61 protein-coding genes, 2 tRNA genes and 1 pseudogene (1 of these 64 only partly in view) are annotated in these 54,346 nt (G+C 75.1%); 40 read left to right on the top strand and 24 right to left on the bottom strand.

Translation table 11 applies throughout. The features are described 5' to 3' along the window. Both JKP76_RS08800 and JKP76_RS08805 read left to right on the top strand, forming a co-directional pair. Window positions 1-517: the end of an ATP-dependent DNA helicase gene (locus JKP76_RS08800; protein WP_200490521.1), read on the top strand. 2,900 nt of this gene lie to the left of the window's left edge; 517 of the gene's 3,417 nt are visible here — the last part of the coding sequence; the start codon falls outside the window, past its left edge; the stop codon is at window positions 515-517. Between the two features lie 41 nt (window positions 518-558). Continuing rightward, a complete protein-coding gene (locus JKP76_RS08805) occupies window positions 559-1,053 on the top strand; it encodes a GNAT family N-acetyltransferase (RefSeq protein ID WP_200490522.1) in 495 nt (164 codons plus the stop codon). Window positions 1,054-1,056: 3 nt separating this feature from the next. On the opposite strand, the gene JKP76_RS08810 is transcribed toward JKP76_RS08805, so the two are convergent. After that, complete coding sequence (locus JKP76_RS08810; protein ID WP_200490523.1) at window positions 1,057-1,902, bottom strand: alpha/beta fold hydrolase; 846 nt, start codon at window positions 1,900-1,902, stop codon at window positions 1,057-1,059. A 58-nt stretch (window positions 1,903-1,960) separates the two neighbouring features. Between JKP76_RS08810 and JKP76_RS08815 the strand changes: the two genes are divergently transcribed. Then, a complete protein-coding gene (locus tag JKP76_RS08815) occupies window positions 1,961-3,373 on the top strand; it encodes a M20/M25/M40 family metallo-hydrolase (protein WP_309232893.1) in 1,413 nt (470 codons plus the stop codon). Here the strand turns inward: JKP76_RS08815 and JKP76_RS08820 are convergent. After that, window positions 3,370-3,564, bottom strand: coding sequence for a hypothetical protein (locus JKP76_RS08820; RefSeq protein WP_200490525.1), 195 nt, complete (start codon window positions 3,562-3,564; stop codon window positions 3,370-3,372). The two genes, JKP76_RS08815 and JKP76_RS08820, sit on opposite strands and share 4 nt — an antisense overlap. Next, complete coding sequence (locus tag JKP76_RS08825; RefSeq protein ID WP_200490526.1) at window positions 3,561-4,349, bottom strand: putative protein N(5)-glutamine methyltransferase; 789 nt, start codon at window positions 4,347-4,349, stop codon at window positions 3,561-3,563. Before JKP76_RS08825 ends, JKP76_RS08820 begins: the two co-directional genes overlap by 4 nt. A gap of 55 nt (window positions 4,350-4,404) precedes the next feature. Here JKP76_RS08825 and JKP76_RS08830 point away from each other — a divergent pair, with 55 nt between their 5' ends. From JKP76_RS08830 to nudC, 4 genes are all read left to right on the top strand, one after another. After that, entirely contained in the window at window positions 4,405-5,298 is an 894-nt protein-coding gene (locus JKP76_RS08830) for a DUF2510 domain-containing protein (protein WP_309229887.1), read from the top strand. A gap of 145 nt (window positions 5,299-5,443) precedes the next feature. After that, window positions 5,444-6,754, top strand: a complete 1,311-nt coding sequence (locus JKP76_RS08835; RefSeq protein ID WP_200490527.1) for a pitrilysin family protein — start codon at window positions 5,444-5,446, stop codon at window positions 6,752-6,754. Next, a complete protein-coding gene (locus JKP76_RS08840) occupies window positions 6,751-8,112 on the top strand; it encodes a pitrilysin family protein (RefSeq protein ID WP_200490528.1) in 1,362 nt (453 codons plus the stop codon). The genes JKP76_RS08835 and JKP76_RS08840 overlap by 4 nt, the downstream gene beginning before the upstream one ends. After that, window positions 8,109-9,080, top strand: coding sequence for an NAD(+) diphosphatase (nudC, locus tag JKP76_RS08845; protein ID WP_309229886.1), 972 nt, complete (start codon window positions 8,109-8,111; stop codon window positions 9,078-9,080). Before JKP76_RS08840 ends, nudC begins: the two co-directional genes overlap by 4 nt. Here nudC and JKP76_RS08850 read toward each other — a convergent pair whose 3' ends face one another. The 3 genes from JKP76_RS08850 to JKP76_RS08860 all read right to left on the bottom strand — a co-directional run bounded on the left by JKP76_RS08850 (window position 9,081) and on the right by JKP76_RS08860 (window position 10,574). After that, entirely contained in the window at window positions 9,081-9,632 is a 552-nt protein-coding gene (locus JKP76_RS08850; RefSeq protein WP_309229885.1) for a uridine kinase, read from the bottom strand. 95 nt (window positions 9,633-9,727) lie between these two features. Beyond that, a complete protein-coding gene (locus JKP76_RS08855; protein WP_309229884.1) occupies window positions 9,728-10,207 on the bottom strand; it encodes an ANTAR domain-containing protein in 480 nt (159 codons plus the stop codon). 100 nt (window positions 10,208-10,307) lie between these two features. Next, window positions 10,308-10,574, bottom strand: coding sequence for a mycoredoxin (locus tag JKP76_RS08860; protein WP_200490529.1), 267 nt, complete (start codon window positions 10,572-10,574; stop codon window positions 10,308-10,310). Window positions 10,575-10,888: 314 nt separating this feature from the next. On the opposite strand from JKP76_RS08860, the gene JKP76_RS08865 reads away from it, so the two are divergent. The 4 genes from JKP76_RS08865 (at window position 10,889) to JKP76_RS08880 (ending at window position 13,982) form a co-directional block, all read left to right on the top strand. Further along, the gene (locus JKP76_RS08865; RefSeq protein ID WP_309232894.1) at window positions 10,889-12,736 is read left to right on the top strand and encodes an ATP-dependent DNA helicase UvrD2; all 1,848 of its coding nucleotides are present in this window, start codon (window positions 10,889-10,891) and stop codon (window positions 12,734-12,736) included. Between the two features lie 219 nt (window positions 12,737-12,955). After that, window positions 12,956-13,258 (top strand): hypothetical protein, encoded by a 303-nt coding sequence (locus JKP76_RS08870; protein ID WP_200490530.1) that lies wholly within the window; start codon window positions 12,956-12,958, stop codon window positions 13,256-13,258. Between the two features lie 230 nt (window positions 13,259-13,488). Continuing rightward, window positions 13,489-13,743: a WhiB family transcriptional regulator gene (locus JKP76_RS08875; RefSeq protein WP_200491352.1), complete on the top strand. Its 255-nt coding sequence runs from the start codon at window positions 13,489-13,491 to the stop codon at window positions 13,741-13,743. Continuing rightward, window positions 13,740-13,982 carry a hypothetical protein gene (locus tag JKP76_RS08880; protein ID WP_200491440.1) on the top strand — a complete coding sequence of 81 codons (243 nt, stop codon included), beginning with the start codon at window positions 13,740-13,742 and terminating at the stop codon, window positions 13,980-13,982. The genes JKP76_RS08875 and JKP76_RS08880 overlap by 4 nt, the downstream gene beginning before the upstream one ends. A gap of 33 nt (window positions 13,983-14,015) precedes the next feature. Here the strand turns inward: JKP76_RS08880 and JKP76_RS08885 are convergent, their stop codons facing one another. The 3 genes from JKP76_RS08885 to JKP76_RS23390 all read right to left on the bottom strand — a co-directional run bounded on the left by JKP76_RS08885 (window position 14,016) and on the right by JKP76_RS23390 (window position 16,733). Further along, window positions 14,016-15,338 carry an AarF/ABC1/UbiB kinase family protein gene (locus tag JKP76_RS08885; protein WP_309229882.1) on the bottom strand — a complete coding sequence of 441 codons (1,323 nt, stop codon included), beginning with the start codon at window positions 15,336-15,338 and terminating at the stop codon, window positions 14,016-14,018. A gap of 73 nt (window positions 15,339-15,411) precedes the next feature. Then, window positions 15,412-16,461, bottom strand: coding sequence for a ThiF family adenylyltransferase (locus JKP76_RS08890; RefSeq protein WP_200490531.1), 1,050 nt, complete (start codon window positions 16,459-16,461; stop codon window positions 15,412-15,414). A 119-nt stretch (window positions 16,462-16,580) separates the two neighbouring features. After that, window positions 16,581-16,733, bottom strand: a complete 153-nt coding sequence (locus tag JKP76_RS23390) for a DUF5679 domain-containing protein (protein ID WP_012950213.1) — start codon at window positions 16,731-16,733, stop codon at window positions 16,581-16,583. 668 nt (window positions 16,734-17,401) lie between these two features. On the opposite strand from JKP76_RS23390, the gene JKP76_RS08900 reads away from it, so the two are divergent. Then, window positions 17,402-17,812, top strand: a complete 411-nt coding sequence (locus tag JKP76_RS08900; RefSeq protein ID WP_242471716.1) for a M48 family metallopeptidase — start codon at window positions 17,402-17,404, stop codon at window positions 17,810-17,812. On the opposite strand, the gene JKP76_RS08905 is transcribed toward JKP76_RS08900, so the two are convergent. Further along, window positions 17,710-19,170, bottom strand: coding sequence for a zinc-dependent metalloprotease (locus JKP76_RS08905; RefSeq protein ID WP_200490532.1), 1,461 nt, complete (start codon window positions 19,168-19,170; stop codon window positions 17,710-17,712). The genes JKP76_RS08900 and JKP76_RS08905 overlap by 103 nt on opposite strands. Window positions 19,171-19,273: 103 nt before the next feature. Here JKP76_RS08905 and JKP76_RS08910 point away from each other — a divergent pair, with 103 nt between their 5' ends. The 5 genes from JKP76_RS08910 (at window position 19,274) to JKP76_RS08930 (ending at window position 25,394) form a co-directional block, all read left to right on the top strand. Next, a complete protein-coding gene (locus JKP76_RS08910; RefSeq protein WP_200490533.1) occupies window positions 19,274-20,296 on the top strand; it encodes a S16 family serine protease in 1,023 nt (340 codons plus the stop codon). A gap of 177 nt (window positions 20,297-20,473) precedes the next feature. Beyond that, window positions 20,474-23,443: a UPF0182 family protein gene (locus tag JKP76_RS08915; RefSeq protein ID WP_207168294.1), complete on the top strand. Its 2,970-nt coding sequence runs from the start codon at window positions 20,474-20,476 to the stop codon at window positions 23,441-23,443. A gap of 67 nt (window positions 23,444-23,510) precedes the next feature. After that, window positions 23,511-23,584: transfer RNA gene (locus JKP76_RS08920), tRNA-Met, on the top strand. A gap of 121 nt (window positions 23,585-23,705) precedes the next feature. Further along, window positions 23,706-24,479: a phytanoyl-CoA dioxygenase family protein gene (locus JKP76_RS08925; protein ID WP_200490535.1), complete on the top strand. Its 774-nt coding sequence runs from the start codon at window positions 23,706-23,708 to the stop codon at window positions 24,477-24,479. Window positions 24,480-24,512: 33 nt separating this feature from the next. Next, complete coding sequence (locus tag JKP76_RS08930) at window positions 24,513-25,394, top strand: alpha/beta fold hydrolase (RefSeq protein ID WP_200490536.1); 882 nt, start codon at window positions 24,513-24,515, stop codon at window positions 25,392-25,394. Between the two features lie 33 nt (window positions 25,395-25,427). On the opposite strand, the gene JKP76_RS08935 is transcribed toward JKP76_RS08930, so the two are convergent. Beyond that, window positions 25,428-25,886, bottom strand: a complete 459-nt coding sequence (locus JKP76_RS08935; RefSeq protein ID WP_200490537.1) for a hypothetical protein — start codon at window positions 25,884-25,886, stop codon at window positions 25,428-25,430. A 154-nt stretch (window positions 25,887-26,040) separates the two neighbouring features. On the opposite strand from JKP76_RS08935, the gene JKP76_RS08940 reads away from it, so the two are divergent. After that, window positions 26,041-26,117 (top strand) — tRNA-Met (locus JKP76_RS08940). A 41-nt stretch (window positions 26,118-26,158) separates the two neighbouring features. On the opposite strand, the gene JKP76_RS20690 is transcribed toward JKP76_RS08940, so the two are convergent. After that, the gene (locus JKP76_RS20690) at window positions 26,159-26,824 is read right to left on the bottom strand and encodes a hypothetical protein (protein ID WP_242471234.1); all 666 of its coding nucleotides are present in this window, start codon (window positions 26,822-26,824) and stop codon (window positions 26,159-26,161) included. A 53-nt stretch (window positions 26,825-26,877) separates the two neighbouring features. Between JKP76_RS20690 and JKP76_RS08945 the strand changes: the two genes are divergently transcribed. The 3 genes from JKP76_RS08945 to JKP76_RS08950 all read left to right on the top strand — a co-directional run bounded on the left by JKP76_RS08945 (window position 26,878) and on the right by JKP76_RS08950 (window position 29,760). Beyond that, window positions 26,878-28,368, top strand: coding sequence for a DEAD/DEAH box helicase (locus tag JKP76_RS08945; protein WP_242471235.1), 1,491 nt, complete (start codon window positions 26,878-26,880; stop codon window positions 28,366-28,368). 69 nt (window positions 28,369-28,437) lie between these two features. Further along, on the top strand, window positions 28,438-28,524 hold the full coding sequence (locus tag JKP76_RS23985) for a putative leader peptide (protein ID WP_375335649.1): 87 nt from the start codon (window positions 28,438-28,440) through the stop codon (window positions 28,522-28,524). Between the two features lie 114 nt (window positions 28,525-28,638). Further along, window positions 28,639-29,760: an LLM class flavin-dependent oxidoreductase gene (locus JKP76_RS08950; RefSeq protein WP_200490538.1), complete on the top strand. Its 1,122-nt coding sequence runs from the start codon at window positions 28,639-28,641 to the stop codon at window positions 29,758-29,760. 74 nt (window positions 29,761-29,834) lie between these two features. Here the strand turns inward: JKP76_RS08950 and JKP76_RS20695 are convergent, their stop codons facing one another. After that, window positions 29,835-30,410 carry a hypothetical protein gene (locus tag JKP76_RS20695; RefSeq protein ID WP_242471236.1) on the bottom strand — a complete coding sequence of 192 codons (576 nt, stop codon included), beginning with the start codon at window positions 30,408-30,410 and terminating at the stop codon, window positions 29,835-29,837. Between JKP76_RS20695 and JKP76_RS20700 the strand changes: the two genes are divergently transcribed. Genes JKP76_RS20700 through map form a run of 5 tightly spaced genes read left to right on the top strand, consistent with a single transcriptional unit; the run spans window position 30,409 to window position 32,820 of the window. After that, on the top strand, window positions 30,409-31,176 hold the full coding sequence (locus tag JKP76_RS20700; protein ID WP_242471237.1) for a cytochrome P450: 768 nt from the start codon (window positions 30,409-30,411) through the stop codon (window positions 31,174-31,176). The genes JKP76_RS20695 and JKP76_RS20700 overlap by 2 nt on opposite strands. Next, on the top strand, window positions 31,173-31,367 hold the full coding sequence (locus JKP76_RS08960; protein WP_200490539.1) for a ferredoxin: 195 nt from the start codon (window positions 31,173-31,175) through the stop codon (window positions 31,365-31,367). The genes JKP76_RS20700 and JKP76_RS08960 overlap by 4 nt, the downstream gene beginning before the upstream one ends. Window positions 31,368-31,399: 32 nt before the next feature. Next, complete coding sequence (locus JKP76_RS08965; RefSeq protein ID WP_200490540.1) at window positions 31,400-31,690, top strand: GNAT family N-acetyltransferase; 291 nt, start codon at window positions 31,400-31,402, stop codon at window positions 31,688-31,690. 48 nt (window positions 31,691-31,738) lie between these two features. After that, a complete protein-coding gene (locus JKP76_RS08970; protein ID WP_200490541.1) occupies window positions 31,739-32,053 on the top strand; it encodes an antibiotic biosynthesis monooxygenase in 315 nt (104 codons plus the stop codon). Beyond that, window positions 32,050-32,820: a type I methionyl aminopeptidase gene (gene map, locus JKP76_RS08975; protein WP_200490542.1), complete on the top strand. Its 771-nt coding sequence runs from the start codon at window positions 32,050-32,052 to the stop codon at window positions 32,818-32,820. Before JKP76_RS08970 ends, map begins: the two co-directional genes overlap by 4 nt. Window positions 32,821-32,988: 168 nt before the next feature. Here the strand turns inward: map and JKP76_RS08980 are convergent, their stop codons facing one another. After that, the gene (locus tag JKP76_RS08980) at window positions 32,989-34,125 is read right to left on the bottom strand and encodes a cystathionine gamma-synthase (RefSeq protein WP_200490543.1); all 1,137 of its coding nucleotides are present in this window, start codon (window positions 34,123-34,125) and stop codon (window positions 32,989-32,991) included. Next, a complete protein-coding gene (locus tag JKP76_RS08985; protein WP_200490544.1) occupies window positions 34,122-35,531 on the bottom strand; it encodes a cystathionine beta-synthase in 1,410 nt (469 codons plus the stop codon). Before JKP76_RS08985 ends, JKP76_RS08980 begins: the two co-directional genes overlap by 4 nt. A 93-nt stretch (window positions 35,532-35,624) precedes the next feature. Between JKP76_RS08985 and JKP76_RS08990 the strand changes: the two genes are divergently transcribed. The 4 genes from JKP76_RS08990 (at window position 35,625) to JKP76_RS09005 (ending at window position 39,154) form a co-directional block, all read left to right on the top strand. Beyond that, window positions 35,625-36,659 (top strand): aldo/keto reductase, encoded by a 1,035-nt coding sequence (locus tag JKP76_RS08990; RefSeq protein ID WP_200490545.1) that lies wholly within the window; start codon window positions 35,625-35,627, stop codon window positions 36,657-36,659. Further along, complete coding sequence (locus JKP76_RS08995) at window positions 36,656-37,453, top strand: alpha/beta fold hydrolase (RefSeq protein WP_200490546.1); 798 nt, start codon at window positions 36,656-36,658, stop codon at window positions 37,451-37,453. The genes JKP76_RS08990 and JKP76_RS08995 overlap by 4 nt, the downstream gene beginning before the upstream one ends. Window positions 37,454-37,477: 24 nt before the next feature. Beyond that, window positions 37,478-38,875, top strand: a complete 1,398-nt coding sequence (locus JKP76_RS09000; protein ID WP_200490547.1) for an FGGY family carbohydrate kinase — start codon at window positions 37,478-37,480, stop codon at window positions 38,873-38,875. Between the two features lie 90 nt (window positions 38,876-38,965). Beyond that, window positions 38,966-39,154, top strand: coding sequence for a hypothetical protein (locus tag JKP76_RS09005; protein WP_200490548.1), 189 nt, complete (start codon window positions 38,966-38,968; stop codon window positions 39,152-39,154). An 18-nt stretch (window positions 39,155-39,172) separates the two neighbouring features. Here the strand turns inward: JKP76_RS09005 and hisN are convergent, their stop codons facing one another. Continuing rightward, on the bottom strand, window positions 39,173-39,973 hold the full coding sequence (hisN, locus tag JKP76_RS09010; RefSeq protein ID WP_200490549.1) for a histidinol-phosphatase: 801 nt from the start codon (window positions 39,971-39,973) through the stop codon (window positions 39,173-39,175). A 90-nt stretch (window positions 39,974-40,063) separates the two neighbouring features. Between hisN and JKP76_RS09015 the strand changes: the two genes are divergently transcribed. After that, complete coding sequence (locus tag JKP76_RS09015) at window positions 40,064-40,600, top strand: DUF2087 domain-containing protein (protein WP_200490550.1); 537 nt, start codon at window positions 40,064-40,066, stop codon at window positions 40,598-40,600. Here the strand turns inward: JKP76_RS09015 and JKP76_RS09020 are convergent. From JKP76_RS09020 to JKP76_RS09040, 5 genes are all read right to left on the bottom strand, one after another. After that, window positions 40,567-41,097: a hypothetical protein gene (locus tag JKP76_RS09020; RefSeq protein ID WP_200490551.1), complete on the bottom strand. Its 531-nt coding sequence runs from the start codon at window positions 41,095-41,097 to the stop codon at window positions 40,567-40,569. The genes JKP76_RS09015 and JKP76_RS09020 overlap by 34 nt on opposite strands. Continuing rightward, window positions 41,094-41,438 carry a PadR family transcriptional regulator gene (locus tag JKP76_RS09025; protein WP_200490552.1) on the bottom strand — a complete coding sequence of 115 codons (345 nt, stop codon included), beginning with the start codon at window positions 41,436-41,438 and terminating at the stop codon, window positions 41,094-41,096. The genes JKP76_RS09020 and JKP76_RS09025 overlap by 4 nt, the downstream gene beginning before the upstream one ends. 73 nt (window positions 41,439-41,511) lie before the next feature. Beyond that, window positions 41,512-42,501, bottom strand: a complete 990-nt coding sequence (rsgA, locus tag JKP76_RS09030; protein WP_200490553.1) for a ribosome small subunit-dependent GTPase A — start codon at window positions 42,499-42,501, stop codon at window positions 41,512-41,514. A 26-nt stretch (window positions 42,502-42,527) separates the two neighbouring features. Further along, window positions 42,528-43,808 (bottom strand): 3-phosphoshikimate 1-carboxyvinyltransferase, encoded by a 1,281-nt coding sequence (aroA, locus tag JKP76_RS09035; RefSeq protein WP_200490554.1) that lies wholly within the window; start codon window positions 43,806-43,808, stop codon window positions 42,528-42,530. Between the two features lie 42 nt (window positions 43,809-43,850). Further along, window positions 43,851-45,302 carry an NAD-dependent succinate-semialdehyde dehydrogenase gene (locus tag JKP76_RS09040; protein WP_200490555.1) on the bottom strand — a complete coding sequence of 484 codons (1,452 nt, stop codon included), beginning with the start codon at window positions 45,300-45,302 and terminating at the stop codon, window positions 43,851-43,853. A gap of 137 nt (window positions 45,303-45,439) precedes the next feature. Here JKP76_RS09040 and JKP76_RS09045 point away from each other — a divergent pair, with 137 nt between their 5' ends. Beyond that, entirely contained in the window at window positions 45,440-46,186 is a 747-nt protein-coding gene (locus JKP76_RS09045; protein WP_200490556.1) for an SOS response-associated peptidase, read from the top strand. A 1-nt stretch (window position 46,187) separates the two neighbouring features. Then, the gene (locus JKP76_RS09050) at window positions 46,188-47,756 is read left to right on the top strand and encodes a fused MFS/spermidine synthase (protein ID WP_309232895.1); all 1,569 of its coding nucleotides are present in this window, start codon (window positions 46,188-46,190) and stop codon (window positions 47,754-47,756) included. A 9-nt stretch (window positions 47,757-47,765) separates the two neighbouring features. Here JKP76_RS09050 and ybaK read toward each other — a convergent pair whose 3' ends face one another. Then, window positions 47,766-48,239 carry a Cys-tRNA(Pro) deacylase gene (gene ybaK / locus JKP76_RS09055; RefSeq protein WP_200490557.1) on the bottom strand — a complete coding sequence of 158 codons (474 nt, stop codon included), beginning with the start codon at window positions 48,237-48,239 and terminating at the stop codon, window positions 47,766-47,768. A 205-nt stretch (window positions 48,240-48,444) separates the two neighbouring features. Between ybaK and JKP76_RS09060 the strand changes: the two genes are divergently transcribed. Further along, the gene (locus JKP76_RS09060) at window positions 48,445-49,131 is read left to right on the top strand and encodes a sigma-70 family RNA polymerase sigma factor (RefSeq protein ID WP_309229877.1); all 687 of its coding nucleotides are present in this window, start codon (window positions 48,445-48,447) and stop codon (window positions 49,129-49,131) included. Further along, on the top strand, window positions 49,131-49,460 hold the full coding sequence (gene rsrA, locus JKP76_RS09065) for a mycothiol system anti-sigma-R factor (RefSeq protein WP_200490558.1): 330 nt from the start codon (window positions 49,131-49,133) through the stop codon (window positions 49,458-49,460). The genes JKP76_RS09060 and rsrA overlap by 1 nt, the downstream gene beginning before the upstream one ends. Before the next feature lie 192 nt (window positions 49,461-49,652). Here rsrA and JKP76_RS23990 read toward each other — a convergent pair whose 3' ends face one another. Then, window positions 49,653-49,727: a 50S ribosomal protein bL37 gene (locus JKP76_RS23990; RefSeq protein WP_014742531.1), complete on the bottom strand. Its 75-nt coding sequence runs from the start codon at window positions 49,725-49,727 to the stop codon at window positions 49,653-49,655. A gap of 167 nt (window positions 49,728-49,894) precedes the next feature. On the opposite strand from JKP76_RS23990, the gene JKP76_RS09070 reads away from it, so the two are divergent. The 3 genes from JKP76_RS09070 (at window position 49,895) to JKP76_RS09080 (ending at window position 52,227) form a co-directional block, all read left to right on the top strand. Continuing rightward, window positions 49,895-50,944: a biotin carboxylase N-terminal domain-containing protein gene (locus JKP76_RS09070; protein ID WP_200490559.1), complete on the top strand. Its 1,050-nt coding sequence runs from the start codon at window positions 49,895-49,897 to the stop codon at window positions 50,942-50,944. 71 nt (window positions 50,945-51,015) lie between these two features. Continuing rightward, window positions 51,016-51,237 (top strand): biotin/lipoyl-binding carrier protein, encoded by a 222-nt coding sequence (locus tag JKP76_RS09075; RefSeq protein WP_200490560.1) that lies wholly within the window; start codon window positions 51,016-51,018, stop codon window positions 51,235-51,237. Window positions 51,238-51,276: 39 nt separating this feature from the next. Further along, window positions 51,277-52,227, top strand: coding sequence for a hypothetical protein (locus JKP76_RS09080; RefSeq protein ID WP_200490561.1), 951 nt, complete (start codon window positions 51,277-51,279; stop codon window positions 52,225-52,227). 7 nt (window positions 52,228-52,234) lie between these two features. On the opposite strand, the gene JKP76_RS09085 is transcribed toward JKP76_RS09080, so the two are convergent. Next, on the bottom strand, window positions 52,235-52,741 hold the full coding sequence (locus JKP76_RS09085; RefSeq protein WP_309229876.1) for a GNAT family N-acetyltransferase: 507 nt from the start codon (window positions 52,739-52,741) through the stop codon (window positions 52,235-52,237). 64 nt (window positions 52,742-52,805) lie between these two features. On the opposite strand from JKP76_RS09085, the pseudogene JKP76_RS09090 reads away from it, so the two are divergent. Then, window positions 52,806-53,792 (top strand): annotated as a pseudogene (locus tag JKP76_RS09090) (histidine kinase N-terminal domain-containing protein); the annotation flags it as partial. A gap of 103 nt (window positions 53,793-53,895) precedes the next feature. Then, window positions 53,896-54,291 carry an ATP-binding protein gene (locus tag JKP76_RS20710; RefSeq protein WP_242471726.1) on the top strand — a complete coding sequence of 132 codons (396 nt, stop codon included), beginning with the start codon at window positions 53,896-53,898 and terminating at the stop codon, window positions 54,289-54,291. The last annotated feature ends 55 nt before the right edge of the window (window positions 54,292-54,346 follow it).

The following is a 54,346-nucleotide window of genomic DNA, read 5'->3' on the forward strand; positions in this document are numbered from 1 at the left end:
GCCGATGCCCGCCGCGCCCGCGCCGCAGGCCCGGCGCGGCACCGCGTTCCACACCTGGCTGGAGGAGCGGTTCGGCGCCGCCCGGCTGGTCGACCTCGACGAGCTGCCCGGCTCCGGGGACGAGTTCGCGGCCCCCGACGCCGCGCTCGCCCAGCTCCAGGAGGCGTTCCTGGCCAGCGAGTGGGCCGACCGCCAGCCGCTCGAGGTCGAGGTGCCCTTCGAGACGCCGCTGGGCCCGCTGACGTTGCGCGGGCGGATCGACGCGGTGTTCCGGCGCGAGGACGGCGGCTACGAGGTGCTCGACTGGAAGACCGGCCCGCCGCCCACCGGCGCCGAGCTGGCCGCGGCCGGCGTCCAGCTCGCCGCCTACCGGCTGGGCTGGTCGCGGCTCACCGGCGTGCCGGTCGAGCAGGTGAGCGCCGGGTTCCACCACGTCGCCGCCGGGCTCACCGTCCGCCCCGTCGACCTGCTGGGGGAGCAGGCGCTGCTGGACCTCGTCACCGGCGCCGGCACCTGACGCCGCCGCAATCCGGTTGACCGGCTCGGGACAGTGGGCGCGTGACCCCGACGATCCGCCCGCTCGCCGGCTGCGACGTCGACGCCGTCGTGGACCTCTCGCTGCGCGCGTGGGCGCCGGTGTTCGAGTCCATGCGCGCCGTCATGGGCGAGGCCGTCTTCGCGCACCTCTACCCCGACTGGTCCGCGATGCAGGCCGCCGCCGTCGCAGGCGTCGTCCGGGACGCCGGCACGCGCAGCTGGGTCGCCGAGGAGGGGGACGCGGTGACCGGCTTCGTCGCCGTCGTCCACCACGACGAGACGCACGGGGAGCCGAACAGCAGCGAGGTCGAGATGATTGCCGTCGACCCCGCCGCCCAGCGCCGCGGCACGGCCGACGCCCTGCTCGCCCGGGCCGTCGAGGAGATGCGCGCGCACGGCTCGGTGCTCGCCGTCATCGCCACCGGCGGCGACCCGGGGCACGCCCCCGCCCGGGCGGCCTACGAGAAGGCCGGCTTCCGGCCGTTCCCGCAGCTCCGCTACTACCGGATGCTCTGAGTCTCAGCTCGAGGCGACGCGGTCCAGGATCGCGGCCGCCAGCTGCTCGGGCGCCTGCTCGGGGATCCAGTGCGTGATCCCCGGGAGCGTCACCATCCGGTAGTCGCCGCTGACGAAGCCGGCGCAGGCATCCGCGGCGGTCGAGCCGATGGCGACGTCGGCGTCGCTCCACACGTAGGTGGTCGGCACCTCGACCGGGTCCAGGCGGGTGCTCGAGCTCATCGCCCGGTACCAGTTCAGTGCCGCCGTCAGCGCGCCCGGCGCGGACAGCACGCTCACGTACTCGTCGACCGTCTCGGGCGGGATGCCGCTGTTCTCGACGTCGTACATGCCGCGCAACCGGCGCGCGCCGTCGGCCAGCAGCACCTCCTCGGCCTTGCCCTCCTGCCAGAACAGCCGGATGTAGGCCGAGCGCTCCTTCTGCTCGGGGTCGACGCGGAAGGCCGCGGTGTAGGCGGCCGGGTGGGGCACCGACACCGCGGTCAGCGACCGGACCCGGTCGGCGTGCCAGGCCGCCAGCGTCCAGGCCACGTTCGCGCCCCAGTCGTGCCCGACGACGTCGGCGACCGGGATGGCGAGCGCGGTCATCAGGTCTGCGGTGACCTGCGCCAGGTTCTGCATCGTGTAGGCGTCCACGTCGCCCGGGCGGGCGCCGGGGGAGTAGCCCAGCTGGTCGGGGGCGTAGGTGCGCAGCCCCGCCCGGGTCAGCAGCGGGGTCACCGCCGCCCAGCAGGCCGAGGTCTCCGGGAAGCCGTGCAGCAGCAGCACCGGCCGCCCGTCCTCGGGACCGTCGACGCGGACGTCGAAGGTCAGGTCGCCGACATCGGTGCGCAGCAGTTCTCCGGCCATGCCCCCGGACGCTAGCCGGGAGCCGGTGATGCCGCCCACGCCGCTACCGTCGCCCAGCGTGACCAGCAGCCCGGAACGCGCCTTCGTCTCCGCCCACCTCGACGACCTGCACGCCGACCTCGACGCCTGGCTGCGCATCCCGTCGATCTCGGCCGACCCGGCGCACGCCCCGGACGTCGCCGCCAGCGCGGAGTGGCTGGCCGAGGCGCTGCGCCGCACCGGGTTCCCGACGGTGGAGATCTGGCCGACCGCCGGCGCGCCCGCGGTCTTCGCCGAGTGGCCCAGCGCCGACGCCGGCGCCCCGGTCGCGCTGGTCTACGGGCACCACGACGTGCAGCCGGTCGACCCGCCGGAGCTGTGGGTGCACCCGCCGTTCGAGCCCACCGTGGTCGAGGGCGAGCACGGGCCCGAACTGCACGCCCGGGGCGCCATCGACGACAAGGGCAACGTCGCCTTCCACCTGCTCGGCATCCGGGCGCACCTGGCCGCGACCGGCCGGGACACCCCCGCGGTGACGGTGAAGCTGCTGATCGAGGGCGAGGAGGAGTCCGGCTCGCCGCACTTCGCCGCCCTCCTGCAGGAGCGCCGCGAGCGGCTGGCCTGCGACGTCGTCGTCGTCTCCGACACCGGGATGGCCGCCCCCGACGTCCCCAGCGCCGTCACCGCCATGCGCGGCCTGGCCGACGCCGAGATCACCCTGCGCGGTCCGGCGGTCGACCTGCACTCCGGCTCGTTCGGCGGCGCCGTGCCCAACCCGCTGCACGCGATGGCCGAGCTGCTGGCGGAGCTGCACGACGAGCACGGCCGGGTCACCCTCCCCGGGTTCTACGACAAGGTGCGCCCGCTGTCCGAGCGCGAGCGGGCGCTCATGGCCCGCGTCCCGTTCGACGAAGCCGCCTGGCTGGCCGGCCCGGCCGCCTCGCGGGCCACCTACGGCGAGGCCGGATACAGCACCCTGGAGCGGACCGGCGCCCGACCGACCGCCGAGGTCAACGGCATGTGGGGCGGCTACACCGGGCCCGGCCACAAGACGATCATCCCGGCCGAGGCGCACGCCAAGGTGACCTTCCGGCTGGTCTCCGACCAGCGCCCGGAGGACATCGGCCCGCTGCTGCGCGCGTGGCTCGAGCAGCACGTGCCCGACGGCATCGTCGCCGAGGTGCACACCCCGCCGGGCGGAGTCGCGCCCTGCGCAAGCGACCTCGACTCCCCGGCCATGGACGCGCTGCTGCGCGCCATCGGCCAGGCCTTCGACACCGACCCCGCCGACGTGCTCTTCACCCGCGAGGGCGGCAGCGGCCCGGAGGCCGACCTGGTCGAGGTGCTCGGCGCGCCGCTGCTGTTCCTCGGCGCCGGCCTGCCCACCGACCGGATCCACTCGCCCAACGAGCGGGTGCTGCTCTCGATGCTGCACCGCTGCGCCGAGGCCACCGCACACCTGTGGCGGGAGCTGGCCGCCCAGGCGCGCTAGGCCAGCGGGTCCACCCGGCGCAGGAACGAGCGGCTGGCCAGGTGGTGCGACAGCGGCTCCCGGTGCTCGCCGCACGCCAGCCAGACCTTCTCCCGGTCCGGGGTGTGCAGCTTCGGGTTGTTCCAGACCAGGGCGAAGGCGGCCGGGGCCGAGCAGCCCTTCGCCGAGCAGATCGGCGCGTCGTCGCTCACCCGGCCAGTCTCGCCCCCGCGGCCCCGACGACGACGGTCGCCCCCCGCTGGTCGTCGGTGACCACCCGCGGGCGCAGCCCGGCGGCGGACAGCGCGGCGACCGCGGCCGGCACCTGCGCCTCCCCGGCCTCGAACAGCAGCGCGCCACCGGGCGCCAGCCACGCCCCGGCGCCGGCGACGACGCGGCGGGCCACGGCCAGCCCGTCGTCGCCGCCGTCGAGGGCGGTGCGCGGTTCGTGGTCGCGCGCCTCCGGCGGCATCAGCGCCAGCGCGGGGGTCGGCACGTAGGGCACGTTGGCCGCGAGCACGTCCACCCGGCCGCGCAGCTCCTCGGGCAGGGCGGAGAACAGGTCGCCCTCGTGCACCGGGACGCCCGGCAGGTTGACCCGGGCGCAGCGCACCGCCACCGGGTCGACGTCGGCGGCGTGCAGCACGGTGCCCGGGTGCCGGGCGAGCAGGGCGGCACCCACCGCGCCGGAGCCGCAGCACAGGTCGACGACGACGGCGCCCGGCCGCACCAGCGCCGCTGCCTCGCGGACCAGCAGCTCGGTGCGCCGCCGCGGCACGAACACCCCCGGCCCGACGGCGATCCGCAGGCCGTCGAAGGCGACCCAGCCGATCAGGTGCTCCAGCGGCTCGCCGGCCACCCGGCGGGTCACCAGCTCCTCGAGCCGCGCGGGGGAGCCGGCCTCCGCGACGAGCAGCGCCGCCTCGTCCTCGGCGAACACGCAGCCGGCCGCCCGGAGCCGGTCGACCACGGCGGACGGCGCCGGTGCGACGTCCACGGCGACCTCCTCGAGTTGCTGACGGCACGCTACGCGCGCGGCCTAGGGTTGCCCCGTGACCTCCGACGGCCCGCAGCTCCCGCCGCCGGGGTGGTACGCCGACCCCGACGGCTCGCCGGGGATGGTCCGCTGGTGGAGCGGGTCCGCGTGGTCCGACGTCGCGACCCCGGCCGGCCCGGGCGTCGCCGTCCAGAGCTCACCGGTCCTCACCCCGCAGCGCCCGGCCGCCCCCGAGCCGCCCGCGTGGACCCCGCAGCCCGCGACCGGCTCGGCCCGGCCGCGCCGGGCCGCGTGGGTGGTCGCCGGCGTCCTCGGCGTCGTGGTGGCGGTGATCCTCGCGCTCGTCGTCGGCACGGGGGGCGACGAGGACCCCGTCGCCGCCCGCGACCCGCAGCCCCCGACCGCCCAGCAGCCCCCGGGGCCGACCTTCGCGCCCGGGACGGTGCGGATCATCGACCAGGAGGCCGGCATCGCCTACCCGTACCTGGGTGACGGCTGGCTCGAGTACGGCATGGCCGACATGGCCGAGACCAGCAGTGTCGCCGGCCAGTACTTCACCACCCAGGAGGTCACGCCGGCCGGCACGTTCATCGCCCAGGTGACGTCCGGGCCCCTGGTCGAGGAGTTCGGCTACGCGGGCCCCGGCAGCCTGGCGCCGACGGTCGCCGCCGTGGCCGACAGCGTGCGCGTCAACTACTACCCGCAGCCCAACGAGCGCCGGATCCTGCGCGACGAGGCGCGCACCGTCGACGGGCGCGAGGCGCACCTCCTGGAGTTCCAGCTCGCCTGGGACGTCGAGGGCTACGACGCCTCGGGGGAGCGGGCGGCGCTGCTGCTGATCGACGTCGGACGCCCCGCACCGGCGCTGCTCTACATCTCCATCCCCAACACCCACGCCGAGCTCTACGGCGTCATCGACCGGCTGATCGACGCCGTCGACGTGCTGTGAGGCCCCTCGCGACGATCAGGTGACCTGATCGTCGAGCGTCCTCCCTCACCGTGCACCGGAAGGGTGGACGCCCTACCGCGAGGGAGGACGGCGGAGAGGCCCACCGCACGGCGGTCCACGGCTGCGCCGCATTACTGTCGGCGGCGTGACAGCAGCCGGAACCGAACTGACCCTCAGGCACCCGGTCGAACGGTTCACCCTGGACAACGGGCTGCGCGTCGTGCTGGCCCCGGACACCAGCGTGCCCGTGGTCGCGGTGAGCGTCTTCTACGACGTCGGCATGCGCAACGAGCCGGAGGGGCGCACCGGCTTCGCGCACCTCTTCGAGCACATGATGTTCCAGGGCTCGGCGCACGTCCCGAAGATGGAGCACGCCCGCCTCGTGCAGGCCGCCGGCGGCACGTTCAACGGCTCCACCCACCAGGACTACACGAACTACTTCGAGGCGCTCCCGGCCGAGGCGCTCGAGCGCGCGCTGTTCCTCGAGGCCGACCGCATGGCGGCGCCGGCCATCACCGAGGAGAACCTCCGCAACCAGATCGACGTGGTGAAGGAGGAGATCCGGGTCAACGTGCTGAACCGGCCCTACGGCGCCTTCCCCTGGCTGCAGCTGCCGCAGGTCGCGTTCGAGAGCTTCGCCAACACCCACGACGGCTACGGCTCGTTCGTCGACCTGGAGTCCTCCACCGTCGACGACGCCACCGACTTCTTCTCCACCTACTACGCCCCCGGCAACGCCGTGCTGTGCATCGGCGGCGACCTCGACGTGGCCGAGACCGAGCGGCTCGTGCAGCGCTGGTTCGGCCCCGTCGCCGCCCGCGAGGTGCCGCCGACGCCGCGCACCGGCGAGCCCGCGCCCACCGGGGTGCGCTCGGCCGTCGTCGAGGACCGGCTGGCGACGGCGCCGGCCGTGGCACTGGGCTGGCGGGTGCCCGACCCGGTCGCCCGCTTCGACGAGTACCTGGGCAGCGTGCTGCTGGCCGAGCTGCTCAGCGAGGGCGACGCCTCGCGGCTGGAGCGCCGGCTGGTGCACGACGACCGCACCGCCATCGCGCAGAGCAGCTACGTCGGCCTGTTCGGCGACCCCTTCGACGTCCGGGACGCCACCCTGCTCACCACCCAGGTGCACCACCCGGCCGCGGTGCCGGTCGAGCGGGTCACCGCCGCGGTGCACGAGGAGATCGCCCGGATCGCCTCCGACGGCGTCCCGGCCGACGAGCTGCGCCGGGTGCAGGCCCGCACCGAGGCGCAGCTGCTGCGCCAGGCCGACTCCGTGCTCGGTCGCACGCTGGCCTTCGCCGCCGCCGAACTGGTGCACGGCCGCGCGGAGCTCGCCGGCGAGCTCGCCGCCCGGCTCGCCGCGGTCACCCCCGACCAGGTGCAGGGCGCGGCCCGAGCGCTCGATCCCGGCACCGTCGCGGTGCTGGAGCTGCGCCCGGCAGGAGGACGGCAGTGACCGCCACGCTGGACCTCTCGCTGATCCCGCCGCTGGGCGCGCCCCGGCCGCAGCCGGTCCCGGCCGCGACCGAGACCACGCTGGCCAACGGCCTGCGCGTCGTCGTCGTCCCGCGCCCGGGCGTGCCGCTGATCGAGCTGCGCCTGCGGGTGCCGTTCGCCGCTCCGGACCTCGACACCGCCGAGCAGCACTCCGCCGAGGCCTCGGTCCTCTCCGGCGCGGTCCTGCTCGGGACGGCGTCGCACGACCAGACCGGCATCGCCCAGCTGCTGCAGGGGCACGGCGCGGAGATGTCGGTGTCGGCCGACAGCGACCGCCTGCTGTTCGGCACCACGCTCCTGCCCGACGGGCTGCGGCCCGTCCTCGGGGTGCTCGCCGAGCTGCTCACCGCCGCGACCTACCCCGCCGAGGGGGTGGAGGGCGAGCGCGACCGGCTGGTCGAGCGGATCACCATCGCCCGGTCCCAGCCCTCGGTCCTCGCCCGCGCCGCGCTCAGCGCGCGGCGCTACCCCGGGCACCCGTACGCCATCTCGCTGCCCGACCCGGCGGCGGTGGGGGCGGTCACCGGCACCGGCCTGCTCGAGCTGCACGCGGCCCGCGTGCTCCCGGCCGGCAGCACCCTCGTCCTCGTGGGCGACCTCGACCCCGCGGGCGCGGCCGACGCGGTCGCCGAGGCGCTGGCCGGGTGGACCGCCGGCGGGACCGCCCTCGAGTCGGCCCCGGCCGCGGCCCGGCACGACCCGGTGCTCGAGCTGGTCGACCGGCCGGGCGCGGTGCAGTCCAACATCCGGCTCGGCGGCCCCGCACCCGGCCGTACCGACCCCGACCTCGCCGCCGTCCGGCTGGCGGCCATGGTCTACGGCGGTTACTTCTCCTCCCGGCTGGTGGAGAACATCCGCGAGCGGCGCGGCTACAGCTACAGCCCGCGCAGCGCGGTGGAGCACCTGGCCGCCGCCTCCTCGGTGCTCGTCGAGGCCGACGTCGCCACCGAGGTGACCGGCCCGGCGCTCATGGAGACCGTCTACGAGCTCGGCCGCATGGCGCTGACCCCGGTCACCGAGGCCGAGCTGGACGCCGCCCGCCGGTACGTCCTGGGCAGCATGGCGCTGTCGACGGCGACGCACGCCGGCCTGGCCAGCACCCTCGCGGCACTGGTCGGGGCCGGGCTGCCGGTGGGCTGGCTCGCCGAGCACCAGCAGGCGCTCGAGGCGGTGACCGTCGACCAGGTGCAGGACGTCTCCCGCCGCTACCTCGCGCCGGGTGCGCTCACCGCCGTCGTCGTCGGCGACGCGGAGGTGGCCGAGGCCCAGCTGGCCGTGCTCGGCCCGCTCACCGTCCGACGGGAGGCGCAGGCGTGAGCGCCCCCGCCGGCGGCCTGCCCGCGAACGACCCCGACCGCATGCGCGGCGCCTCGGCGGCCTGGCCCGTCGGCGCACCGCCGTCGTCCGGCTCGGTGCCGGTGCTCTCCCGGGTCGCGCACGACCGGGCGCACCTCGCCCGCGCGCTGCCCGACCCGACCGGCGGCCGCCCCGTCCGGGTGCTCACCGTCGACCGGCACCGCGCCGTCCCGGTGCGCGAGACGCCCGGTGGCCCGGAGCTGCTGTGGGACGAGCGGCCGGAGCTGCCGACCGGTGCGATCTTCCTCGGCGAGGCCGACGGCGTCCCGTACGCCGCGGTCCGCGGCGAGCGGGCGCTGACCGTGAGCGGTCGGCCGGTCGACTCCTGGGCCGGGCTGCGCGACCTGGGCACGGTGCTCGGCGACCTCGACGCCGGGCTGCTGGTCCAGGCCATCGGCATGGTCGAGTGGCACGAGCGCAACCGGTTCAGCCCGCTGACCGGCGCGCCGACCACCGTCGAGCGGGCCGGGTGGGTGCAGCACGACCCCACCACCGGCACCGACATCTTCCCGCGCACCGACCCCGCCGTGATCATGCTCGTCCACGACGGCGCCGGGAACGTCGTCCTGGGCCGGCAGGCGATCTGGCCGCCGGGGCGCTACTCCGTGCTGGCCGGCTTCGTCGAGCCGGGGGAGTCGCTCGAGGCCGCGGTGGCCCGCGAGGTCGCCGAGGAGGTCGGCCTGCAGGTCACCGACGTCCGGTACGTGGGCAGCCAGCCGTGGCCGTTCCCGCAGTCGCTCATGCTGGGCTTCGTCGCCCGCGCCGAGTCCGCCGGGGAGCTCGTGCTGGACCCCACCGAGATCGAGGAGGCGCACTGGTTCTCCCGCGAGCAGCTGCTCGCCGGGGACGGGCTGTCCGCCCTGCCGCCCGCCGTGTCGATCGCGCGGAACATCATCGACCGCTGGCTGACCGGCGAGTTCGACGACTAGTCAGGCCCAGCGGCCGCCGAGCACCAGGGCCGGCCGGTCGGCGTGGTCGGCCAGCACCACGGCGTCGGCCAGGGCGACCGGGTCCACCTCGTCGTCGTAGCGGTCGAAGGCCGGCAGCACCCACGCCTGGTCGGCCGGGACCCGGCGCCGGCGGGCGGCCGGGGCGACCCGCAGGTGGACGACGACGTCGAAGGCCAGCCCCACGCCCTGCAGAAGGGTGCCGGGCACCAGCAGCACCCCGCCGGGAGGTGCCGGCGCGGGGCGGGCGCGGACGGCGCGGTCGCGCACCAGGTCCCACAGCTGCGGCAGGTAGCGGCCCGAGCCGCCGGGCCCCACCGGGGCGAGCACCTCGCGGGTCAGCGCGCCTGCGTCCAGCCAGTCGGTGTACCGGGCGTCGGGATCGGTGCGGCCGTGCTCCAGCCGCAGCGAGGCCGGGCGGTAGAACCCCTCCGCGGGGACGACGACGGCGGCCCGGCCCAGCGCCGGCAGCCGCTCGGCGACCGCCGCGGCCAGGTGCCCGGGGGAGGCGAGCTCGGGCCCGTCGACGGCCACGCGCAGCGCGGTGGCGCCCGGTTCCGGGAGCTCCGCGGCGAGCAGCTCGGCGAGCCGGTCGGCCAGCGCGGCGGGGGTGAGCGGTTCGGGGCGGCTCAGGACCGGCCGTCCGCCGCGGCCAGCGGCGCCGCGGCCGCCCGCGGGGGAGCGGCGACGTCGGGCGCCAGCGAGTCGAGCACCTCGCGCGCCAGCTCGGCGACGGGCCGGCCCTGCGAGCGGGCGTCGCGGCGCAGCCCCTCGAACGCCGCGCGGGCGCTGGCGCCCTGGCGCTCGGCGAGCACGCCGATGGCCCGCTCGGTGGCGACCCGCGCGGCGAGCGCGTGCTCCAGCTGGGCGACCGTGCGCTCGAGGGCGGCGATGCGCAGCGCGGCCTCGTCGACGACGGGCTCCACCGCGCCGATGGGGACCACGGCACCCCGGGCGGAGCGGCGGGCCGAGCGGTCCGGCTCGGGCACGGCGCCGAACTCCTCGGCGATCAGGTCGGCCAGCGACATGCCCTCGACGACGTCCCCCACCGGGTCGCTGCCCGCGGCCGAGCGCACCACCCAGCCGGTGGGCGTCCGGGTCAGCGCCACGGGCGCCGACGGGTCGGGGGAGCAGCCGGCCGGGTCACCCGGCCCTGCGATCGGGCGCGCGGGCCCGTCGGAGGGCCGGGGACCGGGGATCACGTCGTCGTCACGCCCCCGCGACCGCGGCCAGCTGCGCCTTGACCTGGTCGATGCTGGGGTTGGTGAGGGCGGTGCCGTCGGAGAAGAGCAGGGTGGGCACGGTGCGGTTGCCACCGTTGGCGTTCTCGACCAGGTCGGCCGCCTGGGCGTCCTGCTCGATGTCGACCTCGGCGAAGGAGATGCCCTCGAGCTGCATCAGCTTCTTCAGCCGGACGCAGTACCCGCACCACGTGGTGGTGTACATCGTCACGGCGGTGCTGTCGGTCGTGGTCATCGGGTCGAGTCTCCCTGCTAGGAACGGGCCGGTCCACCCCCGGGAAAGGTGCACCTCGTGTGCTGGTCAACGCGGCCTTCCTGGGGATGCTTCCCCATGAGGTCGGCGCGGGCTGGGAGGATCGCCCTGTGACACGAGCCCGGAGCACCCGATGAGCGCGGCGACCCGATCGGGCTCCCGCGCGGAGGACGTGCTCGCCGGGCTCGACGAGGAGCAGCGGACCGCCGCGCAGGCGGTGACCGGGCCCGTGTGCATCCTCGCCGGCGCGGGCACTGGGCAAGACCCGCACGATCACCCACCGCATCGCCTACGGCGTGCACACCGGCGTCTACGTCCCCGAGCAGGTGCTCGCGGTGACGTTCACCGCGCGCGCGGCCGGCGAGCTCCGCACCAGGCTGCAGGCGCTCGACGTCGGCGGGGTGCAGGCCCGCACGTTCCACGCCGCGGCCATGCGGCAGCTGCGCTACTTCGCCCCGCGCGTGCTCGGCGGCCCGATGCCGGCGCTGATCGAGAACAAGCTGCGGGTGGTCGCCTCCGCGGCGGCGCGCAACCGGCTCACCACCGACCGGACCAGCCTGCGCGACCTCGCCAGCGAGATCGAGTGGGCCAAGACGACCTTGGCGACGCCGGAGGACTACCCGGCCCGGGCCAAGGCCGCCGGCCGGGAGACGCCGTTCGAGCCGGCCGCGGTCGCCGCGGTCTACGCCAGCTACGAGTCGGCGAAGGAGCGCGACGGCGCGCTGGACTTCGAGGACCTGCTGCTGGTCACCGCGTACGCGCTCGAGGGCCACCCGGACGTCGCCCGCGCCGTGCGCGACCAGTACCGGCACTTCGTCGTCGACGAGTACCAGGACGTCAACCCGCTCCAGCAGCGGCTGCTCGACGCCTGGCTCGGCGGCCGGGCCGAGGTCTGCGTCGTGGGCGACCCCAACCAGACCATCTACTCCTTCACCGGTGCCGACCCCGACTACCTGCTGGGCTTCGCCGACCGCTATCCCGACGCGGAGGTGGTCAAGCTCGAGCGCGACTACCGGTCGACGCCGCAGGTCGTCGGGCTGGCCAACCGGCTCATCGGCATGGCGCCCCGGCGCAAGGGGCTGCCCGGCCTGCGGCTGCTCGGCCAGCGCGCCGACGCCGCCGAGCCGCGGTTCGAGGAGCACCCCGACGAGCCCGCCGAGGCCAAGGCGGTCGCCGAGCGCTGCCGGGCGCTGATCGACGAGGGCCTGCCGGCCAGCGAGATCGCGATCCTCTTCCGGATCAACGCGCAGTCGCAGGTGTACGAGTCGGCGCTGGCCGACGTCGGCGTTCCGTACGTGCTGCGCGGTGGCGAACGGTTCTTCGAGCGGCCTGAGGTGCGCGAGGCGGTGCTGCTGCTCCGCGGCGCCGCCGCCGGCGGCAACGAGCCCGGGATGCTCGTGCCCGCGGTGCGCGACGTCCTGGCGTCCACCGGCTGGGCCGAGCACCGCCCGCCCGCCGGGGGTGCGGCGCGCGACCGCTGGCAGTCCCTGTCGGCCCTGGTCGACCTCGCCGTCGACCTGGTCGAGGAGAACCCCTCGCTGGACCTCGCCGGCTTCGTGGGGCACCTGGCGCAGCGGGCCGACGCCCAGCACGCGCCCACGGTGCAGGGCGTGACGCTGGCGTCGATGCACGCCGCCAAGGGCCTGGAGTGGGACGCCGTCTTCGTCGTCGGGATCGTCGACGGCGTGCTGCCCATCGCGCAGTCGCTGTCCCGGCCCGACGCGGTGGAGGAGGAGCGCCGGCTGCTCTACGTCGCCATCACCCGGGCGCGCGAGCAGCTGACCCTCTCCTGGTCGCTGGCGCGCAACCCCGGCGCCAAGCGGGCCCGGCCGCGCAGCCGGTTCCTCACCGGGCTGGCACCGGACTCCGGTCCGACGGCGCCGCCGGCCCGCAGCCGGACCAAGCGGCCCAAGGTGGTGCTCGAGGGCGAGGCGGGGGAGCTGTTCGAGCGGCTCCGGGCGTGGCGCAGCTCGGCGGCGCAGGCGCAGTCGGTGCCGGCCTACGTCGTCTTCACCGACGCCACGCTGCAGGCGATCGCCGAGACGCGGCCGGCGAACCTGCGCGAGCTCTCCGCGCTGCCCGGCATCGGCTCGCGCAAGCTCGAGCTCTACGGCGAGGACGTGCTCGCCGCCGTCACCGGCTGACGCCCACGCCCTGCCGGCGCTCTGCACGGGGCGACCGGCCGGTCGCCCAGCGCGAGGGCGGGCCGCCGCCGCTGCACCGCGGGACCCCGTCGGGCGACGCGTCGGTTAATTCGATTGACCGCCCCCGCGGGCCCCTCCTAGTGTCCTGACCCACACGAGCTGCACCCAGCCCGAGCGCTGCCACCCGGCCCCGCTCGCGACCCGGAAGGAGGGGTGGACGTGATCAGCACGACGTGGACCGACGCCCCCGCCGGGTTCTCCGGCCGGGGCGCAACCGCCCTGCCCGCCCTCGCCCGTCCGGCCGTCGCCGGCGGCCCCGCGGTCCTGATGGCGCCCACCGCTGCCCCGATCCAGGGGTGCGGTCTGCCCGCCGTCCGGCTGCGCCGCAGCGATGAGCGCGACGTCGCCACCCGGTCCTACCTCGCACAGGCAGTGATCGGCGGCACCGCCCCGAACGGCACCACCACGCACGACTTCGGCATCACCCTCGGGATCCACTCCCCGGGGAGACCCCTGAGCTAGCCGCTCACGGTCCTCCTCGAGGCCGCGGAACCCGAACCCCGGGATCCGCGGCCTCTCTCGTTCAGCGCCGCGGCACCCGGCCCCGACTCCCGGTCGGCGGGCCCCCGCCGGTCGACAGACGACGAACACGAGGAGGAGCGGCAGTGCTGCAGACGATCGACCGCCCGACGTCCCTGCACCGGACCCCGCCCGGATCCGGCGGAGCGACGCCGAGACGGCCGCAGCCGCCTCTGTCACCCGCCCCGGTGCGGCATCCCGTGCCGTGCCGCGACGAGGACCCGGAGCTCTGGTTCGCCGAGAGCCCGAGCGATCTGGAACTGGCCAAGACGCTCTGCGCCCCGTGCCCGGTCCGCGACGCCTGCCTGGCCGGCGCCCTGGACCGCGGCGAGCCGTGGGGTGTCTGGGGCGGCGAGATCTTCGACCGCGGTGTCGTCATCGCCCGCAAGCGGCCCCGCGGCCGCCCGCGGAAGGTGACCGCCGCGTGAGCACCCCAGAGCAGTCCGCCCCCGCCGCAGCGGTGGGGGTGCCATCAGCAACGACGACCACCGAGGAACCCGACATGCTCATGTACGACCACGCCCTGGCCCAGAGCCGGATGGCCGAGATGCGGGAGGAGGCGCTCACCGCCGCCCGCGCGCACCGGCTGTACGTCGCCCGCCGGGCCGCCCGCCGCGCCGAGCGGGCGGTGCGCCGCGCCGCCCGCCTCAGCGCGTCCGTCTATTGAGATGGGGCCGGGTCCGTGCAGGACCCGGCCCCGTCAGGCCCGGAAGCCGGGCAGCCACTCCTCCAGCACGCCGCGGAAGCCGCCCTCGGCGTCCAGCTGGCACAGCACACCGATGGAGCCGATCGTCACCCGGTGGATGAGCAGGTAGGCCGGCGGCAGGTTCAGCTGGCGGCCCAGCCGGCTGGCCTCCAGGCGCGGGTCGGCGATCCGGGCGGCCTGCTCCTGCATCCACGCCCGGGTGAAGTGGAACCGCGGCTCGGCGATCGGGTCGAGCATCGGCCGCAGGAAGTCGTGCACCCCCTGCGCGTCGATCTGGGCGTTGGGCAGCACGAAGCCCTCCGACCGCAGGTCGGCCAGCACCTCCTCGGCGCGCCCCTCCAGCGCCCAGCGCAGCAGCCGCCCGATCGGCTCGGGGTGGCCGTCGGGCAGCCGCGCCGTCGCCCCGAAGTCGATGACGCCGAGCCGGCCGTCGGGCAGCAACCGGAAGTTGCCCGGGTGCGGGTCGGCGTGCAGCAGCCCGGCCCGCTGGGGCGCGCTGAAGTGCAGCAGCGCCATGAGCACACCCGCGTGGTCCCGCTGCTCGCGCGTGCCGCCGGCGATGATCCGGGACAGCGGGGTGCCCTCGAGCCACTCCGAGACGATGACCTTCGGAGCGCTGGCGACCACCCGCGGCACCACGATCTGCGGGTCGTCGGCGAAGGCCGCCGCGAAGCCGCGCTGCGCGTCGGCCTCCAGGCTGTAGTCCAGCTCCTCGACCACCCGCGCCTTGAGCTCGGCGATGAGCGGCTTGACGTCCATGCCGGGGAAGAGCACCGCGAACATGCGGGCGAAGCGGCTGAGCTGGTTCAGGTCCGACATCAGCGCCGTCGCCGCACCCGGGTACTGGATCTTCACGGCGACGTCGCGGCCGTCCCGCCACGTCGCCCGGTGCACCTGCCCGATGCTCGCGGCGGCGGCCGGCTGGTCGTCGAACTCGCGGAACCGCGTCCGCCACGTGCCGCCGAGCTGCTGGGCGAGCACCGCGTGCACGGTGCGCACCGGCATCGGTGGCGCCTCCTCCTGCAGCTTGACCAGCGCGTCCCGGTAGGGGGCGGCCATCTCCTCGGGCACGGCGGCCTCGAAGACCGACAGCGTCTGCCCGAGCTTCATCGCCCCGCCCTTGAGCTGCCCGAGCACCGCGAACAGCTGCTCGGCGGTGCGCTGCTGCAGCTCGGCGGAGACCGCGTCGGCCGACTGGCCGGACAGCCGCTTGCCCAGTCCCAGGGTGGCCCGGCCGGCCGCGCCCAGGGGGAGCGACGCCAGGCGCGCGGTCCGGGAGACCGAGCCCCGCGGCATCACCGGTCGATCCTCGGCCACGCATCCTCCTCGTCGGCGCCGTGCCCGCCCCCGCGGCGGCACGGAGGCGTCACGGGCGAACCCGCGAGCGCGTTCACGGGCCATTGTCCCCTGCCGGTCGGTCCGTCCGCTGGGTGCAGCCGCACTCCGGGTGCGGAACCCAGCGCCGCACCCGTGGGACCAGCTCGGGCGGCACCAGCTCCAGCGTCGCATCCACGGCGGCCGGCGCCGCGCTGCCGTCCAGGTAGGCGAGCACCTGCGCGGCGGCGGTCGCGGCGGTGAGCAGGCAGGTCACGGTGGAGCCGCTGGGCGGCGGGTCGGCGGCGGTCAGCTGCGCGGCGAGCTGCGGCCAGCGCGGATCGGCGTCGCGGCGGTGCAGGTCCGCGCAGCGCAGGCAGCTGGTCACGCCGGGCACGACCAGGGGGCCGACGACGCCGGTCGCGCCGCGGACGGTGGCGACCAGGTGCGGCACCCCGGCCCGCGACCAGCGGGCGGTCGTGGGGTCGGAGGCGGCCCACGGCCGGGCGAGCACCACGAGGTCGGGGGAGGCGCCGGCACCCGGTGGGCGCAGGTCGGTGAGCGGGCTGGCCCGCCGGACGGCGTCCGCGGCGGCCAGCGACCGGGGGCGGCCCTCGTCGGCGGCGGTGGCCCCGCCGACGACGGCGTCCCCGGCTGCGGTGAGCCCGCCGTCGCGGACGCTGACCCGGCCGACACCGCTGGCGGCCAGCACCGCGGCCAGCGGGGTGCCGACCCGCGTGGCCCCCTCGACGACCACGACGGCGGCGCGCCGGTTCCGCCACCCGCCTCCGGGCGGCAGCTCGACGACGCGACGGGCGGCCGCGGCCGGCCCTGCGTCGCTGGCGAGGAGGTCGGCGGCGTCGACGTCGACCAGCAGGCCGGCGGCGCGCAGCTCGTCGAGGACGGCGCCCACCGCGCCGGCGTCCAGCCCCGCGCGTGCCGCGTCGGCCACGACCGCGCGCTGCACCCGGCGGCCGTCCAGGCCGCGCAGGAGGCCGGCCAGCCCCTCGGGTTGCGGGCTGACCAGCAGCCCCTCGGCGGTGTCGACGCCCCCGACCTGGAGGTCGGCGGCGTCGCTGCGCAGCAACGGGGTCGCGGCGGGGAGCAGGGGGTGGGCGTCGCTCACCGGGGGAGCGTGCCAGCGCGCGGCCGGGCCGCGCGGGCGTCGTCCACAGGTGCTGCGGAACGACGACGGCGACGCCCCCGAGGGGGACGCCGCCGTCGTCGACCGCTGGGGGCCGGTGCTCAGGCCTTGCCGAGGATCCGGTTCATCTTGGTGCCGCACACGGGGCAGGTGCCCTGGGCCATGCGACGGCCGGACTCGCTGACCTTGACCTCGCCGTCGAAGTCGCGCTTCTCCTTGCACTTCACGCAGTAGCCGTTGTAGCTCTCAGCCACGGGATCTCCTCGGTCTCGGGGGGCGACCCGGCGGGGACGCCGGGCGCCGTCGTGCCGGAACGCTACCCGTGTCGGCGTGTCCCGATACCGCGGGCGGGGAGCCAGTGGGGAGCGCTGCCCACAGCCTGTGGACAACCCTGTGGAGCACGTGGGGAACCGTCGGCGTGTCCCTGTGCGTGGACGGGGGGCGGAGCCGGGGACAACCCCGGCCGGTGACCACCCGCACCTCGTCCGACCTGCGCGGACGCCCCCGCGCGGGTTGTGGAACGCCCCGGTCGGAGGGCGCGCTCACCGATCCGTGACCCGCCGTGTCCACCGTCCGTGCGACGTGCACCCGAGAGGGTGGCCGCGGGCGGGCACGGGAGCGGTCCGGTGGCTTACGGTTCCCCCGTGCACGGACCGCTCCCCGACGCCTCCGCACGCTCCGCATCCGCCGGCACCCCGCCGGCCGCTGCCGCGCGAGCGGCCCGCGCCGTCCCCATGGCCCGGAGCAGGTCGGCCGACGACGCAGCACCCGTGCCCGGGGGCGACCCCGAGTCCGTCGTCGAGGTCCGGCGCAGCGCGCGCCGGCGGCGCACGGTGACCGCCTACCGGGAGAGCGGGCGCACCGTCGTCCCCTCATCCCCGCGGCCTTCAGCCCGGCGGAGGAGCGCCGCTGGGTGGCCCAGATGGTGGCCAAGCTCCAGACCCGCGAGGAGCGCCGTCGCCGCTCCCTCGGTGGCGACGACGAGCTCATGGCGCGGGCCCGCGCGCTCTCGGTCGCCCACCTCGACGGGCTGGCCGAGCCCGCGTCGGTGCGCTGGGTCGACAACCAGCAGCGCCGCTGGGGGTCGTGCACCCCGGCCGACCGCAGCATCCGGCTGTCCAGCCGGCTGCAGACGATGCCGGAGTACGTCGTCGACTACGTGCTGGTCCACGAGCTGGTGCACCTGCTCGAGCCCGGCCACGACGAGCGCTTCTGGGCGCTGGTCGCCCGCTACCCGCGCGCCGAGCGGGCGCGCGGGTTCCTCGAGGGCGTCGAGCTGGCGAACACCGCCGGCGCGGCCGGTGAGGACGCCGCGCCCGACCTCGTCGACTGAGCAGCCGCGTCAGTCCCGCTCGGGCGGCTGCTCGTCGGTGTGAGCGCCTGCAGCTCGTCGTCGAGGCCGTGGCCCTGGCGTGCGACGAAGTCCATCGGCTCGTCCAGGTCGTCCGACGTCGGCAGCAGGTCGGGGTGGTGCCACAGCCGGTCGCGGTCCTCGGCGCCGTGCTGCTGGGTCATCGCGCCCCAGACGGTGGCGGCGTCGCGCAGCCGGCGGGGGCGCAGCTGCAGCCCGACGAGGGTGGCGAAGGTCTGCTCGGCCGGCCCGCCGGTGGCGCGGCGGCGGCGCATCGTCTCGGCCAGCGCGGAGTGGCCCGGCAGCCGGTCCTTCGCGGCGGCCGCGACGACGGTGTCGATCCAGCCCTCCACCAGCGCGAGCAGGGTCTCCAGGCGGCGCAGCGCCATCGCCTGCTCGGGGGTCTCCTCGGGCTCGAGCACGCCGCTGCCCAGCAGCCGCTGGATGCTCTCCGGGTCGCTGGGGTCCAGGCCCTCGAGCCCGCCGCCGGACATGGCCTCGGTGAGGCCGCGCTCGATGGCCTCGCGATCGATGCTGATGCCGCGGGCGTAGGCGTGGACGGCGTCCTGCAGCTGCTGGCGCAGCCACGGCACGTGCGCGAACAGCCGCTGGGCGGCGGCCTCGCGCAGCGCGAGGAACAGCCGCACCTCGTCCGCGGGGCGGTCGAGCCCGGCGGCGAACGCGGCGACGTTCTGCGGCACCAGCACGCCGGTGCCGCCCGGGGCGAGCGGGAGCCCCACATCGGTGCTGGTCAGCACCTCGTCGGCGAGCTTGCCGAGCGCCGAGCCGACCTGGGCGCCGAACATCAGCCCGCCCATCCGGCCCATGATCCCGGCGATCGGCCCGAAGGACATCGCCGCCTCCTGCGGCAGCGCGCTGGTCATCGCGCCGACCACCCGCTCGGCGAGCGGGTCGATCAGCGCGCCCCACTCCGGCAGGGTCTTCTCCACCCACTCGACCCGCGACCACGCGGCGGTGCGCTCGATGCCCGAGGGCAGCTCGGTGACCTGGTCCAGCCACAGGTCGGCCAACCGCAGCGCCTCGGCGACCGCGGTGCGCTCGCCGTCGGAGGAGGGCTGGTGGCCGGCGGCCAGCTGGCTGATGGCGCTCTGCGTGGCGAGGTCCCAGTTGACCGGGCCGCCCGACCAGCTCATGAGCTTCTGCAGCTCCGCGAACAACGGCATCTTGCCCAGCACGTCCTCGGGGTTGCCGCCGCCGGCGATGCCCCCGAACAGCGCGCCCAGGCCGAACGGGTCACCGCCGGGGGTGCTCCCGCCGCCCTCGTCACGGCGCTCGGGATCGCGGTCGGGGGGACCGAAGCCGAAGGGGAGGTCGCTCATGCGTCCACGGTAGACGCGGGATCTTCGCGAAGGGGCCGGGTGCGTTCCGCCCACAGCGCACGGCGGGACCCCGCGCCACGGCGGGGCCCTAAGCTGGCCCGTCGTGACCCGTCGCATCGCCGTCCTGAGCGCCGGTGGCCTGCTGCTGGTGCTCTTCGGCGTCCTCGGCACGACGCTGCCGGTGCCCTACGTCGCCCAGGTGCCCGGCCCCACCTACGACACGCTCGGCGACATCGACGGCGAGCCGATCATCTCCGTCGAGGGCCGCGAGCGGAACGAGGTCGAGGGCAACCTCAACCTGACGACGGTCGGCGTGGGCCGCGGCGGGCTGAGCCTCGTGCAGGCGGTCCGCGGCTGGTTCGACGACGAGATCGCCGTCGTCCCGGAGGAGTCGGTCTACCCGCCCGACCGCACCGAGGAGGAGACGCGGCAGCTCAACCGCCGCGCGTTCCTCACCTCGGAGCAGGCCGCCGAGAGCGTGGCGCTGGGGCACCTGGGCTACCCGGTCAAGGTCGCCGTCCGGGCCGTCCCGGAGGGCTCGCCGTCGGAGGGCCTGCTCGAGGAGGGCGACGCGATCGAGTCGGTCGACGGCCGGCCGACCCCCGACTTCGCCGCGCTCGACGAGGTGCTCTCCTCGGTCCCGCCCCGGACCCCGGTGGCCGTCGGCTACACGCGGCTCGGCGAGCCCGGCACGACCACGGTCACCACCCGCGCGGCCGAGGAGGGCGACGGCTCCGCGCTGGGGGTCACCGTGCTCGAGCAGCCGGTCGCCCCGTTCGACGTCGACATCCAGGTCGAGGGCGTCGGCGGCCCGTCGGCCGGGCTCATGCTGACCCTCGGCATCCTCGACCTGGTCGGCGACGAGGACCTCACCGGGGGCGCGCTCGTGGCGGGCACCGGGACGATCGACGCCGAGGGCGCGGTCGGCCCGATCGGCGGCATCCCGCTGAAGATGGTCGCCGCCCGCGAGATCGGCGCGGACCTCTTCCTGGTCCCGGCCGGCAACTGCGACGAGGCGCTCGCCGCCGCCGACCCCGGCTTCCCCCTGGCGAAGGTCGCCAGCCTGGACGACGCCCTCGCCGCGCTGGCCGATCTCCGGGCCGGGCGCACGCCCGCCGGCTGCTGATCCGGGGCGCCCGGGAACCACGGCGCCCGTGGCGCGTTGTGCTGGGATGAGCGGGAGAGCGCGCCGAGGGTCGGGCGCGCGCCCCGCCGGCGACGGGCTCCTGCCGCGTCGCCGGAGCGCCCGCACCTGACGCTCTGCTACCGAAGAACGTGCAACTGAAGGAGACCGCTCGTGGCCATGCGGCCCCCCGTGCCGGTGCCGACGCTGTCGCGGCGCGCGAAGCTGGCCCTCGGCGCCATCGCCGTGCTGCTCGTGCTGTTCACGGCAGTCGGCACGCTGACCAACGTCTACGTCGACTACCTGTGGTTCGACGAGACCAAGTACACCGAGGTCTTCTGGACCGAGCTGCAGAGCCGGGCGCTGCTCTTCGCCGTGGCGGGGGTGGCGACCGGCGGGCTGACCGCGCTGTCGATCTACCTCGCCTACCGGTTCCGGCCCACGTTCCGGCCGATGTCGCTCGAGCAGCAGAACCTCGAGCGCTACCGGCAGTCGCTGGAGCCGCGCGCCGGGCTGGTGCTCGCCGGCGTCGCCGTCGTCCTCGGCCTGTTCGCGGGCTTCACCGCCCAGGGCAGCTGGGAGACCTGGCTGACCTTCCGCAACAGCACCGACTTCGGCCAGACCGACCCGCAGTTCGGGCTGGACCTGTCCTTCTTCGTCTTCGAGTACCCCTTCTACCGGCTGCTGCTGGGCTTCGGGTTCGCCATCGCGATCCTGGCGCTGATCGGCTCGCTGGTGACCAACTACGTCTTCGGCGGCCTGCGCCTGCAGACGCCGGGGCAGAAGCTCACCTCCGCGGCCCGCGTGCAGATCTCGGTGCTGCTCGGGGTCTTCGTGGCGCTCAAGGCGGTCGCGTACTGGCTGGACCGCTACGGCCTGGTCTACTCCAGCCGCGGCGACGTGTTCACCGGCGCCAGCTACACCGACGTCAACGCGCTGCTCGTGCCCAAGACGATCCTGGTGTTCGTCGCCGCGGTCTGCGCGGTCGCGTTCTTCGCCAACATCGTCGTCCGCAACTTCCTGCTGCCGGCCGCGGCGCTGGTGCTGCTGCTGGCCTCGAGCCTGGTCATCGGCGTGGCCTACCCGGCGATCGTGCAGCAGTTCGTGGTCAAGCCCAGCGCCAACGAGAAGGAGGCGCCCTACATCGAGCGCGCCATCGAGATGACGCGGCAGGCCTACGGCCTGGACGAGATCGAGTACGTGAACTACGCGCAGGAGACCACCGGCGACGAGGCCGACCCCGAGGTCGCCCTGGCCGAGCTGCGGGGGGACACCGAGACGATCCCGAACGCCCGCCTGCTGGACCCCAACGTGCTGGCCGACACCTTCACCGCCCGCCAGCAGATCCGCAACTGGTACGGCTTCCCGGAGAAGCTCGACGTCGACCGCTACACCGTCGACGGCGAGCTGCGCGACTACGTCGTGGCGGTCCGCGAGCTCGACAGCTCCGCGCTGTCGGAGAACCAGAGCACCTGGATCAACCGGCACACCGTCTACACCCACGGGCACGGCTTCGTGGCGGCGCCCGCGAACCAGGTGGTCGCCGGCTCCGACGGCGGTGAGCCGAACTTCACGACCCTCGACCTGCCCGTCCAGGGCGACATCGAGGTCGACCAGAGCCGGATCTACTACGGCGAGCTGATCGAGGACTACTCGGTCGTCGGCGCGCCCGACGGCACCGCGCCGCGCGAGTCCGACCTCCCCGAGGGCGGTTCGGACGACCGGCAGATCAACAACACCTACGACGGCGAGGGCGGGGTGTCGGTCGGCAGCTTCTTCCGGCAGCTGACGTTCGCCACCTACTTCCGGGAGCGCAACTTCCTGCTCTCCAGCGCGGTCAACGAGGAGTCCAAGGTCCTCTACGTCCGCGACCCCCGGGACCGGGTGGAGAAGGCCGCACCCTTCCTCGAGGTGGACGGCGACCCGTACCCGGCGGTCCTCGACGGCAAGGTCACCTGGATCCTCGACGGCTACACGACGTCGGACTCCTACCCCTACTCCGAGCAGATGGAGCTGGGCGAGGCCGCGGCCGACGCGCTCACCGGCACCGGCACGACCGCGCTGCCGAACGACACCTTCAACTACATCCGCAACTCGGTGAAGGCCACCGTCGACGCCTACGACGGCACTGTCACGCTCTACGAGTGGGACACCGAGGACCCGGTCCTCAAGACCTACATGAAGGCCTTCCCGGGTGTCGTGCAGCCCTACGAGGACATCCCCGACGAGCTGCGCGAGCACGTCCGGTACCCCGAGGACCTGTTCAAGGTGCAGCGGGACATCCTGACCCGCTACCACGTCGACGAGCCCATCTCGTTCTACGAGGGCAGTGACCGCTGGCAGGTCCCGGACGACCCGACGCAGAACGTCGAGGAGAACCAGCCGCCGTACTACATCCTGGCCCAGCGGCCCGGGGACGCGGAGGCCACGTTCCAGCTGACCAGCGCGCTCAACGCGTTCCAGCGGCCGAACCTGTCGGCCTTCGTCTCGGCGTCCAGCGATCCGGACCCGGAGCGCTACGGCAAGATCCAGGTGCTGCAGCTGCCGGGCAGCACCCCCTTCCGCGGCCCGCAGCAGGTGCAGCAGTCGTTCAACACCTTCGACCAGGTCGCCCGGGACCTCACCCTGTTCAACAGCCAGAACAGCCAGGCGGTCTTCGGCAACCTGCTCACCCTGCCCATCGGCGAGGACGGCTTGCTCTACGTCCAGCCGCTGTACGTGGAGGGCACGTCGAGCAACTCCTTCCCGCTGCTGCGGAAGGTGCTGGTCAACTTCGGCGGTCAGGTCGGGTACGCCGACACCCTCGCCGAGGCGCTGGACCAGGTGTTCGGCGCCGGGGCCGGCGAGGTGGCCACCGACAGCGGTGACGCACCGACGACACCGGACGACGGCGAGGAGACGCCACCCGCGTCGCCGTCCCCGTCGCCCACCCCGGCACCCACGCCGGACGACGGCGGGAACGGCGCACCCACGCCGGACCTCGACCGGGCGGTCAGCGACCTGGACGACGCGCTGAGCGCGCTGGCCGACGCCCAGCGAAGCGGCAGCTTCGCGCAGCAGGGTCAGGCGCTCGAGCAGCTGCAGGCCGCCGTCGAGGCCTACCGCGCCGCCCAGGAGGCCGCGGGCGGCTCGGCCACACCCGGCGGCTGACCGGGGGAGGGGCCGGCGCATCCCCGCGCCGGCCCCTCCGCCCCGCCTGGTACGGTGGTCGTACCGACGCGGGGTGGAGCAGCTCGGTAGCTCGCTGGGCTCATAACCCAGAGGTCGCAGGTTCGAATCCTGCCCCCGCTACAACGCCAGGAGGCCCGGTCACCACGGTGACCGGGTCTTCTGCTGTTCCCGGTGCCTGCCGGCCCCGGTGTCCGACGACCGGGGCTGGACCTCACCACCGGCCCGTGGTCTGCTGCCGCGCATGGTGCTGACACCGAACGCCACCGTCGCCGAGGCGACCGCCGCGATCGACCGCGACGGCTACGTCCTGATCGAGCGCCTTATGGACGCCGAGTGGGTGGCCGCGGCGAAGGCGGACCTGCAGCGCGTGCTCGCGGAGACCGCGACCGGGCGCAACTCCTTCGAGGGCTTCTCCACGCAACGCGTCTACGCCCTGTTCGCCAAGACCCGGTACTTCGACGGGCCGGCCACCCACCCGCTGGTGCTCGGGGTGCTGGACCACGTGCTCGGCCACTACCAGTTCAGCGCGCCGGTGGGCATCCAGATCGGGCCGGGGGAGGTCGCGCAGGTGCTGCACCGCGACGACGACGTCTACCCGCTGCCGCGCACCGGCACGGACGTCGTCGTCAACACGATGTGGCCGCTCGACGACTTCACCGTGGAGAACGGCGCCACCCGGTTCGTGCCGGGCAGCCACCGCTGGGAGGCGGGGCGCACCGCCACCGAGGAGGAGACGACCGCCGCGGTCATGCCGGCGGGATCGGTGCTCATCTACGTCGGCAACCTGATCCACGGCGGGGGCGCGAACACCACCGACCGGCCGCGGCTCGGCGTCATCCTCGAGTACGCCGCCTCCTGGCTGCGCCCGCAGGAGAACCACACCCTCGCCGTGCCGCGGGAGATCGCCCGCGAGCTGCCCGAGCGGCTCCAGGAGCTGCTGGGCTACAACGTCCACCCGCCGTTCCTCGGGTACGTCGACGGCCGGCACCCGCGGCGGGTGCTCTCCTCGTCCTGACCGCGGGGGGTCCCGTTGATCTAGGTTGGCGACGTGGCTCACACGACGGTCGAGAAGCAGATCGAGGCCGGCGGCCTCCCGTTCACCTATCTGACGGCGGGGCCGGAGGACGGGCCGCTGGCTCTGTGCCTGCACGGCTTCCCCGACACCGCGCACACCTACCGGCACCTGCTGCCGGAGCTGGCCGCCGCCGGGTTCCGGGCGGTGGCCCCGTTCTCGCGCGGCTACGCGCCGACCGCCGTCCCCGCCGACGGCCGGTACCAGACCGGCGCGCTCGCCCGGGACGCCGTCGCGCTGCACGACGCCCTCGGGGGCGACGACCGCGCGGTGCTCATCGGCCACGACTGGGGCGCGCAGGCCACCTACGGGGCCGCGGTCAGCGCGCCGGAGCGCTGGCGGAAGGTCGTCGCCATGGCCGTCCCGGTGGGCCCGGCGCTGGCCGGCTCGTTCTTCACCTACGACCAGATCAAGCGGTCGTTCTACATGTACTTCTTCCAGAACCCGCTGGCCGATGTGCTCGTGGCCGCCGACGACCAGGCGTTCATCGCCCGGCTCTGGGCGGACTGGTCGCCCGGCTACGACGCCACCGAGGACCTCGCCGCCGTGCGCCGCGCTCTCGGGACGCCGGAGAACCTGGCCGCCGCGCTGGGCTACTACCGCGCCCTGTTCGACCCGGCGGAGCAGTCGCCGGAGCTCGCGGCCGAGCAGCAGGCCGTGGGCGGGGTGCCGCCGCAGCCGACGCTGTACCTGCACGGCGCCCAGGACGGCTGCATGGGCGCCGACACCGTCGACGCCGTGCGTGCCGCGCTCTCGCCCGGGTCGGAGGCCGTCGTCGTCGAGGGCGCCGGGCACTTCCTGCACCTCGAGCGCCCGGACGAGGTGAACCGGCACATCCTGGGCTTCCTGGCGGACTGACCGGGCCGGACGGCGCGGGGGCCGGCGGGGCGGTCAGACGGGGCTGAGCCGGTCGCTGCGCCGCCGGTCGGGGTTCGTGCGCCACGCGGGCCGGGCGGGGGCCGCGGGGTGGGCCACCGCCGGGGAGCCGGCGTGCGCCCGTGCCGCGGGTGGGGTGCGCGCGTGGTCCGGCTTGGGGGCGCGCGACCCGGTGAGCAGCGCGTGCGGGCGGGTGGCGTCGGCGCCGTCGTCGGCTGCCGGTGGGTCGACCGGGGGAGCGGGGAAGGTCTCGCGCCGCGGCGGGCGCGCCGGATCGGGCAGCCGCAGCTCGGCCAGGTCCTTCCAGGTGGAGTGCCGCAGCCCGTCGACGACGCACCGGACCCGGCCCAGCACCCGCCCCTCGTCGGTGTGCACCCAGCCCAGCAGCTCCCCGGAGAACCAGAGGCCGCGGTGGTGGATCTCCACGGGCTGGGGGTCGCCCGCGAAGAGGCTCACCGCCGAGTACCCGCTCACGAGGCGGACTGTAGGTCGGCGGAACCGCCCGGCCCGGAAGGCGCGCGAACGCTCTGCCGCGCCGCGTGACGGGCCAGTCCCACCACTCACTCCGGTGCCTGCCGCCACCCCCGCGGCCGGAGGTCCGCGGTCGGTGTACAGTGGCATCTACCGACGCGGGGTGGAGCAGCTCGGTAGCTCGCTGGGCTCATAACCCAGAGGTCGCAGGTTCGAATCCTGTCCCCGCTACCACGATGGAACGGCCCTCACAGTCGCACTGTGAGGGCCGTTTCTCATCCGCCGATCTCGGCACCGCCCGGGGCAGGGGCCTCCTGCACCCGCCGGGCGAGCGTGCCCGGCCGTTCGAGGAGGAGCAGTTGGCTCGACGAGGGCAGCCCCAGACCGGGGCCCGCCGCGCCCCAGGGCGCGGTCAGCGCCGTGCCCGCGGGCCGGAGGACGTCATCGCGGTGCTGGCCCGGGCGGTGCAGCGAGGTGGAGGCCGCCGTCCAGCGCGGCTCGGTGACCGCGAGCGTGCGCACGAAGTTCCAGGCCGTGGCCCTCGTGGCGCGCGACGAGCGCGCCCGGGTCAAGGCGGACGAGGCCAGCAGCCCGAGCCACCGCGCCGAGCAGCTGAAGCGGCTCGACGGCATCGCGACGATCCTGGCGCGCACCGCCGTCCGCGACTCCGCGCTCCTGGCCCTCCTCGGCGAGGACGCCGTCGTGTCGGAGTCGGCCCGGGCGCTGCGCACCGAGATGCTGCGCGCCGCCGGGATCGAGCCCGAGCCGGTCGAACCGCCGCCCGCCGAGCCGGTCGAGGCCCCCGCCGCGCTCGAGCGCCGCGTCGTCCCCCAGTCGGTGGTCTCGCGGCAGCTGGCCAACCCGTTCCTCGCACCGGACTTCGACGCCGCCCGCCCGCAGGCCGCACCCCGGCCGCACCGGCTGGCCGGCTGGGAGCTCATGGCCCCGCTGCTCAACTCCTTCGAGCGCCGCCGGCGGGGGAGCCCCCGCGTGCATGGACCTGCCGTTCCCGACCGACCGGTTCACCCCGATGGGCTCGGAGCTGATGCCGCACCAGGGGCAGCTGGTCGCCGCCGCGGCCGGTGGGCACCGCACCTTCCTGCTGGCCGACGAGCCCGGCCTGGGCAAGACCGCGCAGGCGCTGCTCGCCGCCGAGGCCGCCGACGCCTACCCGCTGCTGGTCGTGGTGCCCAACGTGGTCAAGACCAACTGGGCGCGCGAGGCCGGGCGCTGGACGCCGCACCGCAAGGCGACCGTCGTGCAGGGCAACGGCGACACCGTCGACGGCTTCGCCGACGTCGTGGTGGTCAACTACGAGGTGCTCGACCGGCACGTCGGCTGGCTGGGCGACTTCGGCTTCCGCGGCATGGTCGTGGACGAGGCGCACTTCATCAAGAACAAGACCTCGCAGCGTTCCCAGCACGTCCTCGAGCTCTCCCAGCGGATCCGCTCCTGGACCGCGCGGCCGCTGCTGATGGCGCTCACCGGCACCCCGCTGATCAACGACATCGACGACTTCCGCGCCATCTGGCAGTTCCTCGGCTGGATCGACGACAGCAAGCCGCTGGGCGACCTGATGGACGCGCTGGAGGCCACCGGGCTCACCCCCGCCGACCCTGGCTTCTACCCGGCGGCGCGCCAGTGCGTCATCGACCTCGGCATCGTGCGCCGCCGCAAGGTCGACGTCGCCGCCGACATCCCGGCCCGCCGCATCGCCGACCTGCCCGTCGAGCTGGACGACAAGGCCGGCCGCTCCATCCGCGCGGCCGAGCGCGAGCTCGCCCGCCGGCTGGTGAAGCGCTACGAGAGCGCGCTGGCCGCCCGCGAGTCGGCCACCGTCGTCGAGGGCATCGACGCCGACCTGGTCCGCAAGGTGGCCGGGTGGGAGCTCAAGGACGCGAACTCGTCGGCGACCGGCGAGAACGTCTTCGGCATGATGCGGCGGATCGGCCAGGCCAAGGCCGGGCTCGCCGCCGACTACGCCGCCCAGCTGGCCCGCAGCGCCGGCAAGGTGGTCTTCTTCGCCAAGCACGTCGACGTCATGGACGTCGCGGAGGAGTCGTTCGCCGCCCAGGGCATCCGGTTCGCCTCGATCCGGGGTGACCAGACGCCGTCGGCCCGCCAGCGGAACATCGACGCGTTCGTCACCGACCCCGAGGTGGCCGTCGCGGTCTGCTCGCTGACCGCCGCGGGCGTGGGGCTCAACCTGCAGGTGGCCTCCAACATCGTGCTGGCCGAGCTCTCCTGGACCGACGCCGAGCAGACGCAGGCCATCGACCGCAGCCACCGCATCGGGCAGACCGAGCCGGTCACCGCCTGGCGGATCATCGCCGCGCAGACCATCGACGCCCGGATCGCCGAGCTCATCGACAGCAAGGCCGGGCTCGCCGCCCGGGCGCTCGACGGGTCCGACGAGGTCGCGTCCTCGACCGACGTGCAGCTCGAGGCGCTCGTCGCCCTGCTCACCACCGCGCTCTCGGAGTAGGCGACCCCTGCCGGGTGCTCGGGGAGCCCGGTGCTGGGCCAATCCCTACCAAGCTGATAGACATGCTGCATGACGCGCTCCGGCACCGCTCTGGTGACCCGTGTGCACGTGGACCTGCGGCGCTCGGCGAGCGCGCTGTGTCCGAGCCGTCGCTGAGCTGACGCTCGCGGCCGCTGCCCGGCCGCTCCCTTCCCCGTCCCGTGCCCGGACGGCCGCCGTGCGGCCGGTCCGGCCCGCGGGCTCCTCCCCACCTCACCCCGGAGTACTGGCATGTCCCTGCACCTGCACTGGTTCCTCCCCACCTCCGGCGACGGGCGCGAGGTCGTCGGCGCCGCCAAGGCCGCCGGCGCCGGCTCGGTCGACCGCCCGCCCACGCTGGACTACCTCGGCCAGGTCGCGCGCGCCGCCGAGTCGCTCGGCTTCGAGGCCGTGCTGACCCCGACCGGCACCTACTGCAGCGACGCCTGGATCACCACGGCGGCGCTGCTCGGCCAGACCAGCACGCTGAAGTTCCTCGTCGCCTTCCGGCCGGGCCTGATCACCCCGACGCTGGCCGCCCAGCAGGCCGCCGCCTACGCCGAGCTCTCCGGTGGGCGGCTGCTGCTCAACGTGGTGACCGGCGGTGACCTGCAGGAGCAGCGCCGCTTCGGCGACTGGCTGGACCACGACCAGCGCTACGCGCGCACCGACGAGTTCCTCCAGGTGCTGAAGGGCGCCTGGTCCGGCGTCCCGTTCGACTTCGAGGGCGAGCACTTCCGCGTCGCCGGCGCCACCGTGGCCCGGCCGCCCGCGGTCGCGCCGGAGATCTTCTTCGGTGGTGCCAGCCCGGCCGGGCGCGAGGTGGCCGCGGCGCAGGCCGACACCTACCTCACCTGGACCGAGCCGCCGGCCCAGGTCGGCGAGCTGGTGGAGGACGTGCGGCAGCGCGCCGCCCGGCACGGCCGCACGCTGCGCTTCGGCATCCGCGCGCACGTCATCGCCCGGGACACCTCCGAGGAGGCCTGGGCCGAGGCCGGGCGCATCCAGGCCCGCATGGACCCGAAGGTCATCGCCCGCGCCCAGGAGAAGTTCAGCGCTGCTGACAGCGAGGGCCAGCGCCGGCAGGCCGCGCTGCGCAACGGCGCCAACGAGCGGCTGGAGATCCACCCCGGCCTGTGGGCGGGACCGGGCCTCGTGCGGCAGGGGGCCGGGACGGCGCTGGTCGGCAGCCACGCCGAGGTCGCCTCGCTGATCGAGGAGTACGCCGCTGTCGGCGTCGAGCACGTCATCCTCTCCGGGCAGCCGCACCTGGAGGAGGCCTACTGGGTGGGCGAGGGCGTGCTGCCGGAGCTGCGCCGCCGCGGGCTGACCGGGGCCGCGGCGGGCGAGCTGCGGGTCCCCGCTCTGGTCTGAACCGGCCGCGCGGGGGAGGGGTGGCGCAATCGGGGGCACCCGAGTGTTGTGCGTCACCCCTCCGCTGATTAGCGTCAGCGCTGACCGTTTTCATCTGCCCGACAGTGAGGCGCCCCGTGTCCGTGAACACCCCTGCCGGCTCCGTCGACGTCGATGCGCTCGACATCGACGCGATCGACCTCTCCGACCGCGACTTCTGGGCGGAGCCGCCGGCGGTCCGGCACGCGGTCTTCGACAAGCTGCGCGCCGAGCGCCCCATCGCCCACTTCGAGGAGCCGGTGATGGAGGGCATGGAGCCCGGCCCCGGCTACTGGGCGGTCACCCGCCTCGCCGACCTCGACGCGATCAGCTCCGAGCCGGCCACCTTCTGCTCGGGCAAGGGCGCGGTGTCCATCCAGGACCTGCCGGCCGACCTCAGCGAGTTCTACGGCTCGATGATCAGCATGGACGACCCGCGGCACGCGCGGATCCGGCGGATCGTCGCCAAGACCTTCACGCCCCGGATGCTCGAGCAGGTCCTCGACTCCGTGATCGGCATCGTCGACCAGGTGCTGGTCGAGGCCCGCGCCAAGGCCGAGGCGGGCGACGGCTCGGATCGACGTCGTCGCCGACATCGCCGCGCCGATCCCGCTGCGCATCATCTGCGACATGATGGGCGTCCCCGAGGAGGACCGCCTGCTGGTCCTCAACGCCTCGAACACCATCCTCTCCGGCGGCGACCCCGAGCTGACCGACGAGGAGGACCCGCTCACCGCGCTCCTCGAGGCCGGCATGAACATGGCCGCGCTCATGGAGCGGCTGGCCGCAGAGCGCGTCGCCAACCCCACCGACGACCTGACGACGGCGCTGGTCAACAGCGAGGTGGACGGCGAGAAGCTGACCCACCAGGAGATCGCCTCGTTCTTCATCCTGCTGCTGGTGGCCGGCAACGAGACCACCCGCACGGCGATCGCGCAGGGCCTGTTCGCCCTGTCGGAGAACCCGGACCAGCGCGCCGCCTGGATGGCCGACCCGTCGCTGGACAAGACCGCCGTCGAGGAGATCGTCCGCTGGGTCAGCCCGGTCACCTGGATGCGCCGCACCGCGACCCGGGACGGCGAGGTGAACGGCCACTCCTTCAAGGAGGGCGACAAGTTCCTGCTGTTCTACGCCGCGGCCAACCGCGACCCGGAGGCGTTCGAGAACCCGCACCGGTTCGACGTCAGCCGCAACCCGAACAACCACGTCGGCTTCGGCGGGCACGGACCGCACTTCTGCCTGGGCGCCCACCTGGCCCGCCGCGAGCTGGCGGTGACCTTTCGCCGGCTGTTCGAGATCTGCCCCGACCTGGAGATCACCGGCGAGCCCGACCGGCTGCGCTCCTCCTTCGTCAACGGCCTCAAGCGGCTGCCGGCGCGGTTCACGGGGCAGCGATGAGCCGGGTGCAGGTCGACCGCGAGCGCTGCGTCGGCTCGGGCGTGTGCGAGTCCCTGGCGCCCGACGTCTTCGAGCTCGACGACGACGGCGTCCTCCAGCTGCACCGGGAGGAACCCGAGGCCCGCGAGCTGGACGCGGTCCGCGACGCCGTCCAGTCCTGCCCCGCACGGGCACTCGCCCTGGCGGAGTGATCGAAGCGGCCGCTCGCGGGTAGGGGCTGGGCATGGAGCCCACAGTCACCAACGCCCCGGACGCCAACCGCTACGAGATCCGCGACGGCGACCGCCTGCTCGGTCACGCCGACTACCAGCGCGACGGGTCCACCTTCGTGTTCACGCACACGGAGGTGGACCCCGACGCCGGGCAGTCCGGGCTCGGCAGCACGCTGGTCCGCGGCGCCCTCGACGACGTGCGCGCCCAGGGCGGCTCCGTCGTCCCGCGGTGCTCGTTCGTGCGCGGGTGGATCGGCAAGCACGACGACTACGCCGACCTGGTCGCCGGCTCGGAGAGCTGACCTGCCCCGACCGGCCGGCCGCCCGCGGCGGCCGATAGCGTCGCGGGCGTGATCCTCGAGCACGCGCTGCTGACCGTCCGGGAGGGCGAGCAGGACCGTTTCGAAGCGGCCTTCGGCCGGGCGCGGCGGCTGATCGCCGCCTCGCCCGGCTTCCGCGGCCTCCGGCTGTCCCGGTGCCTGGAGCGGGGGACGGGCTACCTGCTGCTCGTGGAGTGGGACTCGCTGGAGGCCCACACCGAGGGGTTCCGCGGCTCCCCGGCCTACCAGGACTGGAAGGCCGAGCTGCACTCCTTCTACGAGCCGTTCCCGGTCGTCGAGCACTTCACGACCGTGCTGACCGCCGCGCCGGGGGAGTCCGCGTGATCGAGCTGCGCACACCCGGTGAGATCGACGCGATGCGGGCCGCGGGCGCTGTCGTCGCCGACATGCTGGCCGCCGTCCGCGCCGCTGCCGCACCCGGCGTGCGGCTGACCCAGCTCGACGCCGTGGCCCGCGAGGTGCTGGCCGACGCCGGTGCGACCTCGCCGTTCGAGGGGTACGCGCCGCTGTCGACGACCCCGCCGTTCCCCGGCGTGGTCTGCCTGTCGGTGAACGACGTCGCGCTGCACGGCATCCCGACCCCGGAGGAACTCCAGGACGGGGACCTGCTCAGCGTGGACGCCGGCGCGGTGCTCGACGGCTGGGTCGGCGACAGCGCGATCACCTTCGCCGTCGGCACGCCGCGGCCGGAGGACCTGGAGCTCGTGGCGACCACCGAGCGGGCCCTGGCGGCCGGCATCGCGGCGGCCGTCGTCGGCAACCGGATCGGCGACATCTCCGCCGCCATCGGTGCCGTCGGCCGGGCCGGTGGCGTCGGCATCAACACCGACCAGGGCGGGCACGGCGTCGGCCGCTCGATGCACGAGGCACCGTCGGTGCCCAACGAGGGGCGGGCCGGGCGCGGGGTGCCGCTGCGCGCCGGGCTGGTCATCGCCATCGAGCCGTGGTTCCTGGGCGGGGGGAGCGACGACTACCGGGTGGACGCCGACGGCTGGACGCTGCGCAGCGCCGACGGCAGCCGCGCCGCGCACGTCGAGCACACCGTCGCAGTCACCGACGACGGGCCGAGGATCCTCACCCTCCCGCGCTGAGCGCCCGAGTCATGCGAACTCGTGGTCATCGCCGGCTGATCGGCCCGAGTTCGCATGACTCGTCGGGCCCGGACCAAGTTCGGGAGGGCGCTGAGCGCGCTCATGCGCACCAGCGTGCCCACATGCGCCGGGGAGACCACTCCCAGGCGCATGCGGGCGCGAACCGGATCAGCTCAGCGCGCGCTCGAGGTCGGCGAGCAGGTCGTCGACGTCCTCGATGCCGACCGACAGCCGCACGAGGTCCGACGGCACCTCCAGCGGGGAGCCCGCGGCGCTGGCGTGCGTCATCCGGCCGGGGTGCTCGATGAGCGACTCGACGCCGCCCAGCGACTCGGCCAGCGTGAACAGCTCGGCCCGCTCGCAGACCCGCAGCGCCGCCTCCTCGCCGGCGCGCAGCCGGAAGGAGACCATCCCGCCGAAGCCGGACATCTGCCGCGCGGCGACGTCGTGGCCGGGGTGCTCGGGCAGGCCGGGGTAGAGCACCGAGGCGACGGCGTCGTGCCCGGACAGGAACTCCGCGACCCGGGCGGCGTTGGCGCAGTGCCGGTCCATCCGCACGCCGAGCGTCTTCAGGCTGCGCAGCACCATCCACGCGTCGAAGGGGCCCGCGACCGCGCCCATCGCGTTGTGGTTGTAGGCCAGCTGCTCGCCGAGGGTGGCGTCCCGCGTGACCAGCGCGCCGCCGACGACGTCGGAGTGCCCGCCCAGGTACTTCGTCGTCGAGTGCACGACGACGTCGGCACCGAGGGTGAGCGGCCGCTGCAGGTAGGGCGAGGCGAAGGTGTTGTCGACGACGAGCAGCGCGCCGGCCTCGTGCGCGATCGCCGCCGTCGCCTCGATGTCGGTGATGTTCAGCAGCGGGTTGCTGGGCGTCTCGCACCAGACCACGCGGGTGGTCGGGCGGATGGCCGCCCGCAGCGCGTCGGGGTCGGCGAGGTCGACCGGCGTGTGCTCCAGGCCCCACTCGGAGAGCACCCGCGAGATCAGCCGGAAGGTGCCGCCGTAGGCGTCGCCGCCCAGGACGACGTGGTCGCCGGCCCGGCAGGTGGTGCGCAGCAGGGTGTCCTCGGCCGCGAGGCCCGACGCGAACGCCAGGGCCGTCGTGCCCTCCTCGAGGGCGGCCAGCGCCGCGTGCAGCGTGTCGCGGGTCGGGTTGCCGCTGCGGCTGTACTCGTACCCGCCGCGCAGCCCGCCGACGCCGTCCTGCTTGTAGGTCGTCGTCAGGTGCAGCGGCGGGATCACCGCGCCGGTCGCCGGGTCGGGGTCCTGGCCCGCGTGGATCGCGCGGGTGTTGAAGCCGGTCATGACGCGACCGTAGGCGTGAGCCCCGCAGACGTCAGACCGGCCAGGTGGCCCAGCACGTCCTGCCGGGTGACGACGCCGGCGGGCTTGCCGTCGACGTGCACGAGCAGCGCGTCGGCGCCGCCCAGCTGGGCGACCGCGGCGCTCACCGCCTCGCCGGAGCCGACGATCGGCAGCGGCGGCGACATGTGCTTCTCGACCCGGTCGGCCAGCGACGCCTTGCCCGCGAACAGCGCGTCCAGCAGCGTCTTCTCGTCGATCGAGCCGACGACCTCGCCGGCGGTGACCGGCGGCTCGGCGCGCACGACCGGCACCTGGCTGACGCCGTACTCGCGCAGGATGTCGATGGCGTCGCGGACGGTCTCGTTCGGGTGGGTGTGCACCAGCGTGGGGGTGCTGCCGCCCTTGGCCTCGAGCAGCTCGCCCACGGTCTCGCCGGCGCCGGCCTCGAGGAAGCCGTAGTCGGCCATCCAGTTGTCGTTGAAGATCTTGTTCAGGTAGCCACGCCCGCCGTCGGGCAGCAGCACGACCAGGACGTCGTCCTTGGTCAGCCGCTCGGCCACGCGCATCGCCGCCACCACGGCCATGCCGCAGGAGCCGCCGACGAGCAGCCCCTCCTCGCGGGCCAGGCGCCGCGTCATCGCGAACGAGTCGCCGTCGGAGACGGCGATGATCTCGTCGGCGACCTCCTGGTCGTAGGTGCTCGGCCAGAAGTCCTCGCCGACACCCTCGACCAGGTAGGGCCGGCCCGTGCCGCCGGAGTAGACCGAGCCCTCGGGGTCGGCGCCGATGACCTGGACCTTCCCGCCGGACTGCTCCTTGAGGTAGCGACCGACGCCGCTGATCGTGCCGCCGGTGCCCGCGCCGGTGACGAAGTGCGTGACCCGTCCCTCGGTCTGCGCCCAGATCTCCGGGCCCGTGGTCTCGTAGTGCGAGCGCGGGTTGTTCGGGTTGGAGTACTGGTCGGGCTTCCAGGCGCCGGGTGTCTCGCGGCTGAGCCGGTCGGACACCGAGTAGTAGGAGCGCGGGTCGGCGGGGTCGACGGCGGTGGGGCAGACGACGACCTCGGCGCCGTAGGCGCGCAGCACGTTGATCTTCTCCTGCCCGACCTTGTCGGGGCACACGAAGATGCACTTGTAGCCGCGCTGCTGGGCGACCAGGGCCAGCCCGATGCCGGTGTTGCCGCTGGTGGGCTCGACGATGGTGCCGCCGGGCTGCAGCTCGCCGCTGGCCTCGGCGGCGTCGACCATGCGGACGGCGATGCGGTCCTTCACCGACCCGCCGGGGTTGAGGTACTCGACCTTCGCGAGCACCAGCGGGGCGTCGGGCCCGAGGTGCCGGGTGATCGACGACAGCCGCACCAGCGGGGTGTTGCCGACCAGGTCGATGACGGACTCGGCGTACTGCACGGCGTGCCTCCTCGCGGGCCCTGACCACCAGGACCCGGGGTCCACGATCCCACCAGAGGTGCCCGCCCTGGTCACCGGGACGAAGATGCGCCCATGACCTCTCCCGCACCCGGCACCCGCACCCTCGGCGGCCTGACCGTCTCCTCCCTCGGCCTCGGCTGCATGGGCATGAGCCAGAGCTACGGCGCCGCCGACCGCACCGAGTCCGTGGCGACGATCCACCGCGCACTCGACCTCGGCATCACCTTCCTGGACACCTCCGACGTCTACGGCGACGGGCACAACGAGGAACTGGTCGGCGAGGCGATCGCCGCCCGCCGCGACGAGGTGCAGCTGGCCACCAAGTTCTCCATCTCCCGCGACGAGCGCGGCCGGATGCGGATCGACGGCCGGCCGGAGAACGTGCGGGCCCGCGCCGAGGCCAGCCTGCGGCGGCTCGGCGTCGACGTCATCGACCTCTACTACCAGCACCGGGTGGACGCCAAGGTCCCGATCGAGGACACCGTCGGCGCCATGGCCGAGCTCGTGCAGCAGGGCAAGGTGCGGTACCTCGGGCTGTCGGAGGCCAGCGCCGCCTCGATCCGGCGGGCGGTCTCGGTGCACCCGATCGCGGCGCTGCAGAGCGAGTGGTCGCTGTGGACCCGCGACCTGGAGTTGGCTGCGGGTGGTGGGGCGGGTGGCGACTCGGTGCTGGGCGTCGCGCGCGAGCACGGCATCGGCATCGTGCCGTTCAGCCCGCTGGGCCGCGGCTTCCTCACCGGCGCGATCACCAGCCCCGACGACTTCGACGACGACGACTTCCGCAAGAACCAGCCGCGCTTCCAGGGCGAGGCGTTCCGGGCCAACCTCCGGCTGGTCGACGCCGTCCGGGCGATGGCCGAGGAGAAGGGCGTCTCGGCCGGTCAGCTGGCGCTGGCGTGGGTGATGGCGCAGGGCGAGGACGTCGTCCCGATCCCCGGCACGAAGCGGCGCAGCTACCTGGAGGAGAACGCGGCCGCTGCGGCGGTGCAGCTGAGCGCCGAGGACCTCGCCCGGCTCGAGGCGATCGCGCCGCCCGGCGCCGCCGAGGGCACCCGGTACCCCGACAGCGGCTACGCCTACGGCGACAGCCCGGAGCGCTCCGCATGAGCGCTCCGGCGCCGGTGACGAGCCGGGTGCGCGGCCGGGACGGCGTCGAGGTCGCGGTGCACCGGTGGGGGGTGCCCGGCGACCGGCCGGCGGTGCTGCTGCAGCACGGCTTCGCCGCCGACAGCCTGCGCAACTGGGTGGACAGCGGCGTCGTGGCGGCGCTGCTGGCCGACGGCCGCGCGGTGGTCGCCGTCGACGCCCGCGGTCACGGCGCCTCCGACAAGCCGCACGACCCGGAGCGCTACGGGGAGGCCGCGATGGCCGGGGACCTGGCCGCGGTCGCCGACCAGCTGGGCCTGGAGACCTTCGACCTGGCCGGTTACTCGATGGGCGGGATGGTCTCGCTGGTGCTCGCCGGCAGCGACCCCCGGGTGCGCCGGCTGGTGGTCGGCGGTATCGGCGCCGCCGTGCTGGAGCGGGGCCGGGGGGACATGCGGGCGGTGCGCTCCACCGCTCTGGCGGACGCGCTCGAGACCGATGACCCCGCGTCGATCTCCGACCCGACCGCTGCGGCGTTCCGCACCTTCGCCGACAGCACCGGCGCCGACCGGCAGGCCCTCGCCGCGCACGTCCGGGCGGTGCGCACCGAGCCGTTCCCGGTGGGGGCGATCGCGGCGCCCACGCTCGTGCTGGCCGGCGACTCCGACCCACTGGCCGCTCACCCGCAGGTGCTGGCCGACGCGATCCCCGGCGCCCGCCTGGTGACCGTGCCCGGGGACCACCTCGGCGCGGTGCGCTCCCCGGTGTTCGCCGGCGCGCTGGTCGGCTTCCTGGCGGACGACGGCGGCTCGTGACGGCCCGGCCGTGACGGCCCACCCATGACCGAGCCCGTCTTCCTCGGCGCCGACGTCGGCACCAGCGGCCTGAAGCTCGTCGCGCTGGACGCCGGCGGCGTCGTCGTCGCCGAGGCCGAGCGCGACCACGCCGTCGACCGCCCGCGGCCGGGGTGGGCGGAGACCGACGTCCGGGTGTGGCGCGCGGCGCTCGAGGCGGCGCTCGGCGACGTCGTCCCCGCGCTCGGCGGGCGGCCGGTCGGGGCGCTCGGCCTGTCCGGGCAGATGCACGGCGCCGTGCTCGTCGACGCCGCGGGCCGGCCCGTGCGCCCCGCCGTGCTCTGGCCCGACGGGCGGGCGGCCGCCGAGCTGGCCCGCTGGCGGCGGCTCCCGGAGGCCGACCGGGCGGCGCTGGCCAATCCGCTCGTCCCCGGCATGACCGGGCCGGTCCTCGCCTGGCTGGCCGCCCACGAACCGGGGGTGCTCGAGCGCGCGGCCGCGGTGCTGCTGCCCAAGGACGCGCTGCGGGCGGCGCTGGTCCCCGGCGCCGACGTCGCGGTCACCGACCGCAGCGACGCCTCGGCCACGCTGCTGTGGGACGTCGTCGCCGACGGCTGGTCGGCGGCGGCCACGGCCGCGGCGGGGGTGGCGCCGGAGCTGCTGCCCGAGGTGCGGCCGGGCACGGCGGTGGTCGGGACGACGGCGCTCGGCGGCGCGGAGGTGCCGGTCGTGGTCGGCGGCGCGGACACCCCGCTCGCGCTGCTGGCGGCCGGCACGACCGGCGGGCTGCAGATCAACCTCGGCACCGGGATCCAGGTGCTGCGTCCCGCGTCCGCGCCCCACCCCGCCGCCGACCCCTCGACGCACACCTACGCCGACGTCGAGGGCGGCTGGTACGCCATGGCGGCCCTGCAGAACGGCGGCTCGGCCTGGGCGTGGGTGCGGGAGGTGCTGGGCCTGGGCTGGGACGGGTTCTTCGACGCCGCCGCGGCCGGCCCGCCCGGCGCCGGGGGAGCGCTGTTCCGGCCCTTCCTCACCGGCGAGCGCGGCGGGATCGCCGGGCCGGACGACCGCGGCGGCTGGACCGGGCTCTCTGCGACCACCACCCGCGTGGACCTGGCCCGGGCGGCGGTCGAGGGCGTGGCGTTCGCGGTGGCGGCGGCGGTGCGCTCGCTCGACCTCCGGGACGACGGAACGCCCGTGGTCGTCACCGGCGGCGGCGCCCGCCCGGCGGTGGTGCGGCAGGTGCTGGCCGACGTCCTGGGCCGGCCGGTGGGCCACCTGCCGCTGCGCAGCGCCTCGGCGATCGGTGCGGCGGTGCTCGCCGCCCGCGGGGTCGGCGTCGACGTGGTGCCCCGGCGCCGTCCGGAGCCCCCGGTGCGGCCGCGGTCCGACGCGCGGCTCGCCGACGCCGCCCGGCGCTGGTCGGGCTCCGCCGGCTGACCCGGCGGAACGCCCGTCGCCCTGCGACCGTTGGACCACCACACGGGCCGGTCCACGGACCCGCGGTCACCGATGAGGAGGGCGGGCCGCATGGCATCGCTGTTCAACAAGGTCGTCCAGCTGGCGAACAGCCCGAAGGGCAAGCAGGCGATCAAGCAGGCCACCGAGAAGGCGCAGCAACTGGCCAACGACCCGAGGACCAAGGCCAAGATCGACGAGGCGCGCCGGAAGTTCCAGGGCGGCGGCAAGGGCGGTACGGGCACCGGCCCCGCGCACTGAACCGGGCGGCCCCGCGGCCTAGGGGGTCGCGGGGCGCAGGTGCCGCAGGGCGGCGTCGTGCAGCGCGCCGTTCGTGGCCAGGGCGCTGCCGCCCGCAGGGCCGGGGGTGCCGCCGAGGTCGGTGAACCGGCCGCCGGCCTCGCGCACGATCACGTCGAGGGCGGCGAGGTCCCACAGCGAGACCTCGGGCTCGCAGGCGATGTCCACCGCGCCCTCGGCCAGCAGCATGTAGCTCCAGAAGTCGCCGTAGGCGCGGGTGCGCCACACCGACCGGGTCAGGTCGAGGAAGCCGTCGAGGACGCCGCGCTCCTCCCAGCCGGACAGGCTGGAGTAGGACAGGCTCGCGTCGTCCAGCGAGCGCACCCCGGACACGGTGCAGCGGACGGCGTTCTCGAGGCGGCGGCCGGTCCACGCGCCGACGCCCTTGGCCGCCCACCAGCGCCGGTTCAGCGCCGGGGCCGACACCAGGCCGACGACGGGCTCGTCGCCGTCCATCAGCGCGACCAGCGTCGCCCACACCGGCACGCCGCGGACGAAGTTCTTCGTCCCGTCGATCGGGTCCAGCACCCACTTGCGGGAGCCGTGGCCGGTGGTGCCGAACTCCTCGCCCTGCACCGCGTCGCGGGTGCGCGCCCGGCTCAGCGTGATGCGCAGCTGCTCCTCGACCGCCCGGTCGGCGTCGGTCACCGGGGTCAGGTCGGGCTTGGTCTCGACCTGCAGGTCCTGCGCCTTGAAGCGCTCCATGCTGATCGAGTCGGCCTGGTCGGCCAGCACGTGTGCCAGCCGCATGTCCTCCGAGAAACCCCGCCCCGACGTCATGGGCACCGAACCTACTGGTGGTGCGGCCGGTTCCGCTGGACCGCGTGCCGCCCGAGGCGCCGGGCGCTGCGGTCTGGTTACCGTCGGGGCGTGGACGCAGCGACCATCGCCGGGCTGCTGGCCGACCCCGTGCGGCTCCGGGTCGTCGCCGCGCTGGCGCTGGGCGCGGGCACGATCGAGGAGGTCGCGGCGGCCGCCGGGCTGCCCCTGAAGGACGTCGCGCTCGCGGCCCGCCGGCTCGCCCGTGCCGGGCTGGTGGTGCGCGACCGGCACGATCTCGAGCTGCGCGCCGAGCTGTTCGGCGCCGCCGCACGGGCCGCCGCCGAGGCCGCCCCGCCACCCGAGCCGCTGTCCGACGACCCTGCCGAGGACGCCGTGCTCTCGGCGTTCGTGCGCGACGGCCGGCTGACGTCGATCCCTGCGCAGCGCAGCAAGCGGCTGGTGGTGCTCGACCACCTGGTGCGGGTCTTCGAGCCCGGCGTCCGCTACCCCGAGCGCGAGGTCAACGTGCTCCTGGCGGTCTGGCACCCCGACGTCGCAGCGCTGCGCCGCTACCTGGTGGACGAGGGCTTCCTGTCCCGGGAGGCCGGCGTCTACTGGCGCAGCGGCGGCACCGTCGAGGTCTGAGCCCGGAGGGCCCGCCAGGGGCGGGCGACGGCCACGAAGACCAGCACGCCGACCGCGAGCGGCAGCCAGCCCACGCCCGTGGACACCGAGAACCCGTCGCCCAGCGGCTCGTACTCCATCGACGATCCCGGGAGCAGCGCCACCGAACCGCGGGCCGGGGAGTTCGCGTCGGCGCTCATGGCGCCGTCGGCCCACGCCAGGCCGGCGAGCAGGGCCACCAGGACGGCGATCGCCAGGGCGGCGCCCCCCGCCTGCAGCCCGGCGGTCCACCGGGGCCGGGTCGGGTCCTCGGGGACGACCTCGGCGGCCATCTGCCGGGTGCTGCCCAGCCCGGACACCGCGGCCCGGGAGCCGACGTGCGCGGTGGCGTCCCGCAGGTTCGACCGCAGCTCCGTGCGCAGCTCGCGCCGCCGTCGCCGCGGCGCGCCCCGCAGGTCCAGCCACCAGTCGTAGGACTGCACGGCCCGCTCGATCCGGACCCGGTCGCGGACGGTCATCGGTCGCTCCTCGCTGCGGTGCGGGACAGGGCGGCGTGCACGGTGGCGGCCAGGGACTCCCAGGCGGCCGCCCCGCGGGCGAGCTCCTCGCTGCCCGCGGGGGTGATCGCGTAGTACTTGCGGGCCGGGCCCGACGACGACGGGACCAGCCGGGAGCTCATCAGCCCCCGCGCCTCCAGCCGGGTCAGCGCCGGGTAGACCGTGCCCTCGGTGAGCTCGGCCAGGCCGAGCTCGTGCAGCCGGAGCACGACGGCGTACCCGTAGTCCTCGGCGTCGGCGACCAGGCGCAGCAGCACGAGGGGGAGCACCCCCTTGAGCATCTGCGGGTCGTGACCGGTCACCTGTGCACTGTCTCGCCAGGTACCCGGCCATGTCAAGTAGCAGTGCTGTCAGGTCGCCGAGGGATCGCTGAGGTCAGTACCCGGGGCCGACCTGGCCGACGGCGCCCAGCAGGACCCGCAGGGCGGCGAGCTGTTCCTGCCGTTCCGGAGGGCCGGCCGCGGCCCAGGCGTCCAGCGCGCAGTCGGGGTCCTCCGCGGTGTGGCCGCAGCCGGGCGGGCAGTCCGCGGCGACGTCGGCCATCTCGTCGAACGAGGAGAGGACGTCCCCGGACGTGACGTGCGCGAGGCCGAACGACCGGATGCCCGGGGTGTCGATGACGGTCCCGCCGCCGGGGAGGTCGAAGAGCACGGCCGACGACGACGTGTGCCGCCCCTTGCCGATCTTGCTGACGTCACCGGTGGCCCGCAGGGCGTCCGGGACCAGCCGGTTGACCAGCGTGGACTTGCCCACGCCGGACTGGCCGACGAAGACGCTCATCCGGTCGCGGAGCCGGTCGAGGAGGTCGTCCAGCGGCATCTCGCGCGACATCGGGACCGCGTCCAGCCGCAGGCCGGCGTACCGGTCGAGCAGCGGCTGGGCCGAGGCGAGGTCGTTCTTGGTCAGGCAGAGCAGCGGCTCCAGGCCGCCGGCGTAGGCGGCGACCAGGCACCGGTCGAGGAAGCCCAGGGCGGGCTCCGGGTCGGTGATCGAGGTGACGATGACCAGCAGGTCGGCGTTGGCGACCACCACCCGCTCGGTGGGGTCGGTGTCGTCGGCGGTCCGGCGCAGCGACGTCGTCCGCTCCTGGATGGTGACGATCCGGGCCAGGCTGTCCGTGCGGCCGCTCGTGTCGCCCACCAGCCGCACCCGGTCGCCCACGACGACACCGTGCTTGCCGAGCTCGCGGGCGCGCATCGCGGTGACGTCGACGGCGCCGTCGGGGCCGTCGACCCGGACGGTCATCCGGCCGCGGTCCACGGCCACGACCAGGCCGGGGACGGCGTCTTCGTGTGCGGGCCGGATGCGGGTGCGCGGGCGGGACCCCCGGCGGCCGGGGCGGATCCGGACGTCGTCCTCGTCCATCCGCCGGGCGTCGCGGCGGTGCCCGCTCAGCGGGGCGCTCCGGCCGTCTCGCCCAGCAGCCGGGCCCACCTGTCGGTGAAGTCCGGCAGCGTCTTGGTGACAGCGCCGGGGTCGGCGATCTCGACGCCCTCGACGGCCAGACCGAGCACGGCGCCGGCCATGACCATGCGGTGGTCGGCGTAGGAGTCCAGGCGGGCCGGGCGGAGCGGCCCGGGCTCGATCTCCAGGCCGTCGGGCAGCTGCCGCACGGTGGCGCCGACGGCGGTCAGCACCTCGTCGAGGGCCTGCAGCCGGTCGGTCTCGTGCCCGCGCAGGTGCGCGACGCCGGTGAGCCGGGAGGGGCCGTCGGCCAGCGCGCACAGCGCCGCGAGCACCGGGGTCAGCTCACCGACCTCGTGCAGGTCGGCGACGAGCGGGCGCACCTGGCCGGTGCCGGTCAACCGCATCCCCTCGGGGGTCCGCTCGGCGGTGCCGCCCATCAGGGAGAGCAGCCGGTCCAGCTGCGCGCCGGGCTGGGTGGTGACCTCGGGCCAGTCGGGCACGGTCACCCGCCCCCCGCACACCAGGGCCGCGGCCAGGAACGGCGCGGCGTTGGAGAGGTCGGGCTCGAGCACGCGGTCGAGCGCGGCGATCGGACCGGGTGCCACCCGCCAGCCGCGGTCGGTCGCGACGACGTCCACGCCGTGCTCGCGCAGGGTCACGACCGTCATGTCGACGTGCGGCAGCGACGGCAGCCCACCGGCCAGCGTCAGCTCGATGCCCTCGTCGAACCGGGCGGCGGCCAGCAGCAGGCCGGACACCACCTGGGAGGACTCGCTGGCGTCGACCTCGACGGCACCGCCGCGCACCCGGCCGGTGCCGTGCACGGTGAACGGGGCCCTGCCCCGCCCCCCGTCGTCGATCCGGACGCCGACCCCGCGCAGCCCGTCGAGCAGGCCGGCGTTGGGGCGGTCGTGCAGGCGGGGGTCGCCGTCGACGGTGACCGCGCCCTCGGCGAGGGCGGCCACCGGGGGGAAGAACCGCAGGACGGTGCCGGCCAGCCCGGCGTCGACCGTCGCCGGACCCCGCATCGGGGCCGGCGTGACCAGCCAGTCGTCGCCGTCGTCCTCGATGCCCACCCCGAGGGCACGCAGGGCACCGACCATGAGGTCGGTGTCGCGCGCCCTCAGGGGGTGCACCAGACGGCTGGGCCCGTCGGCGAGCGCCGCGAGCACCAGGGCCCGGGCGGTCAGCGACTTGGACCCGGGCAGGGGCACGACGGCGTCGACGGGGGACTGGTGGTGCGGCGCGGGCCAGACGTCACTCACGTGATCAGTCTGCCCGCCTGCGCCGCACCTCCGCGCACGTGCTCAGCCGGCCTGCGGCTTCTCGGCCTTCTTGACCGGGACCGTGCGCAGCAGCCGCCGGTTGGCGAACTCGAACATGGCCAGCTCCGAGAGCTCGCGGCCGTAGCCGGAGCGCTTGACGCCACCGAAGGGCAGCTCGGGGGAGGAGCCGGTGGGCTGGTTGATCCAGACCATGCCGGCCTCGAGCCGCTCGGCCACGGCCCGCGCGGCCTCGACGTCGCTGCCCATGACCGTGGCACCGAGGCCGAAGTCGCTGTCGTTGGCCAGCGCGACGGCCTCGTCGGCGTCCTTCACCTTGTAGACGACGGCCGCGGGCCCGAAGAGCTCCTCGCGGTAGGCCCGCATGTCCGGGGTCACGTCGGTGAGGATCGTGGCCGACACGAACGCGCCCGCGTGGTCGGGGCGCTGGCCGCCGGCGACGACCGTGGCGCCCTTGTCGATGGCGTCCTGGATCTGCGCCTGCAGGTCCTGGGCCGCCTTCTCGCTCGACAGCGGCGCGAGCGACGTCGTCGGGTCGGCCGGGTCGCCGGGGGTGAAGATGCCGAACGCCTGCTTGAGGCCCTCGACGAAGGGCTCGTAGGCGTCCTCGGTGACGATCAGCCGCTTGGACGCCGTGCACGCCTGGCCGGTGTTCCCCATGCGGCCCGCGGTGGCCGCCTTGACGCTGGCCTCGATGTCCTCGCCGTCGAGCACGATGAACGGGTCGCTGCCGCCGAGCTCCAGCACCGACTTCTTGAGGTGCTTGCCGGCCAGCGCGGCGACCGAGGAGCCGGCCCGCTCGCTGCCGGTCAGCGTCACGCCCTGGATGCGGGGGTCGGCGATGACCTGCTCGACGTCCTCGATCTTGAGGAAGGTGTTGATCAGCGCGCCCTCGGGAGCGCCGGCGTCACGGAACAGCTGCTCGATCGCCACGGCGCACTGCGGAGTGATCTCGGAGTGCTTGAGGATGACCGTGTTGCCCAGCACCAGGTTCGGGCCGGCGACGCGGACGACCTGGTAGAAGGGGAAGTTCCAGGGCTCGATCGCCAGGAGCACGCCGACCGGCTTGGTCTCGATGACCGCCTCGCCGCCGCCCATCATCGGCTCGATCGAGGTCGGCTCGAGGAACTTCGGGCCGTTGCCGGCGTAGTACTTCAGGATCATCGAGCAGAGGAAGAGCTCGCCGACGGCCTCGTCGCGGCGCTTGCCCATCTCCTTGGTGATGAGGGCGGCGTAGTCCATGATCCGCTCGTCCAGCAGCTCGGCGGCCTTCTGGACGACGGCGGCGCGCTCCTCGACGGAGCGGTCGCGCCACGCCAGGTAGGCGCTGTGCGCCGTACCGATGATGCCGTCGATCTCCGACGTCTCGGTGAACGGGAACTCCTTCTCCGTCTCGCCGGTGAAGGGGTTGACGGTCGCGTAGCGCCGGGAGGCGCTGTCGCTGGCGGTTGTGGGGGCGTTCTGCGTCACGGTCACGCGGTGATCCTCGTCTCTCGTCGGCTGTTCCGACAGAGGGGTACCCCAAACGCCTCCCGCTGTCACGGGCGGGGCGCGCTGTCGGTGGGGGCACCTAGAGTGCGAACGGTCAGCAGATCCGGTGCGAGGAGACGCCCGTGTGCGGTCGCTACGCCGCCAGTCGCAAGCCCGAGGACCTGGCGCTGGAGTTCGAGGCGGTGCCCGCCGGCGGGCAGCACGCGGTGCCGGCCGACTACAACGTCGCGCCCACCAAGGACGTGCACGTCGTCCGCTGGAAGAAGGAGCGGGACGCCGAGGGCGCGCTGACCGGCGGCGGCCACCGCGAGCTGCGCGCCGTGCGCTGGGGCCTGGTCCCGTCCTGGGCCAAGGACGTGTCGATCGGCAACCGCATGATCAACGCCCGGGTGGAGTCGCTGACCGACAAGCCGGCCTTCCGGACGGCGGCCCGCACGCGCCGCTGCATCGTCCCGGCCGACGGCTGGTACGAGTGGGCCAAGCGGCTGGACAGCCCGGGCAAGCAGCCGTACTTCATCACCCCGCAGGACGGCTCGGTGCTCGCGCTGGCCGGGTTGTGGGAGGTGTGGGGCCGCGGGGAGGACCGCCTCTACACCTGCACCGTCGTCACCTCGCCGGCCGTGGGGGCGCTGTCCGAGATCCACGACCGGATGCCGCTGGTCCTCCCGCGCGACCGGTGGGCGGACTGGCTGGACCCCGCCCGCGAGGACGTCGAGCAGCTCAGCGGCCCGACCCCGCCCGAGGTCGTCGAGGCCCTGGAGCTGCGCCCCGTGAGCACCGCGGTGAACAACGTCGCGAACAACGGCCGGCAGCTGACCTATCGCGCGGAGACCGTCGCGGAGCCGGCCGACCAGCCGGCGCTGTTCTGACGTGGCCGCACGCGCCGAGGAGTCCGTGCCCGCCGAGGAGTCCGTGCCCGCCGGGACCTCCCCGCCCACCGCGGCACCCCCCGCCCCGCTGGCCGGATGGGTCGCCGCCACCGTCACCTTCCTCAGCTCCGCCGCCGTGCTGGTCATGGAGATCGTCGGCCTGAGGCTCATCGCCCCCTACGTCGGCGTCACGCTGCAGACCAGCACCGCCGTCATCGGGTTCGCCCTCGCCGCGATCGCCCTCGGCGCGTGGACCGGCGGGGCCGCGGCCGACCGCATCGATCCCCGCCGGCTGATCGCACCGCTCATGGTCGCGGGCGGCGCCCTGGTCATCGCGGTGCTCCCGCTGGTGCGCTTCACCGGGTCCCTGGTCGGCGGCGCGGACGCCGGGGCGGTGCTGCTGCTGGCCGCGGTCGCCGTGGTGGTGCCGGCGGCGCTGCTGTCGGCGGTGCCGCCGATGGTGGTGAAGCTCCAGCTGTCCGACCTGGAGGAGACCGGCGCCGTGGTGGGCCGGCTCTCGGGCATCGGCACGCTCGGGGCGATCGCGGCCACGTTCGTCACCGGCTTCCTGCTGATCGCGATCCTCCCGAGCAGCGTGGTCCTGGTCGGCACCGGCGTGGTCACCGTCGCGGTCGGCGTGGCGCTCGGGATCCTGCTGCAGCGGGGCAGCGGGTACGGGCGGGCGCCGGTCGCGCTCGTCGTCCTGGCGGTGGTCGGGGCCGGGCTGGCCGCCGTCGCGCCCACGCCGTGCGAGGAGGAGACGGCCTACCACTGCGCCCGCGTGGTGGCCGATCCCGAGCGGGACTCCGGCCGGGTGCTGCTCCTGGACACCCTCCGGCACTCCTACGTCGACCTCGCCGACCCGACGCACCTGGAGTTCGAGTACGTGCGGGCGATCGCGTCGGTGACCGACGCCGCGTTCCCGGCCGGCGCGGCCATCTCGGCCCTGCACGTCGGCGGCGGCGGGCTGACCCTGCCCCGCTACCTGGCCGAGGTGCGCCCGGGCACGCGCAGCCTGGTCGTCGAGGTGGACCCGGGTGTCGTCGCGATCGACCGCGAGCAGCTGGCCCTGGAGACCTCCGACGAGCTGCAGGTCCGGGTGGCCGACGGCCGGGTCGGGCTGGCCGACGAGCCGGCGGGGGAGCGCGACCTCGTCATCGGGGACGCCTTCGGCGGGCTGTCCGTGCCGTGGCAGCTCACCACCCGGGAGGCGCTGCGGCTGGTCGACCGGGCGCTGGCCGACGACGGCGTCTACGCGGTCAACCTGATCGACAACCCGCCGCTGGGGTTCGTGCGCGCGGAGCTCGCGACGCTGCGCGAGGTGTTCGCGCACGTGGTGGTGCTGGCCCGGGTGCCGATCCTCACCGGTGAGGACGGCGGCAACGTCATCGCCGTGGCCTCGCAGCGGCCGCTGGACACCGAGGCCATCGCCGCCGCGATGATCGACAACGACCTGGCCTGGCGGCTCTCCTCCGGTGCCGATCTCGACGCCTTCGTCGGCGACGCCGAGGTGCTCACCGACGACCACGCCCCGGTCGACCAGTTGCTCACGCCCTACGGGCGGCCCTGACCGCGGCGGTCAGCGAGCGATGGGTGCGGTGCGCCCGCGGGTCAGCCGGACCAGGTCGCCGGGCGCCAGCTCGACCTGCAGGCCGCGCCGGCCCGCGCTGACCAGCACGGTGTCGAAATCCAGCGCGGACTCGTCGACCACCGTCGGCAGCGCCTTCCGCTGGCCCAGCGGGCTGATCCCGCCGCGCACGTAGCCGGTCGCGCGCTCGGCGTCGGCCGGGTCGGCCATGGCCGCCTTCCGCCCGCGCACGGCGGCGGCGAGCGCCTTGAGGTCCAGCGTCGTCGCCACCGGGACGACGGCCACCGTCAGGGCGCCGTCCACCGCGGTGACCAGCGTCTTGAACATCCGCCGGGGGTCCGCGCCGAGCGCGGCCGCGGCAGCCTCGCCGTAGCCGGCGTCGCCGACCTGACCGACGTCGTAGGTGTGCAGGGTGTGCGGCACCGAGTGCTTCTCGAGGACCCGCACGGCGGGGGTGGACGCCACGCCGGGAGCCTAGGACGCGGCCGCCTTTCCGGAGCCGACCGGGAATCGGCGCGCGACCGGCCCGGTTGCACCGGCCGTGAGCAGCACCCTCTCGAACGCCCGTCCGCGGGTCGCGCCCCGGCGGCCACCAGGCCGCCCGGATGCCGCGCGGCTAGGATCGATCGACGTGGTCCCCCGCACCCGGGGAGCCCAGAGAGGACGGTCGGTGCCCGAGGAGCCCGTGGTCGACGAGCCCGGTCAGACCCCCGCGCAGGTGGAGGTCCCCGAGGCGCGCGAGGGCGGAAGCCGCACGGAGGTCGCCGAGACCCGTGCCGAGCGGGACGCCCGCTTCGAGCGGGACGCCCTGCCCTACCTCGACCAGCTGTACCCGGCGGCGCTGCGGATGACCCGCAACCCCGCCGACGCCGAGGACCTGGTCCAGGAGACGTTCGTGAAGGCCTACTCGGCCTTCCACCAGTTCGCCGAGGGCACCAACCTCAAGGCCTGGCTGTACCGGATCCTGACCAACACCTACATCAACAGCTACCGCAAGAAGCAGCGCCAGCCACAGCAGTACCCCACCGACCAGGTGCAGGACTGGCAGCTGTACGCCGCCGAGGAGCACAGCTCCAGCGGGTTGCGCTCCGCCGAGATCGAGGCGCTGGACCACCTGCCGGACTCCGACATCAAGGAGGCCCTGCAGCAGCTGCCCGAGGACTTCCGGCTGGCGGTGTACCTCGCGGACGTCGAGGGGTTCGCCTACAAGGAGATCGCCGAGATCATGGGCACGCCCATCGGCACGGTGATGTCCCGGCTGCACCGCGGCCGCCGCGGGCTGCAGAAGTTGCTGGCGGACTACGCCCGCGAGCGCGGTTTCGTCCGCGCCGGAGCCGGTGAGGAGGCGAGCTCCTGATGTCCGACGACGCACCTCAGGCCGGCGAGCCGATCGAGATCAACTCCTGCGACGACGTGCTCACCCACGTCTTCGAGTTCCTGGACCACGAGACCAGCGATGCCCGCCGCGGGATCATCGCCGAGCACCTCGAGGACTGCTCCTCCTGCCTGCGCGAGTTCGGCATCGAGCAGGAGTTCAAGGCCCTGGTCCGGCGCCGCTGCGGTGGCGACGTGCCGCCGCCCTCGCTCCGCGAGCGGATCAAGATGCAGCTGACCAGCGTCTCCTTCGAGGAAGACGGCACCCAGGTCACCGTCGAGCGGCTCACGGTGGAGCGTTCCGGCGAGTAGCCCCGGGGCAGAAATGGCCATTTCTGCTCTGACCCCAGGACGGCGAAGGCCCCGTCCCGCAGCTGCGGGACGGGGCCTTCGAGCATCCGCGGCCCTCGACGAGGGCAGGAGCTCAAGCTCTCCACATTGCTCGATTCCGCGGCCCGGTCCGCTCCTCGCTCGTTCCTCGCTGCGATGCTCCCGGGCCTGTCATCAAGCGTTGGGGCGCTTGCCGTGGTTGGCGCCGCTCTTCTTGCGAGCGCGACGCTTGCGTCCACGCTTGGACATCGCTGCCCTCCTCTCTCTGCCGGTGGGCCCGCCCGGGCCCGGGGTATGCGGTCGACGTGAGACGGCGCACGTGGCGTGCGCGTCGGAGCCGGAACCGCCAAGCTGACAACTCCAGCCTCTCACGAGGCGAGGGCGCGCATGCGCGGGGCGGGGACGCAGGAGGAGCAGTGGCACAGCTGGGGATCGAGAGCGTGCTCGTCGCGGGACGCGGTCCGGCCGCGTGCGGCGTCATCACCTCGCTCACCCGCCTGGGCGTGAAGGCCGTGGCGGTGCACTCCGAGGCCGAGCGCTCGGCGCGGCACGTGCGGCTGGCCGACGAGGCGGTGCTGCTCGGCCCCGCGCCGGCCACCGAGTCCTACCTCGCCGTCGACCGCATCGTGGAGGCCGCGCGCCGCAGCGGGGTCTCCGCCGTCCTCCCCGTGCCGCCGGCGCTGGCGGGCAACGCCCGGCTGGCCGCCGCGGTGCGCGAGGCGGGCCTGGTCTGGGTCGGCCCCGACCCCGACGTCCTCGAGCGGCTCGGCGGCGACGGCGTCGAGCCGGCCAGCGAGCGGGGGCTGCTCGCCTGGGTCACCGACGAGGGGCTCCGCTTCCCGACGCCGGTCTCCCGCGACCGCGCCGCCGGCATCGCCCGCGTTTCGTGGACCCCGGACGGGCGGACCGCGGTGCCGGCCGCCGCCGGCCGGCTGGCCGAGGTGGGCTGGCGCGGGCTGGTCACCGTCGGGATCTCGCCGGACGGAGAGCTGGCCGAGGTGGCCGCCGGCTTCTCCCTGGACATCGCCGTCCTCGAGCGGGCCCACGGCGTCGACGCGGTCGAGCTGGCGCTGCGCAGCGCCGCCCCCCACCGCCCCGACACGCAGGGACCGACGTCGTCGGACTGGCGGTCCGCCGTCGCCGTGCAGCTGCGCGCGACGCTGCCGCCGGGGCAGGCGGGCCGGGTGGCCGGCCGGCTGCCCGGGACCGGCCGGCCGCAGCCGCAGCCGGAGGCGGGCGTGGACGTCGTCGCCGTCGGCGGCTACGAGCCCGGTGACCGGCTGGACGGCTGGTACGACGCGCTGCTGGCCACGGTCAGCGCGGCGGCCACCGACACGGCGACCGCCGCCCGCTCCGCGAGCCAGGCGCTGGCCGGCCTGCCGGAGCTCGGGGTGCCGCACGACGGGCCGGAGGTGTGCGCCGTGCTGCGACGGCTCGCCGCCGGTGAGGCCGCACCCGGCGTCTGACCCGGTCGTCGTGCCAGGATGAGCCGAGGCCGCGCGGCACCCCGGCGCGGCCCGGCGACGAGGGAGGTCCGGTGGCGGTCGAGGAGATCCACGCCGAGATGGTCTCCAGCGTCTGGAAGGTGCTGGTCGCGCCCGGCGCGCAGGTCGCTGCGGGCGACACGCTGGTCATCCTCGAGTCGATGAAGATGGAGATCCCGGTGCTCACCGAGCTCTCCGGCACCGTCGAGGCGCTGCACGTCGTCGAGGGCGAGGTCCTCCAGGAGGGCGACCTCATCGCGACCGTCGCGAGCTGAACCGCCTCCTCCGGGGGCGTGACCGGGCATGATGCGGCGGTGCGCCGCCTCGCCGTCCTCGCCGGAACCCTCGCCTGCCTGGCGACCTCGGCCTGCACGGCCGCGGACGGCGCGCCCCCGGAGGCGGCTCCGGATGCGGGCCCGGCCGCGTGCCTCGATCCCGCCGAGGCGACGCGGGGGAGCGTCGAGGGCACGCCGGTCTGGGCGCGCTTCTGCCCCGGACCGGAGCGGCACCTGCTGCCCGCCGAGGTGCCGTCGGACGCGCTGACCTCGCACCTGGAGCTGCTCGCCGGCCTCGCGGAGCGCGACGCGGAGGACGTGCCCGCGGGGTGGCCCTGCCACCTCTCCTCCTACGACGAGGGCGCGGCACCCCTGCTGGCCGACGGACGCACCTACGAGGTCCAGATCGGCTATGCGGACGGCGGCGTGACGACGATCGTCGGTGCGACCGATCCCGACTGCGTGGGACGGTTCCCCGGGACCGGCGCGGGGGTCGGCGGGCCCGACGGGCTGGGGGTGTACGGGCTGCTGATGACGGCGTTCGGGCGCCAGTACGCCGACCGGTTCGAGGACGCCCCGGCCGGGACGCCGCTCGTGTGCCCGGAGGACCCGGAAGACCCCTCGGCCGTGGACCGGGACGGCGCGTCGGCGTCCCTCGACACCGGCTACGCCGCGGGGATGCGGGCCCCGATGGTCCTGCCGCTGACGGCGGTGCGCGGAATCGTCTGCACGTGGTCGCCCGGCAGCAGCGAGCCCGTGCTGCGGGAGCTGACCGAGGGCGAGGCCGAGCGCGTCCGCATCGGGATGCACGGCATCCTCGGGGCCATCGCGGACTGCGGGGCCAGCGAGGAGCCGGTGCACACCGCCGTCGTCGAGGACCGGACCGGCACCCGCCGCGCGGTGACCGTCGACGACGGGAACTGCTCGTCGGTCGTCCGCGGTGGGCCCGGGCAGAGGTTCGGCCTCGGCTTCCCGTGGCTGGACCGCTGAGCCGCCCTCAGAGGTCGAGGGCGTAGACCAGCAGGTCGATGCCGGGGACCGGCGTCCAGTCCCGCTCCGGCAGCCGGGTGAAGCCCATCCGCTCGTAGAGGCGGTGCGCCGCGAGCATCTTCGGTCCGGTGGAGAGCACCATCCGGCGCTTGCCCGCCGCCCGTGCCCGGCGCAGGCAGTCGGTCATCAGCAGCTCGCCGATGCCGCGGCCCTGCGCGGCCGGGTCGACCACGAGCATCCGCACGGCGGCCTCGTCGTCGGACTCGGTGACCTCGCCGAAGTCGCCGGACAGCACGAGCGCGACGCTGCCGACCACCCGGCCGTCGTCGTCGCGCACGACCAGCAGCTCGGCGCGGTCGGCCCGGCCGGCGACGTCGGCCAGCTCGGGGGTGTAGCTCGGGCCGGCCAGCTCCCCGTCGATGTACACCGACACGGTGAGCTCCGCGATGGCGGCGTGGTCCGCCGGGGTGGCGGGCTCGATCCGGACGGCGGGGGGTGCGGGGGAGTCGGCCACACCGAGCAGCGTAGGAGGCGGTGCGCCGTCCCCGCGGTGCGCCTTCTCTACGCTCGGTCGCACCATGAACAGCCTCTCCGAGCGCCTGACCCGTGGCACGGCCTCCGACCCGGCCCAGGTCGACCACTGCCGCCGGCTGGTCGCCGACTGGCAGCTGCTGGCCGACCTCTCCTTCGCCGACCTGACGCTCTGGGTACCCCTGCCGCAGCCGGGCTCGTGGTGGTGCGTGGCGCAGGTGCGGCCGCTCACGGCGCCGACCTGCCGCCCGGAGGACCTCGTCGGCACCGAGGTCGCGGGGGAGGAGGCAGGGCCGTTCCGGTCGGCCTACGGCAGGGGACGGCCGGTGACCGAGGGGGCGCCCGACTGGTCGGGGCCCGCTCCCCGCCGGCGCGAGGTGGTCCCGGTCCGCCACGACGGCGTCGTGGTCGCCGTGCTGGCCCGGGACACCAACCTGGCGGTGACCCGCGCGCCCTCCACCCTCGAGCACACCTACCTCGACATCGCCGGCGACCTCTGCCTGATGATCTCCGCGGGCACGTTCCCACCGGAGAAGCTCCAGGACGCCGAGATGAGCCCTCGCGTGGGCGACGGACTGCTGCGGCTCGACGCCCGGGGCCGCGTCGTCTACGCCAGCCCCAACGCGCTGTCGGCCTACCGGCGGATCGGCGTGGCGGGGGACGTGGTCGGCCGCGACCTGGCCGAGGTCACCCGGTCGGCGGCGCGCGAGCGGGTCGTGGGCGAGGAGGTGGCGGCGGGCATCGCGGCGGCGGTCGCCGGGGGGTTCCCCGACCCGATGGACGTCGAGGCCGCCGGCGCGACGGTGCTCGTGCGCGCGCTGCCCCTGCAGGCGCCGGGCGCGGAGGAGGGTGCGCTGGTGCTGGTGCGCGACGTCACCGACGTCCGCCGCCGGGACCGCGCGCTGCTCAGCAAGGACGCGACGATCCGCGAGATCCACCACCGCGTGAAGAACAACCTGCAGACCGTCGCCGCGCTGCTGCGCCTGCAGGCCCGCCGGATGACCGTGCCGGCCGCGCGGGAGGCGCTGGAGGAGTCGGTGCGCCGGGTGGCCTCCATCGCCCTGGTGCACGAGACGCTGGCCGGAAGCCGGGATGGACGTCGTCGACGTCGACCAGGTGCTGGACCAGGTGCTGCCCATGCTCGGCGACCTCACCTCGGTGGGGCCGGCGGCGCGCACCCGCCGGACCGGCTCGTTCGGCGAGCTCCCGGCGGCGACGGCGACGCCGCTGGTCCTCGCGGTGACCGAGCTGCTGCACAACGCCGCCGAGCACGCCTTCCCGGAGGGGGAGCCCGGCTCGATCGAGCTGCTCGCCGAGCGGACCGGGGACGACCTCGTGGTGCGGGTGCGCGACGACGGCCGCGGCCTGCCGGCGGGGTTCGACCCGTCGGTCAGCGAGGGGCTGGGCCTGCAGATCGTGCGCACGCTCGTGGAGAGCGAGCTGGGGGGCGGCCTGCGCACGACCGTCCCCCCGGCGGGGCGGGGGACCGAGGTCGTGCTGACGCTGCCCGGCGCGGGCCTGCCGCGCCGCTGACCCGCCCGGGACGGCGCTGAGGCCGGCCCGGGGGATCCCGGACCGGCCTCGAGGC

The organism is Blastococcus sp. TML/C7B, from assembly GCF_016612845.1.
GTDB lineage: Bacteria > Actinomycetota > Actinomycetes > Mycobacteriales > Geodermatophilaceae > Blastococcus.

Bases quoted from the DNA above. Each gene is read 5' to 3' on its own strand.
- JKP76_RS09000 (WP_200490547.1), top strand. From the start codon at position 37,478: ATGACCGAGCCCGTCTTCCTCGGCGCCGACGTCGGCACCAGCGGCCTG.
- JKP76_RS08960 (WP_200490539.1), top strand. From the start codon at position 31,173: ATGAGCCGGGTGCAGGTCGACCGCGAGCGCTGCGTCGGCTCGGGCGTG.
- JKP76_RS08810 (WP_200490523.1), bottom strand. From the start codon at position 1,902: ATGGCCGGAGAACTGCTGCGCACCGATGTCGGCGACCTGACCTTCGAC.
- JKP76_RS08990 (WP_200490545.1), top strand. From the start codon at position 35,625: ATGACCTCTCCCGCACCCGGCACCCGCACCCTCGGCGGCCTGACCGTC.
- rsgA (WP_200490553.1), bottom strand. From the start codon at position 42,501: ATGGACGAGGACGACGTCCGGATCCGCCCCGGCCGCCGGGGGTCCCGC.
- JKP76_RS20710 (WP_242471726.1), top strand. From the start codon at position 53,896: ATGCTCGGCGACCTCACCTCGGTGGGGCCGGCGGCGCGCACCCGCCGG.
- JKP76_RS08925 (WP_200490535.1), top strand. From the start codon at position 23,706: ATGGTGCTGACACCGAACGCCACCGTCGCCGAGGCGACCGCCGCGATC.
- JKP76_RS08905 (WP_200490532.1), bottom strand. From the start codon at position 19,170: ATGAGCGACCTCCCCTTCGGCTTCGGTCCCCCCGACCGCGATCCCGAG.
- JKP76_RS20690 (WP_242471234.1), bottom strand. From the start codon at position 26,824: ATGAGCTCCCAGCCGGCCAGCCGGTGCGGCCGGGGTGCGGCCTGCGGG.
- JKP76_RS09020 (WP_200490551.1), bottom strand. From the start codon at position 41,097: ATGACCGTCCGCGACCGGGTCCGGATCGAGCGGGCCGTGCAGTCCTAC.
- JKP76_RS08900 (WP_242471716.1), top strand. From the start codon at position 17,402: ATGGTGGCCAAGCTCCAGACCCGCGAGGAGCGCCGTCGCCGCTCCCTC.
- JKP76_RS09005 (WP_200490548.1), top strand. From the start codon at position 38,966: ATGGCATCGCTGTTCAACAAGGTCGTCCAGCTGGCGAACAGCCCGAAG.
- hisN (WP_200490549.1), bottom strand. From the start codon at position 39,973: ATGACGTCGGGGCGGGGTTTCTCGGAGGACATGCGGCTGGCACACGTG.
- JKP76_RS08995 (WP_200490546.1), top strand. From the start codon at position 36,656: ATGAGCGCTCCGGCGCCGGTGACGAGCCGGGTGCGCGGCCGGGACGGC.
- rsrA (WP_200490558.1), top strand. From the start codon at position 49,131: ATGTCCGACGACGCACCTCAGGCCGGCGAGCCGATCGAGATCAACTCC.
- JKP76_RS08945 (WP_242471235.1), top strand. From the start codon at position 26,878: ATGGACCTGCCGTTCCCGACCGACCGGTTCACCCCGATGGGCTCGGAG.
- JKP76_RS08860 (WP_200490529.1), bottom strand. From the start codon at position 10,574: ATGACCACGACCGACAGCACCGCCGTGACGATGTACACCACCACGTGG.
- JKP76_RS23985 (WP_375335649.1), top strand. From the start codon at position 28,438: ATGACGCGCTCCGGCACCGCTCTGGTGACCCGTGTGCACGTGGACCTG.
- JKP76_RS08915 (WP_207168294.1), top strand. From the start codon at position 20,474: ATGCGGCCCCCCGTGCCGGTGCCGACGCTGTCGCGGCGCGCGAAGCTG.
- JKP76_RS08980 (WP_200490543.1), bottom strand. From the start codon at position 34,125: ATGACCGGCTTCAACACCCGCGCGATCCACGCGGGCCAGGACCCCGAC.
- JKP76_RS08965 (WP_200490540.1), top strand. From the start codon at position 31,400: ATGGAGCCCACAGTCACCAACGCCCCGGACGCCAACCGCTACGAGATC.
- JKP76_RS20695 (WP_242471236.1), bottom strand. From the start codon at position 30,410: ATGTCGCAGATGATGCGCAGCGGGATCGGCGCGGCGATGTCGGCGACG.
- JKP76_RS08950 (WP_200490538.1), top strand. From the start codon at position 28,639: ATGTCCCTGCACCTGCACTGGTTCCTCCCCACCTCCGGCGACGGGCGC.
- JKP76_RS20700 (WP_242471237.1), top strand. From the start codon at position 30,409: ATGATGGGCGTCCCCGAGGAGGACCGCCTGCTGGTCCTCAACGCCTCG.